We start from the raw sequence: 57,671 nt of genomic DNA on the forward strand, positions 1-57,671 counted from the left end.
CCCGGAACACTATCGGCTGAGCCAGCCGCTGTCCCCTCATCTTTCTGCCAGGCTGGATGGCGTAGAGATTGTACTCGATGAGATCCGTGTACCGGAGACGGATAATCAACTGGTCATTGAAGGTGCCGGAGGGTTAATGGTGCCACTCAATGAAAAGGAGCTGATCCTTGATCTCATCAGGCGCCTCAACGCAAAAACCATTGTCGTTTCTCAGAACTATCTGGGCAGCATTAACCATACCTTGTTGACAATAGAGGTACTTAAGGCCAATGCGATAGCCATTGAAGGCATTGTCTTCAACGGCAAGCCAAATGAAGAAAGTGAAAGATATATCCAGGCATACAGCGGCCTTAAAGTGATCGGCAGGATACCTTCGTTTGCAACAGTAGACAAGGAGTGCGTCCGCAATGCGGGTCAGTTCCTGGACATCTAGACCTTTATTCCTTAATCGCAGTGGGGTGCGGTGTACGTCCAGGTTTCCGAATCTTCTGTGGTTTCACCGGAAGGAAAGCTATACAACATGCCTTTTCCGGTCTCGAACCAGAGTTTGCCACGTAGCTTTTCACGTCCTCCGATCTCATTCATGGACAGGCTGTCGTAAAGCCGGCCATTGACCATCACATATTTGATTTTTTCTGAGTTACGGATATCATCGAGGGGATTGGCATCCATAATCACGAGGTCTGCAAGCTTTCCTGGTTCCAGGGAGCCGATCTCATGGTTCATACCCAGATAGGAAGCCCCGTTAACTGTTGCACTACGTATAGCCTGTAATGGGGTCATCCCACCCTGAACAAGCATCCATAGCTCCCAGTGCGCACCAAGTCCCTGTATCTGTCCGTGTGCGCCAAGATTGACTTTAGTGCCTCCATCGGCAATTTGCTTTACGGCTTTAGAAACATCGATATGACCGTAATCGCCATACTCTGATGTAGTCCTTCTCCTTGCACGGGCATCGATGATCGGCCTTGGGGTAAAGGCCAGGAGACGTTCGTTTTCCCATACGTTGGTACGGTCATACCAATAGTTCTCTCCCCATTGGGCACCATAGCTTACGATCAGCGTAGGCGTATAACCTACATTGGTATTGTTCCAGAACGAGACGACATCTTTATAGATCGGCGTGACCGGAATGCTGTGTTCTATACCCGTATGGCCGTCAGCGATCATATTCATATTGGTAAAAAAGGTAGATCCGCCTTCCGGAACAACCTCCATTTTCAGTCTTCTGGCTGCTTCAAGTATTTGCTGGCGCTGGTCCCGGCGGGGCTGGTTATAGGATTTGACGGAAAAGGCGCCTACTGCCTTTAATCTGCGCAAATGTGACATCGCATCATCCAGACTATTAATGACCACCTTGAAATCCCCATCAGCACCATAAAGTATAGAACCGGTTGAATAGAGCCTTGGGCCTACCATCCGGCCGGCCCTGATCATTTCGGACTGGCTGAATACCATTTCTGTATTACTGGACGGATCGTGTGCAGTAGTGACCCCGAAAGCAAGGTTGGCCAGGTATGACCAGTCATTCTGCGGACTGATACCATCAGGACTGGTACGCAGGTGGGCATGGACGTCAACTATACCCGGCATAATGGTTTTACCAGTGACGTCGATGACACGTGCCTGCTGTGGAATTGCCGCTTCCGATGACTTACTTATAGAGATGATCTTATTGTTCTCAATAAGGATTGTACCTTCCTCTATGATTTCGTCGCCTTTCATGGTGATGATACGGGCGCCTTTGAGCGCCGTGAGGCCGGTAGGCACATCAGTTTTCAGCCTGAGGTTCATCCGTATCCCTGTTGAGTCGGCGACCGGGAGTTCCGCCGGCGCCCCGTCGACAAAGCTGAACGCATCCTTGACCTCCCGGCTGAAATATTGTTCGCCAAGTGTCCACAGGAGGCGCTTGCTGTCTGCGCTCCAGTGAATATAGGTACCCGCATCCCTGGTCACACGTTTAAGTGGCAGGGTGCTATTGGATGATGACAGGTCAAGTGGCGCTCCAATGGTGACCATAGGAGTAATATAGACGTTAAACAGTTCGGTAAAAGCCATCCACTTACCATCGGGACTGGGGCAGAATTGAGTGGCATAAGTTGAAGTATAATGGGTACGCTCGTCACTTCCACTTGTACTGATGCTCTTTAGTGCTTTTTTTCCATCCTGATTGCCCTGGAAGAAAATGCGGCTGTCGTCTGCATTGAACTGTGGCCGAATACCGCTTTCGGAAACCAGTGTCCTGGCACCGCCACCTGCGCTCATGATGAAAATACCTGTATTACGGCCATAATTGTAACCCAGCACATCGTTACCGGAACCTTTACGAAAAACGATCCGGTCTCCCTTACGTGAAAATTTAGGTGAATAATAGAAACCCTTTTCATCTGTAAGTGTCACTGTCTTTCCCTTGATTTCCGTTTTTTTAATGGCTCCCTTAAACTCATCGCTCCAGGTAGCGTAAACCACAGATTTGCCGTCGGGACTGATGTCAGGCTCAAATTCAAAATCCAGTCCATTGGTCAGGCGCTCGGGCTTACCGTCGGGCAGGTCCTTTTTATAAAGATAACCCGCGGCATTAAAGACAACGAACTTCCCATCTGGAGAAGTAGTAAGCTGTCGGATCATTTTTGAGGTAAATTCTTCTATGTATACCTGTTGTGGAAAATGAAGGGATTCCTGCACGATCTGCTTACTGGTCACGGAAAAAGGAATGTCGCTGATGACCAGGGATGCGGTCTCTATCTTGCTGATCTTTCCCTTTGCATAATAAACGATACTTTTCGAATCAGGTGTCCAGGCAAAATTAGGATAAACACCAAAAATAGCCCAGGTTTCCTGCTGATCATGCGAAAGTTCTTCTGTAAGGGGCCATTCCTCGCCGGTCTGGATATTCTGTACATAAAGCACAGACTTAAGACGGACTCTTTTGACATAGGCCATCATTTTACCGTCAGGTGAGATCTGTGGCCTGGCCGCACCGCCCTGCTGAGCGATGAAACTGGTTAGCCGGCCATTGCTGAGGTCCAGCTTCCGGATAGCGTAGATCATGCCATTGGGGTCTTTGCTGTATTCGAAATTTGGACCCGGAGATACGTCTTCACTGAAATAAAGCGATCTCCCGTCGGGTGAGACATTGGGTTCACCTGCATCCTGCTGGTCGTTCTTGCGTCTGGTAAGTTGTATCCCTTCTCCCCCATTGATGTTATACATCCACATTTCCCCTGCGCCAAGTGACCTGCTTCCGGTAAAGTGTTTACGGGCGATAACATATTCGCTGTTGGGCATCCAGGTAGCATTATTGAGCAGACGAAAAGTTTCTCTGGTAACCTGCCTTTTGCCAGAACCGTCGCGGTTCATGATCCAGATATTGTCGGCGCCGCTTTTATCACTGGTATAGGAGATGTATTTACCATTGGGGCTGAACCTGGGCTGTACATCCCAGGCAATGCCTTCGGTGAGTGCTTTGGCTGCACCACCGGTAATCGGCATAATGTAAATATCGCCGAGCAGATCGAACACGATCTCTTTACCATCTGAACTGACATCCAGGTTCATCCAGGTGCCTTCATCGGTAGTAATGCTGAAGGTTTTGGATGTACCACGGTATTTTTCAATGTCCCATTTCTTGTCCTGCGAAAATGAAGTTTGGAAGAGCGCCAGCAAACATAATGACAGTAAAGCTTTTCTCATAGGTAAAGGGATTGGTTTATGGCTGCAATTTACTAATATCACTTCATTTTTATAGTTTTGGCCATCACCTTTATGAATGAAACTGCAATTTTAAAGCAATATTGGGGATACGACAGTTTCAGACCTTTGCAGGACGAGATCATCGGATCGGTACTGAAAGGCAGGGACACATTGGCACTGCTGCCTACGGGCGGGGGTAAGTCTCTGTGTTTCCAGGTACCGGCAATGGCGATGGAAGGCATCTGCATTGTTGTTTCCCCACTGGTAGCACTGATGAAGGACCAGGTGGAAAACCTGAAAAAACGGGGCATTCCTGCCATTGCAATATATGCGGGCATGGGAAAGCGGGAGATTGACATTTTACTGGATAATTGTATCTATGGCCCGGTAAAGTTCCTGTACTTATCTCCAGAACGCCTGCTTTCCGAACTGGTAAGGGTGCGAATTGCCCACATGAACGTGAACTTGATCGCCGTGGACGAAGCACATTGCGTATCGCAATGGGGCTACGATTTCCGGCCACCTTATTTACTGATAGGTACCTTGCGGGAACTGCTTCCCGGAGTTCCCCTGATTGCCCTTACGGCTACGGCGACCTCAAAAGTCCGGAAAGATATCGCTGATAAGTTACTGATGCATGAGGTGAATGTGTTTGTAAAAAGCTTTGCACGTGAGAATTTAAGTTATGTTGTTGCACATGATGAGGACAAGCATGGAAAACTACTAAAAGTGATCAACAATGTAACGGGTAGCGGGCTTGTGTATGTCCGAAATCGAAGAGAAACAGCGGATATTGCCGCTTTTTTGGGGAGAAACGGGATCGCGGCCAGCTTTTATCACGCAGGCATTGAAAGGGAGGAACGTTTTCGCAGGCAGCAATTGTGGAAAGAGGGAAAGATCAGGGTAATGGTAGCGACAAATGCGTTTGGAATGGGCATTGACAAAGCAGACGTACGTTTTGTAGTACATTTGGACTTGCCAGAGAGCCTAGAGGCTTATTACCAGGAAGCCGGACGTGCGGGACGGGACGGTAAACGGGCTTATGGTGTATTGCTGGCCAACCATGCTGATCAGCTGGGCCTGAAAGAGCGTTATGCAAACGGTTTTCCTTCAATTGAAGAGATCAGAAAGACGTATCATAATCTGGGTAATTATTTTCAGCTGGCCTATGGAGCTGGTGAAGGGCTTAGCTTTGACTTTGACCTTGCCGATTATTGTAAGAGATTTAACATGGGGGTGGTTAAGGTCATTTCCGCCCTTAAATTCCTGGAACGGCAAGGGTATCTGACCTTATCTGAAAATGTGTTCCTGCCTTCAAGGCTGATGTTTACGATTGCACACGAGGATGTTTACCGTTTTCAGATCGAGAATCCTGGCTATGACCGGCTGCTGAAAGTATTGTTGCGTAGCTACGGCGGCTTGTTCGAATATTATGTAAAGATCAGGGAAAGTGACGTTGCAGCCAAATTGGGAACTTCCTTTAATGATGTGGCCAGGCAGTTGCTTGTTTTGCAGGACCAGGGGATATTATCCTATCTTCAGCAAACTGATCGCCCGCAGCTTCAGTTGATCAGGGGACGCGTCGACCTGGCACATCTTGATATCGATGTGAAATATGTGGAAATGCGAAAACAGGTACTCATGGAGCAGATCAATTCAGTGATGGATTATGCGGGCGGAAGGGAGTGCCGGAGCAAGATGCTGCTGGCTTACTTCAATGAACCTGATGCCCGGGAATGTGGAATTTGCGACGTTTGCCTGTCGCATAAACGTATGGACGAAAGGGAATTGCTGACGGACAGGATTGATTTTGAACTGATCACATTGCTGCAGGGTGGTGCATATGCACTGGAAGATCTCATAGCTGCTGTTAAAGGCGGCACCGAACAGGAAAGACTGAGCAGGGTCAGCGAACTACTGGACGGGGGGCGGATCAAAACAGACGGCAAAAATTATTATCTTTAATGCCATATTCACATATGGAAAAAAACGATAAACGTGTGATCAGATCATGGGCTTTTTTTGACTGGGCCAATTCTGCTTACAACCTGGTAATTACCTCAACGATATTCCCCGCCTACTACACCATCATTACGACGACAAAGGAAAATGGTGACCAGGTGATGTTTTTCGGACACAGATTTACGAACACGGCCTTATCTAATTACGCGCTTTCTGTAGCGTACCTGGTCATGGTGCTGTTGATGCCACTTTTGTCTTCTGTCGCTGACTATCGCGGCAATAAGAAGGCATTCATGAAATTCTTCACTTATCTAGGCGGACTTGCCTGTATCGGGCTTTATTTCTTCAAGCTGGAGACGCTGGAATTTGGGATCATCTGTTTTGTCGTCGCTGCGATGGGATATATAGGAGGGATCGTTTTTAATAATTCCTATCTCCCTGAGATCGCAACCCCAGAGGAACAGGACCGTGTGAGCGCAAAGGGTTATGCCTACGGATATATCGGCTCAGTGATTCTGCAGATCATTTGCTTTATCTTTGTGCTTAAGCCGGAACTATTTGGCATTACAGATGCCTCTTTTCCGGCCAGGCTGTCTTTTCTGCTGGTAGGCATCTGGTGGATCGTCTTTGCGCAAATCCCGTTCCGGGCTTTGCCTTCAGGTGGCCGGAATCATAACGCGATCAGCCGCAGCAAAGTAACGAGTGGCTTTCAGGAGCTGAAAAAGGTCTGGAAACAGTTACAGAAGATTAATTTTCTGAAACGCTACCTGCTGGCCTTTTTCTTTTATTCAATGGGCGTGCAGACGATTATGCTTGCGGCAGCTGGGTTCGGGGAAAAAACCTTGCACCTGGGTACCTCAAAGCTCATTGCAGTGATCCTGATCATCCAGCTGGTAGCCATTGCAGGTGCTATGCTGATGTCTTATTTTGCGCGCCGTATCGGTAACATACATGTGCTGATATGGGTCGTGCTCATCTGGATCGTGGCCTGTTTTTGCGCCTACTTCATCAGCAATGAGTTTCAGTTTTACAGTCTTGCCATAGTGGTCGGACTGATCATGGGTGGCATACAGTCGCTCTCGCGTTCTACTTATTCTAAATATCTGCCGGCAGAGACGCCGGACACCGCTTCCTTCTTCAGTTTTTATGATGTAACGGAAAAACTGGCAATTGTAATTGGCCTCTTCAGCTTTGCGTTTATCGAAGAAGTGACCGGGAGTATGCGGAATTCAATCATTGCTCTGGCATCATTTTTTGTAATAGGTTTGATATTTTTGCTGTTCCTTAGAAGAACCGAACCTGAAGTAAATGAAAATTGCCAATGAGAGTTGAATTATTTGTCCCTTGTTTTGTTGACCAGCTGTATCCGGATACCGCGTTCAATACCATAAAACTGCTGGAAAAATCAGGTTGCGAAGTTTATTTTAATGCGGCGCAGACTTGTTGCGGTCAGCCCGCCTATAATGCGGGTTATTGGGAACAGGCTAAGGAGATGGGTAACAAGTTCCTGTCGGACTTCTCTGACACAAGTTATATCGTTGCCCCGTCTGCTTCCTGTGTAGGTATGGTAAAAAATGGCTTTAATGATCTGTTTACCAATACAACCGTCCATAATAAGTGCCGCAGCTTACAGGGTAATATTTTTGAACTGTCGGATTTTCTGGTGAATGTCCTGAAGAGGGATTACTTCGGTGCTGAACTGGAAGGCCGTGCAGTGTATCATGACTCGTGCAGCGCATTGAGGGAGTGTAAGATCAAGGAAGAACCAAGGCTTCTGCTATCCAAGGTGCATGGACTGGAAATGATCGAGATGAAAGACACGGACATGTGTTGCGGGTTCGGAGGCACGTTCGCGGTTAAGTTTGATGCGATCTCTTCCGCGATGGCTGAACAAAAGGTTAACCATGCGCTCGAGCAGGAAGCAGACTTCATCATTTCAACAGACGCATCCTGCCTCATGCATTTACAGGGTTATATTGACAAAAACAAGATCTCGCTTAAGACCATGCACCTGGCCGATGTTTTGGCAAACGGATGGCTGGAAAGTACGGAATATTAACTATTTTTGCAGAAAATAATCACATTAGTAGGTGATTGGCTGATTCTATTTTTTTAAATTTTAAATCATAGTTGTAGATGATTAACATTACACTTCCTGACGGTTCGGTCCGTCAGTATGAGAAGGGCACTACTGCCCATCAAATCGCATTATCCATTTCTGAAGGGCTTGCCCGAAATGTGCTGGCAGCCGAAGTCAACGGAGAAATCCGCGACGCTTCTAGGCCAATTGAAAATGATGCAACTGTCAAACTGCTGACCTGGAACGATGCTGACGGAAAATCAACTTTCTGGCATTCTTCAGCGCACCTGATGGCAGAGGCTCTGGAGGCACTTTATCCGGGCACTAAATTTGGCATAGGTCCTGCGATAGAGACCGGCTTTTATTATGATGTAGATTTCGGGGACCGGGAATTTTCTTCGGATGATTTTAAAGCCATTGAAAACAAAATGCTTGAACTGGCTAAACAAAAGGAAACTTTTGAACGCAAAGCAGTTTCCAAGCAGGATGCGATCAGTTATTTTAAAGAAAAGGGCGACGAATATAAGCTAGACCTGCTTGAAGGACTTGAGGATGGAAAGATCACTTTTTATACTCAGGGTTCCTTTACTGACCTGTGCCGGGGACCACATATCCCGAATACAGGTTTTATAAAGGCCGTAAAACTAATGAATGTCGCCGGAGCATACTGGAGAGGTGATGAAAGCCGTAAACAGCTGACCAGAATTTATGGGGTGACTTTCCCTAAGGCCAGCGAACTGACCGAGTACCTTCACATGATTGAAGAGGCCAAGAAACGCGACCACAGGAAATTGGGCAAAGAGCTGGAACTGTTTGCCTTTTCTGAAAAGGTAGGCATGGGATTACCCCTGTGGCTACCTAAGGGCGCTGCTTTGCGCGAACGCCTGGTACAGTTTCTGACAAGAGCCCAGGTAAAGATGGGTTATGAACAGGTGGTAACGCCCCATATCGGTCATAAGAACCTGTATGTAACTTCGGGACACTACGAAAAATATGGCAAAGATGCCTTCCAGCCGATCAGGACGCCGCAGGAAGGCGAGGAATTTTTCCTGAAGCCGATGAACTGCCCGCATCACTGTGAGATCTATAAGACTAAACCGCGTTCTTATAAAGACCTGCCCCTGCGTTTCGCTGAATTTGGCACGGTTTATAGATATGAACAAAGCGGTGAACTGCATGGCTTAACCAGGGTAAGAGGCTTTACACAGGATGATGCCCACTTGTTCTGCAGGCCGGACCAGGTAAAAGAGGAGTTTAAAAAGGTAATAGACCTGGTACTCTATGTATTCAGGTCACTGGGCTTTGACAGCTACATTGCTCAGGTCTCATTGCGTGACCCTGACAATAAGGCAAAATATATCGGTAGTGAGGAAAACTGGCTGCTTGCAGAAGCTGCGATCATCGAAGCTGCCGATGAGAAAGGCCTGCCTACTGTTGTTGAGTATGGTGAAGCTGCCTTCTATGGCCCTAAACTGGACTTCATGGTAAGGGATGCCCTGGGACGGAAATGGCAGTTGGGAACAATCCAGGTTGACTATAACCTGCCGGAGAGATTTGAACTGGAATATACTGGCAGCGATAATCTGAAACACCGTCCGGTGATGATCCACAGGGCACCCTTCGGGTCATTGGAACGCTTCATCGCCGTGCTTATCGAACATTGCGCGGGTAAGTTCCCGTTATGGCTTTCGCCTGAGCAATTCATCATTCTTCCTATCTCTGAAAAGTATGAAGATTATGCAAAAAAAGTTTCAGATGATTTAAATAATTCCGATATTCGCGGGCTGATTGACTTCCGAGACGAAAAGATAGGAAGGAAGATCAGAGACGCAGAGGTAAAAAAGATCCCTTACATGCTGATCATTGGAGAAAAGGAAAGTGCTGAAGGTAAAGTGTCTGTACGTAAGCATGGTGAAGGTGATCTGGGAGAAATGACGCTGCAGGAGTTTAGTGAATTAATAATTAAAGAAGTAACAGTTTAACAGCAACAAATTTGGCATTAGGCAGACCAGGATTAAACAGGGGACCGCGTCCTCCATTTAAGAAAAAAGAAGCAGAACATAATATTAATCAGTTCATCAAGGCTCAAGAGGTAAGATTAGCTGGGGATAATGTGGAGCAGGGGATTTATCCGCTGTCTAAGGCTTTGGCTATTGCTGATGAGCTGGAATTGGACCTTGTGGAGATATCTCCCAATGCTAATCCTCCGGTTTGCCGGATCATGGACTACAGCAAGTTTGTCTATGAGCAGAAGAAAAAGCAAAAGGAGATCAAGGCGAACGCAAAACAAACCGTGATCAAAGAAATCAGGTTTGGGCCTAATACCAGTGACCATGACTTCCAGTTTAAGCTGAAACATGCGATCAGTTTCCTTGAGAATGGTGAAAAAGTGAGGGCTTACGTCCACTTTAAAGGCAGGGCCATTGTATATAAGGAGCAGGGAGAAATTCTGTTGCTTAAATTTGCCCAGGCCCTTGAAGAATATGGCAAGGTAGAATTATTGCCGAAACTGGAAGGAAAGCGTATGTTCCTGACGCTGGCGCCAAAGAATTCGAAAAAATAGATAATTAAATAAATAAACACAGGTTATGCCAAAAATGAAAACCAATTCCAGTGCCAAAAAGCGTTTTTCGCTTACTGGAACAGGTAAAATTGCAAGGAAGAACGCCTACAAAAGCCACATCCTGACTAAGATGTCGACTAAACGTAAGCGTAACTTAGGTCACACCTCTATGGTGTCAGAAGCTGATATGGGCAACGTTAAGCGTATGCTCGCTATTGGTAAGTAATTAATTTTTTAACCAGGTAACCGGTAGTAAGCTTGCTGAAATACGCAGCGCCGCTTATCAAAAACAACAACAAAATGCCACGTTCGGTAAACGCAGTAGCTTCGAGAAGAAGACGGAAAAAGATCTTAAATTTAGCCAAAGGCTATTGGGGATCGAGAAGCAAGGTATACACCATTGCTAAAAACACGGTAGAAAAAGGTTTGCAATATGCTTATCGCGACCGTAAAGTTAAGAAGAGAGAGTTTCGTGCACTTTGGATCCAGCGTATTAACGCCGGCGCACGGCAGCATGGTATCTCTTACTCTCAGCTGATCGGTAAACTGGCTGCCAAGAACATCGGTCTGAACCGTAAAGTTCTTGCTGACCTTGCGATGAATCACCCTGAAGCTTTTAAAGCTGTGGTTGACGCAGTAAAATAGACCTTTAGGTTGATATTATGAAAAGGGAACTCATTAATGGGTTCCCTTTTTTTAATATCTGCCAGTCTTGATACATCATCAGCCAGGGTTTATGATTTACTGGGCTTCGCTTACCTCTTTGATGATTTTAAGCGCTTCGTCCCATTGGTCTTTCATTTTATCTATATGTTCCTTATCTAAAGGCCCAGTTTCTATGGTAAAGGTTGTACAGCCCTGGTGTTCTGTAAGCAGGTAGTGTTCTTTAAATGCTCCTGTTTCTGCATCGTCAGGGGAATTTATATCATCAAAATAATTGATCTTCAGCATCTTTCCAGGATAAATGACTTCTATCCTGCCTTTTACACCGTTTTGACCATCTTTTTGCTTCCAGGTAATTATTGAATTCTCGCCCCAGTCCGTCTCTACTATTGTTCCTTCCTGAAAAGCTCCGGCCCATTGTTCGACATGTCCGGGATGGGTGAGTGTATTCCAGACTTTATCATCCGAGGCTTTGATCTCTATGGATTTTTTGATCCAGTCCTGCTGGTTATCTGCTGTTAGGTTATTTTCCATATTTCCATATTTTTGAAGATGATGTATTAACATATGGTAACGTCAATAAGTTTGCATTATCAGAGGTTCTGGGCGATAACGAAGCCACTGGCCCAGGCCCACTGAAAGTTATAACCGCCTAACCAGCCTGTAACATCTATGCATTCGCCACCAAAATACAGCCCCCTGATCTTCTTGCATTCGAGGGTTTTGGAGGACAACTCGCTGGTATCTATCCCTCCTCTCATTACCTCGGCCTTATCATACCCTTTATCGCCGGCTGGTTTGGCCTTAAAATGATGTATCGTGGTATGCAGTAATTGTAAATCGTCTTTAGTCAGTATAGCGATCTGCTTTTCTAATGGAAGAAATTTCCCAAGGGCGTCCGCGAACTTACGTGTAAAGAATCTGGTCAGCAATGTGGAAAGCAATATTTTTCCGTTTTCCTGCCTTTCCCGGGCGATCACCTTACTGATATCTTCAGCCGGCAGGAGATTGATGTTGATCTCCTCACCTCTTCTCCAATATGAAGAGATTTGCAGAATTGCCGGGCCGCTGAGTCCCCAGTGTGTAAATAGAATATTTTCTTCGAAAGAAGCCCTGCTGTTGCTAACCGCCGCAAATATGGTATTTCCCGAAAGTTGCATATACCATTCTTCGTCTTTACCAGTAATGGTAAGCGGTACCAGGGCGGGGGCTGTTTCAATGATGTTCAGGTAATGGCTTCGGGAGAAACGCAATGCAAAATCGCTTGCGCCCATTTTGGGTATGGGTAGCCCCCCGGTAGCGATAACCAGCGCGGGGGCTTGCAATGTCTTTTGCCGGCCACCCTGTTCATAACTTATCTTAAAATTTGCTGGCGGGGCATCAATATCGGTTATATGGGCGCTGCAAATGATTTCCTGGCCCATTTCATCGCAAAGGCTGGTGAATACCTGTACTATATCGCGCGCAGTCCCACCATCTGGGAAAAGCTGACCAAGTGTCTTTTCCTTGCCATAAATACCATAGGTTTCAAAAAAACTAATGGTATCGTCTACTGTCCATTGTGTAAATGCAGATTTGCAGAAATGCGGGTTAGCGGAGATGAACTGGGCGTCTGTAGCATAAAGATTAGTATAATTGCATCTTCCCCCACCAGAGATAAGTATCTTGGCGCCGGGAGCAGGGTTCTTTTCCAGTAAAATGACTTTTTTTCCCAGGTAACCGGCTTGTACTGCACACATGAGCCCGCAGGCTCCGGCGCCTATAATTATCGCATCTGCATCCATCAATCCTGAAAGTATTACCTCAATCCGTTAATATTGTTATTTTTGCACAAATTAAGCATAACTTTTTCATATCGACATGGCAAAACAGATAAGTGAGTCCAGATTGGGCATACTGGGCGGTGGGCAGCTTGGCAGGATGCTGATTCAGGAAGCTATCAATTACAATTTGACTACTTTGGTTTTAGACCCGGACACAGAAGCACCTTGTAAGCACATTGCCAATTACTTTGAATGCGGTTCTATCACCGATTTTGATACAGTATATAAATTTGGTAAAAAAGCTGACATCATTACAATAGAAATTGAAAAAGTAAATATAGAAGCACTTGAGCAACTGGAGAGGGAAGGTAAACTGGTTTATCCGCAACCAAGGGTAATCCGGCTTATCCAGGACAAAGGTGTACAAAAGCAGTTTTTTAAAGAGAACAATATCCCGACAGCGACATTTCAACTGGTCGGCAGCAGAGAGGACATCAGGAACACTCCATTTCATTTTCCTTACATCCTGAAACAACGACGTGACGGATATGATGGTAAAGGGGTCATGCGGATCAGCTCGCCGGCGGATATCGAGAATGCCTTTGATGCGCCTTCCCTGATAGAAGAAATGGTAGATTTCGAAAAAGAAATTGCAGTAATTGTGGCCCGCAATTCAAATGGCGACGTGAAGACCTTTCCCCTGGTGGAGATGGAATTCAATGCGGAAGCGAACCTGGTCGAGTTTCTGATTTCTCCCTCGACCTATCCGGAATCATTGCAACAGAAGGCAGAATCGATAGCTAAAAATATTGCCGCCTCGCTAAATGTTACTGGCCTGCTGGCGGTAGAAATGTTTGTGACCCGAGATGGTGATATCCTGGTCAATGAACTGGCACCAAGGCCGCACAATAGTGGTCACCATACGATCGAGGGCAACTATGTATCGCAGTTTGAACAGCACCTGCGTGCGGTGTTTAACCTTCCTCTGGGCGACACACGGTCTGTGACCAATGCCGTGATGATCAATCTGCTCGGTGAAAAGGGTCATGAAGGTATTGCAAAATACAGCAGCCTGGAAAAAATACTGGCACTGGATGGAGCATATGTACACTTGTATGGCAAGAAATATACAAAGCCGTTCCGTAAAATGGGGCACATTACGGTAGTTGACCAGAACCGGGAACAAGCGATAGAAAAAGCTAACTATATTAAAAACACACTTAAAGTGATATCCTGATGGGCGTAAAAGCTGGAATTATAATGGGCAGTAAGTCTGACCTTCCTGTAATGCAGGATGCCGCAGACATTTTTAAGGAATTCGGCGTAGAATTCGAGATCACTGTGGTTTCTGCCCACCGTACACCGGAGCGTATGTTTGATTATGCACGCCGTGCTGCTGACCGTGGGCTGAAGGTGATCATTGCTGGTGCAGGAGGCGCGGCACATCTTCCGGGTATGGTCGCCTCAATCACGGTACTGCCGGTAATCGGTGTGCCCGTAAAATCTTCCAACTCTATAGACGGCTGGGATTCTATTCTTTCTATTTTACAAATGCCCAATGGCATCCCTGTCGCTACTGTTGCCTTAAATGCGGCAAAAAACGCAGGTCTGCTGGCTGTTCAGATCCTTTCCACTGCTGATCAGTCTCTGGCTGTAAAGATGCAGTCTTATAAAGACGGGCTCAGGAAAAAGGTAGAAGAGAGCGCTGCAGAACTTGAAGCCAACACCTAATTGAGATTGGGGTTCTGCGGGAATCTGCTCACATGCGCATATTTTGGTCCGAGATTGACGATGACTTCACGCCACACTTCTTCTTCATTGTCTGAAAAAATGAGATCAAGATCGTATTTACCTGAAACGATCCAAGTATTTTCTTCAAGTTCATTTTGTAATTGTTGCTGGCCCCAACCAGAGTAGCCGATGAAGAATTTGATGTCGCTATGTGCTACTTGATGAGTGTCGATCAGTATCTTTAGCGTTTCGAAGTTTCCGCCCCAGTATATGCCTTTGGCAATTTCCTCCCCATCGTTCAGCTTGTCATAGCAACGGTGGATAAAATGTATAGTATCTGTTGCTACAGGCCCCCCGGCATAAACAGGAAAATCGGCCTGGTCCATTTCGGGAATCAGGTCTTTGAGCCTATATTGCGTATGATGGTTGAGAATAAAGCCGATTGTCCCCTCTTCATGATACTGGGTCAGTAATACTACAGACCGCTGAAAGTTAGGATCCATAAGGAATGGTTCGGAGATGAGTAATTTACCTGATGATGGCAGTGTAGGACTTAACATTTCTGGAATTCTGATAATAATAAAATAACTAACCTTATTTTTGTATATGGAGCTAACGAAAGAAAACATACAAAACTTACGCCAGGATTATCGTTCCGCGCAATTATCTGAACATGAAGTGGACAACGACCCGATCAGACAGTTTCAAAAATGGTTTGCAGAGGCACTGAACGCTCAGCTTTACGAGCCAAATGTAATGACACTGGCTACTGCGGACAGATTTGGCCGTCCTTCGGCACGCATTGTATTGTTAAAGGATATCGAAAACGATGGTTTTGTTTTCTTTACCAATTATAACAGCGACAAGGGGCAACAGCTACTGGAAAACCCGCAGGCGGCATTGGTTTTTTTCTGGGCCGATCTGGAAAGACAGGTCCGGATCGAAGGAGTAGTCAGTAAAGTTTCCCCAGAGGTTTCAGACGAATATTTCCACTCCCGTCCCGCAGGGAGCCAGATCGGCGCGGTCGCGTCTCCGCAAAGCAAGATAATTGAAAACCGCAAAATATTGGAAGATAAGGTCATTTCCCTGACTAGAGAATATGAGGGCTTAGAAATACCGAGACCGGAACACTGGGGCGGATACCTGGTTGAGCCTTCTAAGATCGAGTTCTGGCAGGGTCGTCAGAGCAGATTGCACGACAGAATTCTGTATGAACTTAAAGAAGGCTCATGGATTATCAATAGATTAGCACCCTAAATCTAAACTGTTCACAAAATGAAGAATATTTCGGTAGTCGGTTCAGGGACGATGGGCAATGGCATAGCCCATACATTTGCACAGTTTGGCTACCAGGTCAGTCTTGTAGATATCAGTGATAACGTTTTATCTAAGGCTATTGAGACCATAGACAAGAATCTCGACAGACAAGTAACCAAAGGAGTTTTATCTAAAGCTGAAAAGGCAGCCACTTTAGCCAACATCACAGTATTTACCGACTTGGGGCAAGGTGTGGCAAATGCTGATCTTGTGGTTGAGGCCGCTTCGGAGAACCTGGACCTGAAGCTGAAATTATTCAAAGATCTGGATGCCCTTACCAGGCCGGGAACGATTCTGGCCAGCAATACCTCTTCCATTTCGATTACCCGTATAGCCGGAATTACGCAACGAGGTGACAAGGTGATCGGTATGCATTTCATGAACCCTGTGCCCGTAATGAAACTGGTTGAAGTAATCAGAGGCTACGATACCAGCGATGAAACTGCTGCTGCCATAACGGATCTATCTGAAAAGCTGGGAAAATATCCGGTAGAAGTAAATGACTATCCTGGCTTTGTGGCCAATCGCATCTTAATGCCAATGATCAACGAGGCCATCTATACCCTTTATGAAGGGGTGGCTGGTGTAAGGGAAATTGACGGGGTTATGAAGTTGGGCATGGCACACCCGATGGGACCTTTACAACTGGCAGACTTCATAGGCCTGGACGTATGTCTTGCCATTCTGAAAGTGCTCCATGAAGGTTTTGGCAACCCGAAATACGCCCCCTGCCCCTTGCTGGTCAACATGGTCTCAGCAGGTAATAAGGGTGTAAAATCCGGTGAGGGTTTTTACAGTTATACTGCAGGCTCCACAGAAGCTACCGTTTCCCGGAAGTTTACAGGCAAACTTTAATCTGTCGTTTATTTTGTAATTTTACCAACTGCATACGTAGTAAATACTGAACTTTCCCGTCAATGAACCAGCACCTGAACCCTTCTTCGGATAATTTATCTTCTGCAGACCGCGATATAGAACGTGCCTTACGTCCCCAGGCCTTTGAAGATTTTACCGGACAGGAAAAGGTAATGGAAAATCTGAAGATCTTTGTAAAGGCAGCAAAACTTCGAGGAGAACCTCTTGATCATGTTTTGCTGCATGGCCCCCCGGGGCTCGGAAAAACTACCTTATCGCACATCATAGCGAATGAGATGGGCGTAGGCATCAAGATCACATCGGGACCTGTACTGGACAAGCCGGGAGACCTCGCCGGTTTATTGACGAATCTTGACTCGGGAGACATTCTGTTCATTGACGAGATCCATCGTCTGAGCCCGCTGGTCGAGGAATATCTTTACTCGGCTATGGAAGACTTCAAGATTGACATTATGCTGGAGAGCGGCCCCAATGCGCGCTCTGTACAAATCAATCTCAACCCATTTACACTGGTAGGGGCAACCACCCGTTCGGGTTTACTGACTGCTCCGCTCAGGGCCAGGTTTGGAATCAACTCCAGGCTGGCTTACTATGATGCTAAATTACTGACTACAATTGTACTCCGATCTTCTGATATCCTGAAGACACCAATTACCGACGAAGGCGCTTATGAAATTGCACGCCGGAGCCGGGGTACACCCCGGATTGCCAATGCATTGTTACGTAGGACAAGGGACTTTGCACAAATCAAGGGTAACGGGCGCATTGATCCGGAGATTGCCAGATATGCACTGAACGCGCTGAACGTAGATGAGCATGGCCTGGATGAAATGGACAATAAAATCCTGATGACCATTATCGAAAAATTCAAAGGTGGTCCCGTTGGCCTGAAAACAATTGCGACCGCAGTGGGTGATGATGAAGGTACGATTGAAGAGGTCTATGAACCTTTTCTGATCCAGGAAGGTTTCCTGATGCGGACGTCAAGGGGACGGGAGGCCACCGAAGCTGCCTATCGTCACCTTAACAAGCAGGTTCCGGGGCAGTCGGGCAGACTTTTTTAAGCTGTTATTTGGTGGTATTGTTCCTGAAGAAAATGAACCATAATATCAGCAGAACAATGACTACGATAGGGATGATCCACTTCATCGCCGGTCCGGCTCCTTTGTCATTATACTCTTTTACAGCCTGAGGAGATGGTCCCGGATCATCCTGATGATGGGCATAGTCGTGCTCTATCGGCTTATGAGGTTTGTTAGGGTCTTCTGTATGTCTTGATCCTTTATTTTCCATGATTTCAGAGTTTAAGATAAATGATTGTGGTTGATGTTTACAACAGATGCCCGCATAGAAATGTTTTTGGTACAAAGGCTTATCTTTGCAACAGATGTCCACAAACCCGGCCAGATACAGCAAAATGATTAAGGATGAAGCCCTCAGGCTAGGCTTCATGCAATGTGGTATTTCCAAGGCTGAATTTTTAGAGGATGAAGCTCCGAAACTGGAAAACTGGCTAAAACAAGGATATCAAGGTCAGATGACTTATATGGAAAACAATTTCGACAAACGACTGGACCCAAGACTACTTGTAGACGGCGCGAAATCAGTTATTTCAGTTACGCTTAACTACTTTCCTGCTTCCGGACAAACCGACCCCGAAGCACCAAAGATATCTAAATACGCTTTTGGGACAGACTACCATACTGTAATAAAGGATAAACTTTTTGAGCTGCTCGCCTTTATTTCGGAGCATATCGGTGAGGTAGGCGGAAGAGCCTTTGTGGATTCTGCCCCGGTGTTGGACCGAGCCTGGGCAAAACGTTCAGGTATCGGCTGGATTGGCAAAAACAGTAACCTGATCAGTAAAAAAACCGGCTCTTTTTTCTTTCTGGCCGAGTTGATTATTGATCTTGAACTGGAATATGATCAACCTTTTACAGCGGATCACTGCGGTACCTGTACTAAATGCATAGATGCCTGTCCGACTGACGCTATCCTATCTCCTTTTATAATTGATTCAAAGAAATGTATTTCCTACCTCACTATAGAACTCAGAGATGAGATTCCGGCACAGTTCAGTAAACAGATGGATAACTGGATGTTTGGCTGTGATGTCTGCCAGGATGTATGTCCGTGGAACAGGTTTTCGGTTCCGCATTCGGAACCCAGGCTTATGCCTTCAGATCAGCTGCTGAATATGAAACATGAGGAATGGCTTGACATAACAGAGGAGGTGTTCAAAGAGGTTTTTAAACATTCGGCAGTAAAACGCACCAAATTTGAAGGCTTGAGCCGTAATATCAATTTCCTTAAAAACAGAAAAATCTAAGTACCGTCTGAAAGTTATTTACCAAATTTCAGTTTGAGTTGTTCCAGCATATCTGTGGTAACTTCCTTTGCAGGTGCATCCTTTTTCTGGTAATTCTGCTTATCCTGGTACTGGGGTCTTGGCGTATTTCCCTGTGGTCGTACATGTGCATGCTGTGCAGTAGATTGTCCGGTATTCTGGCTGCGCTCCTGCTTTACATATCCTTTTTTCCTATTCCAGCGGTTCCAGATGTCAGTCAGCTTCTTTTTGGTATATAATGGAAAATCGCCCTGCAGCATCCAGGCATAGTAACTTGGCTCTACCGTAAATACTTCTTCTACCTTTTTACCTTTATGCTTCCCGAAATTGAAGCATTCTTCGTCTTGCTCATTATAGACCATACGGCCTGCAAAATCCACGACCTTATTGAGATTGGTAAAAGCATGGAGTGCCTCAATATTATTTTGCACCGGCTTGGTTACCTTTCCCTGCTTGTCTTCAAAATCAGCATCCTGATAACGTTCTATCTGCGCGAGCAATACCTGATAAGTTGCCAGTATATCTGCCTCAGCGGAATGCGCATTAAGCAAATCTTTGTCACAATAGAACTTATAGGCAGCACGTAAGGTACGCTGCTCCATCTGGTGGAAGATATTCTGTACATCTACAAACCTGCGGTCTGACATGTCAAAGTCCACGCCTGCACGCAGAAATTCTTCAAGAAGTACAGGAATATCGAAACGGTTAGAGTTATACCCCGCAAGATCGGCATCCCCAATGAAGGCAGCAAGTTCGGGGGCTGCCTGGCCAAACGTCGGCTGGTCAGCTACATCTTTATCGTAAATACCATGGATCAGGGAAGATTGAAGGGGGATCGGCATTTCAGGATTGATGCGCATTGTCTTGATGATCTCTGTTCCGTCAGGCATAGCCTTCAGGATTGCAATTTCTACGATACGGTCTGCACCGACATTTACTCCCGTAGTCTCTAAATCGAAGAATGCAAGCGGACGGATCAGGTTCAATTTCATCTTTATTCCTTTAATCTTTATCCCCAAAAGTCGTAAAAAAACACGTTAAACCCTATTTTATTTTTTTAACCTGAAACCGTAATCCTTTAAGTCAACTAAGGATAATTATACCAAGTGCAATACCAATGACCATGATCAAATACATAAGTATCTCCGTAGTGGCAAATTGCTTATATTTTGTCCAAAATGGATCTTTTTTTGGTTTGTTCATATTTCTTTAATTCTTAACGGAACCTGCTTTAACCAATGTCTTTTGATAGGCGGCAATTCTCAAATCGTCTACGATAACGCCTTTGGTTGTTGAAGCATGAACAAAATAATTGTCATTCAGGTAAACACCTACATGATCGACTTCTCTGCCACCGAAAGAAAAGAAAACCAGATCGCCCTCCTTCAATTCAGCAAATTTCTTTTCTTTAATACTTTCTGCCTGGTCTTTTGAACGCCTGGGAAGTGTGTTACCATAAATATCCCGTTGTAGCAGTAAGGCAAATCCCGAACAGTCGATACCGGATTTATCCAATCCACCGAGCCGGTACCGGACACCGGTCCAATCTGTAATGAAGCTATAAAGTTTCTTACTTCTCAGGTGGGACATCGCATCGGCCACTCCGGCCGCGTGGGGATTAGGCCTGACGGCTACACGTCTGGAGCTACAAGAGCTTATAAAAATTGCCAGAACAATGAGCAGATAATAAGAAATTCTGAAATGCTTATGGATATTCTGGTTCATGGGCCTTATTGCTTAATGATCCTTTGTATCTCGTCCAGCTTAAGCAGAGCCTCTACAGGTGTAAGGATATTCACATCGAGATTATTCAATGTGTCCCTTACTTTTACCAGGATTGGATCTTCTACCGAAAACATTTGCAGTTGATAGGCCTGATTCTGTACTTTTTTGATACTGTCCTTAATACTTTGTCCCTCGGTTCGGTCGATTTCCAGTTTCTTCAGTATTTCATTAGCCCGGCTGATCAGCCTGGGCGGCATACCTGCCATTTTTGCTACATGGATACCAAAGCTGTGTTCACTTCCTCCCGGAACAAGCTTACGAAGAAAGATGACTTTATTGGACACTTCCTTCACTGACACATTAAAATTTCTGATCCGGCTCATGGTATTGGCAAGTTCGTTCAGTTCATGATAATGGGTAGCAAACAGAGTCTTCGGCCGGGCCGAGGGATGCGTATGCAGATATTCTGCTATGGCCCAGGCAATAGAAATCCCGTCATAAGTGCTGGTACCGCGGCCTATCTCGTCCAGCAGGATCAGGCTGTTTTCAGAAATATTGTTCAGAATACTTGCCGTTTCGTTCATCTCTACCATGAAGGTACTTTCTCCTGAAGAAAGGTTGTCTGACGCACCAACACGTGTGAAAACCTTATCTACCAAACCAATAGTTGCCTCCTTGGCCGGCACAAAGCATCCCATCTGTGCCATCAGCACAATAAGCCCTGTCTGTCTCAAAATAGCTGACTTACCGGACATATTCGGCCCCGTAATGATGATGATCTGCTGGGTATCACTATCCAGAAACACGTCATTGGTAATGTACTCCTCTCCGGCCGGCAGACGCTTCTCAATCACCGGGTGCCGTCCACCTTTGATATCCAGGGTTTTGTTCTTCTGGACTTCCGGTTTGACGTAATGGTTATCTATCGCAAGCCTGGCGAAACAAAGCAGTACATCCAGTTTTGCAACCAGGTAAGCATTCAACTGGATCTGTCTGATGTAACCTGCAACCTCCTGTACCAGTTCATTGTAAAGCCTGGTTTCAATCTGCTGGATCTTCTCTTCCGCACCCAATATCTGTTCCTCATATTCTTTCAGCTCGGGCGTGATGTAACGCTCGGCATTTACCAGTGTCTGTTTCCTGATCCAGTCTTCCGGTACTTTATCTTTATGGGTATGCGTTACCTCGAGATAATAGCCAAAGACATTATTAAAGGCTACCTTTAGTGACGGTATTCCCGTGTTGGCCGCCTCGCGCTTCTGGATTTCAACCAGATAATCCTTGCCGCCAAAAGCAATTTTTCTCAACCGGTCGAGCTCCTCATCTATACCATCCGCAATTACGTTTCCTTTGATCAGTAATGCAGGTGGATCTTCCTGCAAATGATTTTCCAGCTTTTCCCTTACCGTAAGACAGATGTCCAGCTGGTCGGAAATCAGTGATAAATAAGGATCATTTGCATTAAGTGCTGATTTCTTGACTTCTTCGATATGATAAAGTGCCTTTTTGAGCTGACAAAGCTCACGTGGGCCTACCCGTAAAAGTCCTACTTTGGAGATGAGGCGCTCCAGGTCACCGATCTCGCGGATATGACCTGTAAATGTTTCCAGTAAGTCGGGTTGCTCTACAAAAAACGCTACCATGCCCAGCCTCTCCTCAATCGGTTTCAGTTCTTTCAAAGGCATGATGATCCAACGATGAAGTAACCTGGCACCCATAGGGGTCGATGTCTGGTCAAGCGTATCGAAAAGCGTAACCGCATTGTCGTTAACTGTAGCTACCAGTTCCAGGTTTCGGATAGTAAACCGGTCAAGCCATACATACTTATCCTGTTCCAGTCTGGAAATCGACGATATGTGTTTGAGATTACGGTGTTCAGTCTCATTGAGATAATGGAGTGCGACACCTGCCGCTACAATCCCTGAACTCAGCTTATCCACACCAAATCCCTTCAGAGAAGCTACTTCGAAATGCTTGGTGAGTATCTCCATTGCATAGTCTGAAGTAAAGGCCCAGTCGTCCAGGTGAAAAGTATAAAACCTGTCCCCAAATATCTCATGGAACTCTTTTCTCTTACTTTTCTGATAAACTATCTCATTGGGTCTAAAACTCTGTAACAATTTATCAATATATTCCGCATCTCCCTGGGCAACCAGAAACTCTCCGGTAGAGATATCGGCAAAAGAGACACCGATAACACTTTTATCAAAATAAACCGCCGCCAGATAATTATTGGATTTCTGGCTCACGATATTGTCGCTATAGGCTACACCCGGAGTCACTAATTCCGTCACTCCCCTCTTGACAATCGTCTTGGTCGCCTTTGGATCTTCAAGCTGATCGCAGATAGCTACCCGCTGACCTGCCCTTACCAGTTTGGACAGATAGTTGTCCAGCGAATGATGCGGGAAACCGGCAAGTTCCAGCGCACCATTAGGTCCTGTACCACGACGTGTCAGCACAATGCCCAATATCTGTGCTGTCTTAACAGCGTCTTCACCAAAGGTCTCGTAGAAATCACCTACCCTGAACAACAGCAATGCACCAGGATACTTCGCTTTTATAGCGTTGTATTGCTGCATCAGAGGGGTTTCTTTGGAATTGTTTTTCGCCAAAATGATTCAGTTTACAAAGCGGTAAAGATACTGTTTGGCAGACAGGCTTAACGATTTGTTGAAAATTCAAAAATTGTGAAAATCTACAGTTTTTTAATATACCCCAGAAACAGCTCCAATGCCGTACGCTTATCTTCTGTAAGGGCAAAGTCCAGTTTATTCATAAGGTAATCTTCTAGGTCGACGGCCGGATTTACGGGAAGTTCATTCAGTAACTGAGCACGGTGCGACACCCCAAAGGCAAGTGCTTCATTAAACTTTTGTACGAATGCTTCTGATATCGGTTTATTGGCTACCCACGCAGCATAAACAAAAGGAAGGCCAGTAAAATTCATCCATTCCTGTCCCATGTCGTAAGCATAAGGGAATTTATCCTGCTTACCAAAAGTCCTGTCACCGATCAGCACAATGGCGTCTGCGTCTTCGCTTTCATCAGTAAAAAAGCTGACCTCCTGCATCCAGTAAAACTTCAACAGTACCTTTGCAAGGTTATTTGACGTACGCGACTGCGCATCCAGACGGATTGTCCTGATCTGAGTAACAGGTACATTGCTGAAAATAAAAACAGAATTTACCGCACCGACAGAACCAATACAATAATCTGCAACAATGCGTGCACCAGGTACATGTGGAATAGCGGCAACAGGAATCAAGCCGATATCTACCTTGCCCGCAATCAGTTTGGCAGCGCAATCTGAAGGAATATCCAGGCTCATTTCAATATCATTGACTACGGCAGAATGCCGGATGCCGTAAATAAATGGTTTTGTATTGGTATAGGAAACTGCAGATATCTTTATCTTGTCCAATTCAGTTACTTTAAGTGATCGGTATTGTTGAAATCAATGATAGAAAAAGTACCATCAGTACAGGCGATACGATATAAGGTAGTATTCTGATGAGGAAAATCTCCCATTTCCGAAAGCGGCTTATTCATGAGCAGACAAAGCAACAACCTCATAGCTCTTCCATGCATACAGATAAGGATCAGTTTTTCTTCCTTCCGGGACATGATCAGTTTCACGGCCTGTTTCTGACGGAATTGAACCATATTAGGGCTTTCTCCACCCTCAAACATAGCGTCATAATCACCATTCTGCCACCTTTCCATAATATCCCTGAAAGCAGCGATCACCGTTTCATCATTTGGCTTTCCCTCCCAAAGTCCCCAGGCCAGTTCGTCGAGACCAGAAAGTGCTTCCGAGGGCACCCCAGCGTCAATAAATCTTTTAACGGTCTGATAGGTTCGTTTAAGCGTCGAAGTATATATCTTTTGAAAAGGTATGTTCTTGTATTTCTCGTAGAAGGCCGCTGCCTGCATTCTTCCAGTCTCGTTAAGGTCGGTGTTTACACCTCTGCCCTGCACTATCCCCTGTCGGTTCAACTCCGTTTCACCGTGCCTGATGATGTATATTTCTTTATCCATTAATTAATTACGGGCAGTTTATAAAATTGAGGTCTCTTTTCTTCTTCAAATATTACGTCTGTAAAATCTGTAACGACGTTGTAAAGTGTATCTCGCTCGATGGGCTTACGTCTAACTTGCCTGATCAATTCTACCAACTCACGTGTACTCATTGCCGGTCGTTGTTCTTCTGCGCCAGCCATAGCGTAAATCTTGGTCGTGTCATCAAGTGTACCGTCTATATCGTCTACGCCAAAATTCAGGGAAAGCTGAGCGGTTTGTCTGCTGATCATTGCCCAATATGCTTTGATGTGATCAAAGTTATCCATATAAATGCGGGCTACTGCGTAATTTCTCAGGTCTTCAACTACAGAAACTTCACTTACATGGCTCATCTGATTGTGTTGATTCCTGAATTTTAAAGGGATAAAGGCTTGAAAACCACCTGTACTGTCCTGTAACTGCCTTAAGCGTTCCATGTGATCCACTCTGTGCCAGAACTGTTCAATGTGGCCATACAGCATAGTAGCATTGCTACGCATCCCCAATTTATGGGCTTGTTCATGGATATCCAGCCATTGCTCAGCAGTACACTTATCATGGGCGATCTGTTGCCTGATCTCGGGATGAAAGATCTCCGCGCCACCTCCGGGCATACTGTCCAGACCTGCATCCTTAAGGTACCTCATACCCTCATAATGACTAAGCTTCGCTTTCTTAAAAATGTAATAGTATTCGACAGGGGTCAGTGCCTTAATGTGCAATTCCGGTCTGTGCGCCTTTGCTCTCCTGAAAAATTCACTGTAAAACTCGAGATTCTGCTTTGGTACTACTCCCCCGGTAATGTGGACTTCTGTAACCGGCTCACCATCATACTTCTTCAGGATATCAATCATACCTTCTACGTCCATTTCCCAACCCTCGTCCCGGTTCTTGATCAGCCGGGAATAAGAGCAGAACTTGCAGTCGTAAACACAGACGTTTGTAGGCTCAATATGAAAATTTCGATTGAAGTAAGTTTTATCACCATGCTTCCTTTCCCTGATCAAGTTGGCCAAAACGCCGAGGTAGCCAAGCTCGGCATGCTCATAAAGATAAACGCCATCATCAAAGGAGATGCGCTCACTTCGTTGTACCTTTTCCGCTATTGCCTTTGATCTTTCCGGCAGGCCGGCATCCCCTAACAGAAATGCAAGCTGTAAAGATGTATCCATTTGTTGATATAATGGACAAAAGTACAACAAAAAGGGGATTTACTGGTGTCAGGTGTTTGTCAAAGCCCTTAAGACGCCTTCATGAGAAAAGAGGTCATTATATCCCGAGCCCGGACAACTGCACCAATCACAATAATAGCCGGATGAGACATCCCTCCACGTACAGCGGCAGATTCCAGATCTTTAACATCGCAAGTTACCAGCTTTTGTTGTGGAAGGCTAGCATGCTGGATCATAGCAGCCGGTAAATTTCCTAAATGAGCTTCGACATATACTTGAGCAATCTGAGCAAGCTTTTTCATACCCATATAAATGACAACGGTCGCCGCGCTTTTAATCGCATACCTGAGATCTTCCGAAAGGGAACCATCTTTTTTCGTACCAGTAATTGCCCAGACGCTTTCACTAAGGCCCCGGTGAGTAAGGGGAATACCACTAAACCCGCTGGCCTGCATGCTGCTTATTCCCGGAATGTAATGAACTTGAATTCCATGCTGTTCTGCAAAACAAACCTCTTCGAATCCTCTGCCAAAGATAAACGGGTCTCCGCCCTTTAAGCGGACGACGACGTCAACACGCCTCGAATAGTGCAATATTAAATCGTGAATTTTTTCTTGCGAAACGTATTCTCCATAGGGTTCCTTGCCGACATATATCAGTTTGCAATCCTTAGGGACAAGCCCCAGCATCTTTTTATTAATCAGATGATCGTACAACACCACATTTGCGCGCAATAATACCTTATAAGCTTTCAATGTTAGCAAATCGGGATCTCCCGGACCACCGCCGACGATAAAAACACCAGAATCAGCTAAATTTTTCATACATCATACTTTAAAAACATCTCATTTAGAACAATTATGCTAAAAAAATAATGTAAATCAAAAAAATTATGATAAAAATCATAAAAACTTGGAAATATTATCAATATATAAGTAGCTTTGAATATCAAAAATCATAATAAATCAAAATATCAATACATAAACCAAAAAAAACAACAAAAATTATCAGCAAAAAATGAAATAAACAGAATAAAATCAACAAAAAGACAGACAAACAACCTGAAAATTGACAAAAACAAAAAAACAACATGATATGAACCACAAAAACATCATAATTATCGGAAACGGAATGGTTTGCTATAAGTTTTGCGAAAAACTGCGATCGAACAGCAGCGATTTTAGCATTACCGTGTTTGGCGAAGAATCTGTAAGTGCTTATGACAGGGTTCACCTTAGCGATTACTTTAACGGAAAAACCCCAGAAGATCTTGCGTTAGCGCCCATGAACTGGTATCAACAACAAGACGTACGGCTTTATCTGGGTGATCCGGTGACATCAATAGACCGCGTCCGCAAAACCGTGACAGCTCTTTCAGGAAGAACCGCCAGCTATGATTACCTGATATTCGCTACTGGTTCGTCAGCATTCGTCCCAGCAATAAGTGGTTTGGAAAAACATGGCGTATTTGTTTACAGAACTCTCGAAGATTTGAACATGATTCGGGACTACTCCCGAAAAGCCAAATCAGCGGCGGTACTTGGCGGCGGCCTACTGGGGCTTGAAGCTGCAAAAGCCCTGCTTGATCTCGGGATCTATAATCCTGCAGTCATAGAATTTGCACCGAGGCTGATGCCAAGACAAATCGATCCGGCGGCCAGTAGAGTACTTCAGAGCCAACTTGAGCTATTGGGATTGCGTATTCTGTTAAACAAAAATACTTCATCTATAGACGGCCAAGAAGCAATATCAGCGATCAGTTTCGATGACGGAACAAAAATGCCCGCAGACATGCTGGTAATATCAGCAGGCATTCGTCCACGCGATGAGCTTGCCAAGAGTTGTGGTTTGGAAACCGGCAGCAAGGGAGGCATCGTTGTGAACGAATACCTGCAAACCAGTGATCCGGACATATTTGCAATCGGTGAATGCGCCCTGGCCGGACAAACTATCTATGGTCTGGTCGCGCCCGGATATGAAATGGCGAGTGTGGTAGCCGCAAACTTATCTGGTTCATCGAAACAATTCAACGGTTTCGACATGAGCACTAAACTCAAACTGGCAGGAGTCGACGTCGCCAGTTTTGGAAACTACTTCTTAGGTGAGCCACATTGCCGAACCATTACTTTCGAAGATACCCAAAAGGGCATATACAAACGCATTAACATTAGCAATGACGGAAAGCATTTGCTTGGCGGTATTCTCATCGGAGACGCTGGCGATTACAACATGCTGATGCAAACAACCAATAACCAGATTGTTTTGCCGGCAGCTCCGGAGTCGCTGATCATCGGCACCAGGGACACAAATTCATCTGCGCAAGGCATTAACGCTCTCCCTCAGGAAGCGCTTATCTGCAGTTGTGAAGGCATTACCAAAGGAGCTATATGCAATGCAGTGAATGAACAGAATTGCGAAAACCTGGATGACATCAAGAAATGTACGAAAGCCGGAACCGGTTGCGGCGGCTGCGTGCCCATGATAAAGGACCTGATCAATTACGCATTAAAAGCAAAAGGCAGGCAAATTAGCAACACCGTATGCGAACACTTTGACTACAGCAGGCAGAACCTCTATGACCTGATACGTATTCACAATATCAAAAGCTACAATGAAGCGTTGGATCAGTTAGGCAACGGGGATGGTTGCGAAACATGCAAGCCTCTGGTTTCGTCTCTTCTTGCCAGCATCTGGAATGAGATGATACTAAAACGCGGTAACGACACTGCACAGGACAGCAACGACAGGTTTCTTGCCAATATTCAAAAAGGTGGCAGCTATTCTGTCGTACCAAGGATCCCGGGAGGAGAAATTACTCCGGACCGCCTGATGACAATCGCGAGCGTTGCCAAAAAATATAACCTTTACACCAAGATCACCGGTGGACAGCGTATTGACCTATTCGGAGCTTATCTCAGTGATTTACCACTCATATGGGAAGAATTGATCGCTGCAGGTTTCGAAAGCGGACACGCTTATGGGAAAGGTTTGAGAACAGTAAAAAGTTGTGTAGGCAGTACCTGGTGCAGGTTCGGCTTGCATGACAGTGTAAGCTTTGCCATCCGGATCGAGGAACGCTACAAAGGATTACGAGCACCACATAAGTTTAAATCCGCTGTCAGTGGATGTATCCGTGAATGCGCTGAGGCCCAAAGCAAGGATTTCGGGATTATTGCAACGGAAAAAGGCTGGAATCTTTATGTATGTGGTAATGGGGGCAGCAAACCACAACATGCCCTGCTGCTTGCGGCAGACCTCGACAGTGAAACCTGTATCAGGTACATCGACAGATTTCTGATGTTCTATATTAAAACTGCCGATCCGCTAACGCGAACCGCAACCTGGCTGAACAAAATGGATGGCGGAATTGAACACCTGAAGGACGTAGTCGTGCGTGACAGTCTTGGAATGGCTGCACAATGGGAACTGGAGATTTCACAACTCGTTAGCAATTACCGTTGTGAGTGGAAGGAAGCAGTCGAAAATCCGGAAATCAGAAAACGCTTCAGGTACTTTGTTAATGCTCCGGAAGAAAAGGATCCGAGCATACAGTTTGAAAAGATGCGCGGTCAGAAAAAAGCCGCAGAATGGACCACAGCTTAACCTTAACCGCAACATAACATGGAAACAAACACAAATTGGCTGGCCGCATGTCGCATTGAGGACGCCGCCGAAGATGGAGGTGTCTGCGTGAAACACGGAGACATCCAGATCGCCCTATTCTATTTTAAGAGAAGAAATGAATGGTACGCAACACAAAACGAGTGTCCGCATCGCAAGCAGATGGCTCTAAGCAGGGGGATGATCGGCGCAGCGACTGGCGAACCCAAGGTCGCCTGCCCTTTCCACAAGAAGACTTTCTCACTGAATACGGGCGCCTGTCTTAATGGCGACGACTGCGAAAACCTAAAGACCTATCCCGTTAAACTTGAGAACGGAACTGTTTACATCGGCATAAACCCTAAATCTTAACTAATGGACTACGTATCACCAAAAGAAGTAGCTGGCGCCATGATGGGCGCAGCACTCAACAAATCGGCACTCAATGTGAAAGACCTGCTCATACGGGGAGCCCTTTCCGGTGCCCTCCTGGGTATTTCTGTAACACTTGCCTATCTCGCCGCATCACAGACGACGCTAAGTTTGGCAGGCGCATTCGTTTTCCCGGTTGGCTTTGTCATTATCGTAATTCTAGGTTTGGAGCTGGTGACCGGAAGCTTCTCTCTGGTTCCGCTCGCCTGGTTTGAGAAAAAAATTTCGGCCGCTAGGATGCTGAAAAACCTTTTCTGGGTCTTCACTGGCAACTTGCTTGGCAGCCTTTTATTTGCCCTATTGTTTTGGAGTGCTTCTTCCGAGATGGGAACCGCTGCCCTGCTTGGAAATATCGAAAAAATGCTGGTCACTGCTGCCGAGAAAAAAACCACAGGATATGCCCATCATGGAAGTGCAGGTCTTATAGCGGCTTTCGTGAAAGCCATTCTTTGCAATTGGATGGTCTGTATGGGCGTGGTCATGGCGATGACATCTAAATCCACTGTCGGAAAGATATTTGCAGCAGGGATACCGATCTTTATATTTTTCGCACTTGGGTATGAACACGCGGTAGTAAACATGTTTGTTATCCCTGCCGGTATGATGTTCGGTGCTAAAGTGACAATCGAAGACTGGTGGATCTACAATCAGCTGATCGTTACTGCCGGCAATATCATCGGCGGACTGCTGTTTACGGGCGTCGCGATTTACTATACTTACGGAAAAAACAGCGAGACCATCCTACCAAAAACAGTTTAAAAAAGAAACATGAAATATTTATTAGTGACTGTCCTATTGGGCGGAATCAGCATTTCTATGCTCAATTTCCAGGCAAAATCACAGACATTGCAGGTTAAACCAAGTCTTTTCGAAGGTGTAGTTGCCGCAGGATATATTGACCACGGTGCAACGCTAAACTTTACAGGTCCAGCGATTAAGTTCAGCAAAAAACCCTTTAGCTTACTTACAGGTATGCTTCCCAGCCTGAAATTCAAAAAAGACAATCCGGTTGGGAACGCAACAAAAAATGCCCTGATGATACCTTCCCTCGGCTTTGGCGCTACGCTGATCTATAAACATATCGCATTTCAGGTACCTTTCCTTTATAACGCGAAAACAGCTTCGACAAATGGCAAATGGAATGCTGGTGTTGGCCTTGGATATAAATTTTAATTGAAGTCGAAGGCCTGGTTATTCTTTGGTAAGGTGAAGAAGGCGTTCTGTAGAAGCGATCCCGATTCGCTTACCTGAAAGAGTAACCAGGTTCTCATTGACCATTTCATTCATGGTCCTGAACACAGTCTCATAAGTCGCCCCCGCAAATGCAGCGAGGTCTTGACGGCTAAGGTCGATATCGATATAATCCTGCGTATCAGTACCAAATTGATCACGCAAATGAAATAGCGCAACCGCAAGCCGGTTCCTGACAGACATCAGCGCAAGATTTCTCATTTTCTTTTCGGATTCCTGCAGCTCGTCAGCGTAAAACATCATGAGACTAAAAGCCAAGTCATGATTTACCTTGAGGGTAGTGATGAAAAAATCAAGCGGTACGAAGCATAATTCAGTTTCCTCAAGGGCTGTAGCCGAAATGGGATAGACCACAGGCGCACTGCCAAGGCCCCGGTGTCCAAATATCTTTCCCGCATCTGCAAAACGAACGATTAATTCTTTGTCACCCCATCTTTTATGGACCTTGACTTTGCCACTATACACAAAATAGATACCCGTCACCAGACTACCTTCTTCAATGATCACTTCGTTTTTCCTGGCCACAAAGTTTTTACGGTAGGCATTGATCGCAGGCTTCCATTCGTCGAGTGCGAGTCTGCACATCATACACGAACGCATATCGCATCCAGGATGTCTTTTCATCTATTTATAGCAATTAAATGTAAAAGTAAAAAAAACCGGGAACAACCATATTGGCTATTCCCGGTTTAATCAATACTTGTTGCGCAGTATTGCGGTAATTAAAACTTAATTAACTGCTTTCGTAAAATTCAATACAATGTAGGCTGGAGAGCTGCCATATTCAACAGGGGATTTAATCACCATAGAATTACCATCGGCAGAAGCAATGACCATACGGTAACCTGAGGTTACATTTTTAGCCTTTTCTCCTTCATAGATTTTTTTGAACTGGAAAGTCTGGTCACCAAGTGTGGCAGACCAGTAGATGGTCTGTGTTTTTGCCGCACATGTACCGCCACCTGGAAGCGTATAGCTACCATTACCGCTATTTGTCAGTCTCCACGTACTGCCTTTAAAGCAGGAAGCAGGCCCTTCGTCAAATAGCGATCTTACGTTTGCCTGTGGTATACCCTCATATGTAATGTCATTCAACACCCAGTTTCCGGTGATATCACCTCGCCTAACATTTGTACCTGCCGCTCCCTTTGGTGAGCAACTTTGCAAAACCATCAGTGAGCTGCACAGAATAGCTGCTATCAGGAATATTCTTTTCATATCTTTACGTTTTGATTTTGCATTTACATAAATCTTGCCAAAAATGGATAACCGTACCGAAACCATTGCTATTCATGCGGGAAATTTATATCAGCCAAGTACGCATGACATCACACCGCCCATCAATCTATCCACTACATTTTTAAGAAATGAGGATGGTGGCTATTCAGGTGGACATATGTACAGCCGCATCAGTAATCCAAACAGAAATGCCCTCGAACATACGCTTACTCTACTGGAGGGTGGACAGGAGGCCTGCGCATTTTCATCAGGAAATACGGCTGGAATGAGCATTTTTCAGGCGCTCCCCCCAGGAAGTCATGTCATTGCGCCGGACGATATGTACTGGGGATTTAAAAAACAACTGCAAACTATATTTAACCATATCCTTGAATTTGATTTCATCGATATGACTGTTATCGAAAATATTAGCGGCTTTATTAAAAAGAATACTGCATTGATCTGGATAGAAACTCCCTCCAACCCGCTATTAAAGGTTACAGATATCGTTGCTGTATCTGAAATAGCCAGGCAATATCAGTTGATTCTGGCTTGTGACAGTACATTCGCTTCACCCTGTCTTCAACAACCGATAACACTGGGTGCAGATATCGTTATGCACTCATCTACCAAGTACATAGGCGGCCACAGCGATGTATTGGGTGGTGTACTGATTACTGCAAAAAAAAATGCTTGCTGGGAAAAGATCAGAAACATCCAGCAAACTGGAGGGGCAGTACCTTCTCCTTTCGATTGTTACCTGCTGTCAAGAAGTATCAAAACACTCCCTTACAGGATGAAAGGCCATAACGAGAATGCCATTGCACTGGCAAACTATCTTGAAGATCATCCGGCAATAGAACGTGTTTATTATCCTGGTCTGGAGTCACATCCTCAGTATAAGATTGCCCGCAAGCAAATGAAAGGATTCGGAGGAATGTTATCGGTACTTGTAAAAGGTGGCGCGGATGAGGCCCATAAAGTAGTCAACAAAGTACATCTTTTTGCTCAGGCAACCAGTTTGGGCGGAGTGGAAAGCCTGATAGAGCATCGTTATTCAGTGGAAGGCCCGGATAGTAAAACACCACAGAATTTAATTCGGATTTCTGCCGGACTTGAACACATTGACGACCTGATCGCTGATATTGATCAGGCTTTGAATTGAATTATGGGCATTTACGCTAAAAAGCAATCATAACAAGCAACAAAACCAAAAACACAAAATACTGACATACATATATTTAAAATTAATTCAAAATAATATTTTGGATATTTGACACTTACAGTTACATTTGTGCCATCATTTAGCAAAAGCTAAAAAGTCAACCTCTGGAAAAGGTTTGATTTATAAAGAAGTGGTGAGAGACAGGCTCTATGACCCACTGGCAACCCTCCCGAATAGGAGAAGGTGCCAATTCCTGACCGAAAGATATGGTGTCTTTTGGAAAGATAAATTGAAACAAAATGAAAACAGTAAATATCACCAAAGTTCTATCAGATTATTGTATCCGGCAACATACGGCGTGTATGTGCTTCGGCATGCACTAACCTGAAAATCTTCCGGTTTTACTTCTGTAAGTTGGAAGGCCCCTATATGGGTACGCTACGTCATTAAAAAAATCCAGTTTTCACTATTTAATATCTTAACAAACTATGTCAACTTATAAATTCGAAACATTACAGATACATGCAGGCCAGGAAATAGATCCAACTACAGGCTCAAGGGCAGTACCCGTTTATCAGACTACCTCTTACGGCTTTAAAAATTCGGAACATGGCGCCAATCTCTTCGCTTTAAAGGAATTCGGAAATATTTATACCCGAATTATGAATCCGACCACCGATGTGTTCGAGAAAAGGGTAGCTGCGCTCGAAGGTGGCGTAGCTGCGCTTGCCGTTGGATCCGGACAGGCAGCACAATTCATTGCGCTCAACAATATCCTGCAGTCGGGCGACAACTTCGTATCTTCATCACATTTATACGGAGGAAGTTATAATCAGTTTAAGGTTGCCTTTAAACGCCTTGGTATCGAAGTAAAATTTGCCAACGGTGACGACCCGTCAGATTTTGAAGCCAAAATAGATGACAAAACAAAAGCCATTTACGTCGAAACTATCGGTAATCCTGCCTTCAGCGTAATTGACTTCGAAAAGATCTCTGCTATTGCCAGCAGACACGATCTGCCCCTGATTGTTGACAATACTTTCGGAGCTGCAGGTTACCTGTTCAAACCTTTGGAACACGGTGCGCATGTTGTAGTGCAATCTGCTACGAAATGGATCGGTGGCCATGGAACCAGCATAGGCGGTGTTATTGTTGACGGTGGAAATTACAATTGGGGTAACGGCAAGTTCAGCCAGTTTATAGAACCTTCAGAAGGTTATCACGGATTGATATTTAACGATGTATTCGGGTCCTCGGGGCCTTTCGGCAATATACAATTTATCATCCGCGCACGCGTAGAAGGACTGCGTGACTTTGGTCCTGCTATCTCGCCGTTCAATTCATTTTTGCTTCTTCAGGGCCTGGAAACGCTTTCTCTTCGTGTTCAGAGGCATATCGACAATGCACTCGCGTTAGCCAACTGGCTCGAGAAACATGAAAAAGTCAAATCTGTAAGTTATCCTGGACTGGAGAGCAGCCCATATCATGCCAATGCCAAAAAATACCTTCAGAATGGCTTTGGAGCAGTACTTTCCTTTGAGCTTCACGGCAGCAAGGAGCAGGCTACAAAATTCGTGGACAGTTTGAAACTGGTTAGCCATCTGGCCAATGTAGGCGATGCTAAGACACTGATCATACAACCTTCGGCAACGACTCACCAACAATTAAGCGAAGCCGAACAAATTGCAGCAGGAGTTACCCCTAATCAATTGAGGGTATCTGTGGGCATTGAACATATTGATGATATCAAAGCAGATTTTGAACAAGCTTTCACGACCATTAACCTTTAATCTGATACAACATCAATAGAATGAATCCCACCAATATATATAAGTACGAAAAAAAGTTTATCCTTGAGAATGGCTGTAAACTCGATAACCTGCAGATTGCTTACCATACTTATGGAAAACTGAGTACAAAAAAAGACAATGTCATCTGGGTTTGCCACGCGCTGACAGCCAATGCAGATGTCATGGACTGGTGGAAGGGGTTGTTCGGGAGTAATGACCTGTTCAACCCCGAAGAACACTTTATTGTATGTGCGAATGTATTGGGTTCTCATTATGGCACTACTAATCCTCTAAGTATTAACCCGTCTACAGGTGTCCCCTATTATCTCGCCTTCCCGCAATTCACGATACGTGACTTTGTAGCTGCACACCGGATATTGGCGGAACATCTGGGTATTGATCAGATTAAGGTTCTCATTGGAGGGTCACTGGGAGGCCAGCAATCTCTTGAATGGGCAATTACCGAACCATCGAGGATTGATCATCTGATCCTTATGGCTACCAATGCCGTACATTCACCCTGGGGCATTGCATTTAATGAAAGTCAGCGACTTGCAATTTCCGCAGACCGCACCTTTTATGCGCAGCAACCTGACGGTGGAATAAAAGGGCTTAAAGCGGCCAGAAGTATCGCATTGCTTTCTTACAGAACTTACGACGCATATATTTCCACGCAGCTTGAGAGCGTGAATGATAAGATAGACCATTTTCGGGCCTCTTCCTATCAAAACTATCAGGGTGAAAAGCTTTGCAGAAGATTCAATGCCTTTAGTTACTGGTACCTTACCAAGGCTATGGACAGCCATAATGTGGGAAGGGGACGCCACGGTATAGCGGAGGCTCTTGGTCTGGTAGAAGCCCAAACCCTGGTTATAGGCATCGAAAACGACGTACTTTTCCCGATATCGGAGCAGGAATTTCTAGCCCATCATATTCATGGTGCGCAGCTATGCCGTATCAATTCTGCATATGGACATGATGGTTTCCTAATAGAAACTGGAATCCTTACTAATGCCATTGGCAACTTCCTGAAGGAAAATGCAAACAAGAAGATTATTAAACTACATAAAACTGCTTAATTCATGAGTAAGAAACTGAAGATCGGCCTGTTCGGATTTGGTGTTGTGGGCCAGGGCCTGCATGACATCATCCGGGGACAGGAACTGAACCTGGAAATTGTAAAAATCGCCATTAAGAATCCTGATAAGAAAAGAAGTCTCGATGCCCATCTTTTTACTACTGACCACAATGAAATTCTGGGAAATCCCGAAATCAATACCATTGTTGAATTAATCGATGATGCCGACGCAGCCTTTAATATTGCAAAAGCCGCATTGGGCAATGGAAAAAATGTGGTTTCTGCCAATAAAAAAATGATTGCGTCTCATCTGGGCGAACTGGTAGCCCTGCAAGAAAAACATGGTACCTCTTTGTTATATGAAGGTGCTGTATGTGGTAGTATTCCTATCATCCGCAATCTTGAAGAATACTATGACAATGAATTGCTTCATGGCATCAGTGGTATATTTAACGGCTCCTCAAATTATATCCTTTCCAAGATATTCAATGAGAACCTGGAATATGCAACGGCTTTGAAAGAAGCGCAAGAACTGGGGTTTGCGGAAACCAATCCCATCCTGGACGTAGGCGGTTACGACCCAAAGTTTAAACTTGCGATTGCTACCGCACATGCTTATGGTTTATTCGTGGAACCTGAAAATATCCTTAATATTGGCATACAAAACCTTTCTGACAATGACGTAAGGTATGCCCGTGAAAAGAACTTCAGGATCAAACTGGTGCCAACAGCACGAAAGATCAGCACGAAACAAATTGTCACCTATGTATTACCTAAATTTGTAAAGGCAGATGATTTCTTGTTTAATGTAGAGAACGAATACAACGGTGTCACTGTACAGGCTGCCTTTGCGGACAAACAGTTTTTTTTCGGAAAAGGCGCCGGCGGACATCCTACAGGGGCAGCAGTATTGTCTGACATTGCCGCATTGAGGTACGACTACCGTTATGAATATAAGAAATACCATCAGCATAACGGGTTGACGCATACTGACAATCTTGACCTTGAAGTTTATCTCAGATATACACATGAATATACAATCGAAAAACTCCAGATCTCAGGCATCTCTGAGCGTTTTTCGAGGAACGACTATAAATACGTTATCGGAAATATAAGTCTCAAGAACCTGCTGGCTAATAAAGCCTTATTGGAACAAAAGGATATCTTCATCGCACATACAGGGAGATATACCTACACTGAACACCAGCTTAGTAAAATAGCAGAGGAAGCTATCTTTAGTTAATAAGCGGAATTTTTAAAAAAAAGCGGATATTCATCATATTTAGATATTCGCTTTTTTGTTCACTTTCATAGCGGCTAAATCTCCCGGTTACTATCCCAATTTTCAAGATAGTCGGCTACACGGCGTACAAAAGAGCCACCTAAAGCACCATCTACAACTCTATGGTCATAAGAAAGAGAAAGATACATCATATGGCGTATAGCAATCACATCTCCCTGCTCTGTCTCTAAGACCGCAGGCTTCTTCTTAATTGTGCCTACTGCCAGAATAGCTACCTGTGGCTGATTAATAATAGGCATCCCCATTATATTACCAAAAGAACCAATATTGGTAAATGTAAATGTGCCGTTTTGTGTCTCGTCAGGTTTCAATTTAGAATTACGTGCCCTTAAAGCCAGATCATTCACTGACTTAGTCAATCCTATCAGGTTATACTGATCGGCATTCTTAATAACGGGAACAATAAGGTTACCATTAGGCAACGCAGCTGCCATACCAATATTTATGTCTCTTTTTTTGATGATTTGTGTTCCTTCAACCGAAACATTGATCATTGGAAAATCCCTGATCGCTTTTGCAATCGCCTCGATAAAAAGTGGCGTAAAAGTGATTTTCTGCTGCTCACGTTTTTCAAATACCCCTTTTACTTTATCTCTCCATAATACCATATTGGTTACATCTGCCTCTACAAAAGAACATACATGCGGTGAAACCCGTTTGCTCATTACCATATGCTCAGCGATCAGACGTCTCATTCTGTCCATCTCTATAATCTCATCACTTCCACCCGCACTAACAGCAGGCTGAGGCACAAATACAGGCGCGGGCTTGTCAAATTTTTTACCTTCACGCTTACGTTCCAGATAAGCCATCAGGTCATCCTTAGTTACCCTGCCATCAGCACCACTGCCAGGAATAGCTTCCAGCTCTTCAATACTTATGTTTTCACTTGAAGCTATACTTTTTACCAAAGGAGAATAAAACCTCCCGGGGCTATCTTTTAAAGGCGCATCAGCATTAATATCAGCTTCCAGCAATTCCGCGCCAGGAATGGGTTCGGAAATTACCTTATCGTCTTCCGGTACTTCCTGTTCGCTTTTAGGTTGTTCATCTCCCTCTATCTCAATAATCGCAATCACGTCACCGACCTGGGCAATCTCGTCTTCTCCAAACAACTGACGAACCAATTTTCCTGCTATTGGTGAGGGGACTTCAGAATCAACCTTATCTGTTGCAATTTCCAGTACTGTATCGTCTACAGCGATAATATCGCCCGGCTGTTTGATCCATTTAATGATGGTTGCTTCAGCAACACTTTCCCCCATTTTTGGTAACACTAGTTCGAATTGGGCCATCTTTTATCTATTGTATCACTGACAAAAGTAAAGTATTTTGGAAACTTAAGTATATACCTATTCTATTTCGTTTAAAATCATCGTCAAAGCCGCTATTGCTGAACGCTCTATATTTTGCTGCCGCTTATCACCAAAAGTAAAACGTCTGGCCTTCGCACCCTGAGGCCCGGCCACAGCGATCCATACCGTTCCTACCGGTTTCTCAGGGGTCCCTCCACCTGGTCCGGCAACACCCGTTACCGCGACTGAATAGTCCGTACCGAAACGTTCATACGCCCCAAGCGCCATCGCCAGTGCAACCTCCTCACTTACTGCTCCGTATGTGGACAATGTTTCCGCTGGTACACCAAGTACGGACATTTTAAGTTCATTTGCATATACTATAGCTCCTCCCTTGTAGACCACTGAGGCGCCGGCATGTTGTGTGACCAGCTGGGCAATATGACCACCCGTACAACTTTCTGCAGTGGATAAAGTGATTCCCCGGTCTTCCATTTTATTCAATAGGGCCTTCTCCAGTGCAATATCTTCTTCAGCAACCACATACTTCCCCACCTTTTCTTTAATCAGTGCTACATAGCTTTCCACTTCGCGTTTCAACAACAGCTCATCAGACCCGACACTACTCAATCTCAATCTTACCTGGCCCAGTTTCGGCAAATAGGCCAGTCTGATATGAGCAGGCAACGCATTCTCAATAGCCAATATCTCCGCTGCCAGAAAGGACTCTCCTATGCCTGCCGTAAGCAAAGTCTTATGATAAATTACGGGTAGTTCGAACTTTGAACTGAGACGAGGCAATATCTCTTCTTCCATCAGGTACATCATTTCAAAAGGTACACCTGGCATAGATATGATCACCTTTCCGTTATGGTCAAACCACATACATGGTGCCGTACCATTCCTGTTTTGAATCACAAGGCAACCGTCAGGTACGTCAGCCTGTAGCATATTAGATTCAATCAGCGGTCTGTTCAGCTTTTCAAAAAACTGCTTTACCTGTTCCAGCGTAGCTTCATCACGACGCATTCCCATACCAAAGTAGCTGGCAAGTACCTGTTTGGTAATATCATCTCTTGTAGGACCCAGCCCACCTGTGATCAGAACAATATCCGCTCTTTCTTCAGCCTGTGCAAGTGCGGCAGCAATATGCTTACCTTCATCAGAAACCGATGTTATCTGCTTAACTTTTATACCGATCAGGTTGAGTTTTTGTGCCATCCAGGCAGAATTGGTATCTACGATTTGCCCAATCAGGATCTCATCTCCAATAGTAATAATTTCAGCTAGCATGTATATGGTTAATAACGGGTAAAATATTGCTTTCTTTTGCTCAGCTTCAGGTCCTGAAGTACGGCAGCCTTAACCTTTATATCTACAGAATAAGACTGATAAGCACCAAAAGGAACCCAACTGAAGCTCATATCCCAGCAATGCAGGTCGCGATAAATAGAAAAATTAGTCTGAGAAAAGGTTTTGTTCCTAAAATCCCAGCCTGATGTAAATTGTACCTTCCATTTTGGGGTAATATTGGCATCTCCATTAAAATTAAGTGTATTGGTTAGCTGACTATTCGAACCTACTTCAGTGGTACTATACTGGAAACTATAGCTGAACGCAAAGTTCCAGGGAATTTTAAAATCCACAAAGGCATTCGGGTCCCGGCTCACCCGCGCCAGTGCTTCCGATTGTTCCGGTGTCATTCCTGCCTTTTCTACCTGGTCTCTTAATGCATCCTGGTTCTGGTTCCTTCGCTTAAGGGCATCAGGATTAAAACTATAGTCAAAGGAAAAACCAAAGCTGGTCAGCCGTGGCAACTTCCCCGTATTCCAGACATACTGATCAGCCAAATACCGCACTCTTTCCCCGGTAGTGGGACTTATAGAATCAGTTCTGACCACATAAGGGTTTAATACGCCATTATAGTTAATCCCCAGTTTATCCGTAAACTGCGATCTTCCGTTAAAACCTAAAGTAGACAGTTTAAAGTTTTCTTTCAGGAAATTATAACTCCCACTGATGCTCAATCCCTGTATCACAGGAATCTTTTTGTCACCTTTACCGGTAGTATCATTGGGAGTAAGAACCTTGGCTTCCACGGTATTGTCCAATCCAAAGGAAAGCACAGCTTGTCTTCCGAGTCCGGGTCCGCCGTAAAGCGTACCTTCAAAGATCGAGTATTTCGTTTTGCGGCCCTGGGCATCTAACACATCCGAACCGTCCGTATACTTGGCATATTTATAGTACCCACGCGAAATATCAGAAAAGTCAGGAGTATAGCTAAACGATACCCTTGGCGTCATCACATGTCTCAGAGCCCTAAAATTTCCCAGGTTTTTGAATTGAGCAGTACTGTACAACTTAGTAGAAAGACTCATACTGGCGCTGTATTCCCCGTTACGCTTGAAGCCGGGGATTGTGTCAATTATCTGCAGATCATTCCCATTCAACACCCTCATATAAGTTTTTTCAATGGTCTGAAAAGCCCATCTTTCATGATAAGTCCCACCCAGACTAAAGTTAAAATGTTTTAAGGCATTAAAAGACATATTGATCGGCATCTGGTGGTCCACGCCGTTTTTGAATTTATTAAGTGTCTCTCTTTGGAAAAGCTGATCTTCTTTAGTCTGGATACTATTGCTCGCCTGCATATTATAACCCAACGTGATCTTCTGATACCATTTTTGTTCACCGACCCTATCCTTTGAATCAAACGGATTAAATGTAGGAACAGAGAAATTCAGGTCCGGGAGGACGAGATCTATTGATTTCGTTTGTGTTTCCTGATATGCCGAAAAGCTGGACCCGAAATTGATCCCGTTATCAAACACCCTGCCATAGGAAATACTTGAACGCATCGTATTTTGCGCAGTAAGGTATGGGTCATAGCTACCCGAAGCCGCAGTATTTCGGTTATAATTAACCGTTCCCGCGTCCACAGAGGCAGAAAAAGTAGTACCTGGCTTGGCATTTGCACTCTGCTGATGGCTCCAGCGTATCTTAAAATCCTTAACCTTATTGAAATCTTTAGTACCCTCTGTACCGTACCTTGAATTGGAATAATTCAGCACAATATTCCCATTGTATTTATACCGTTTGGTATAATTTGACATCAACATTGCGTCATATGACCCTCTGGTATAAATTGTACCTGTCAACTTGGCATCCCAATAATCGTTAAGCCCTAAATAATATCCGCCATCCCTTAAAAAAAATCCGCGTGTATAGTCTTCCCCAGGTGATGGAAGGATAAAACCAGAGGATTTTTTGTTGGGTTTAGGAAAAAAGGCAAATGGCAGTCCAATAGGTAAGGGTATATCTTCAATCTTCAGATATACGGGACCAGTAATGATCTGATGTTCGGTAACGATCCCCTTGGTAATATGTATGCCAAAGTGAGGATGAGGTAAATTACAGGTGCTGTAGGTCTGCCCCTTGCTATGAATCTCATCATCGGGCTGTTTCTTTGCCTTACCTCCTGAAAAAAAACCGCCTTCCTGTTCCGTAAACACTCCCCATATCTGAGCTTCTAGCGTCTCGGTATTATATTTCAGCGAGTCAGCAAGCGAAGTACCCTGTCCTTCCATTTTCATGATCGGGCGCCCCACATATTTACCGTTCGGCAAAGTCCTCCCCCGGGCAAAGATCTGCTTGGTACTATCGTTATAAGTAATATAGTCCGCGTCCAGTTCGAATCCCTGATAAATTACGCGCGCGCCTCCATATAACTTGACAATATGGGTTTTTACATCGGATACCGTAGAATCCTGGGCGGAATATTCAATTTTTCCACTGGACACTGTATCCTTAGGTACTTTTTCTGCGTTAGTTCCTTTGCCTGGTACATTCTTTCTGGCGGTGTCGGCAAGAGGTCTTACCTGTTGCCATGAAATAGAAGAAAATGCCTTTACCCGCTCGCTGAAAGCTGTTAGCAGCACAAAAAAGTTAAGAAAAATGATATACTGTAAAAGTTTCAAATTCGTGCGTGAATGTTATTTTTGCATTAATGTTTAATCCAAAACGTTCAAAATTAATGAAAAATATACCATTGCTCAGACCAAAAGCGATTTTGATCGCATTTATTTCTGCAGCAATCACTATCCTATTTAATTTTCAGGCATTTACACAGGAATACAGGGTAAAAACAATCGTCATTGACGCAGGACATGGAGGCAAGGACGGAAGTACCCGAGGGCTTTATTCTACAGAAAAGGACGTAGCGTTAAAGACTGCTTTAAACCTCGGCGCCGCCATTCAGGCAAACATGAAAGACGTCAAGGTAATTTATACCCGGGACGAAGATGTATTTATACCACTGTATGAGCGGATCGGCATTGCCAATGAAGCTAAAGCAGATCTTTTTATTTCTATACATTGCAATGATATGCCTGTATACCATAGTTCCGTTGTAACAGGCTACCGTAAAAACAGCCGGGGGAAGAAAGTTCCGATTTACAAAACGGTAAGCCGTAAAAGTACTTCGACACGAGGGACAGAGACTTTTGTATCAGGTATTGGCCGGGTCAATGAACAGGATGAAGCGATCAAAAGGGAAAATGCGGCTATTTTTCTGGAAGATAATTACAAGGAAAATTATGAGGGTTTTGGCGCCAATGCATCTGAAAATGCCATTATCCTTTCGCTTATGAAAAACACTTTCCGGACGCAAAGCCTGAGATTGGCAAAGTTTGTGCAGGATGAGTACGTAAATTCAGGACGTATCAACCGGGGCGTACAGGAAAAAAGCCTTGCCGTCCTTGCCAGGGCCGGTATGCCAGCCATTCTAACGGAGATTGGCTTCATCAGTAACCCTGAAGAAGAGGATTATATGAACTCTGAAGACGGCCAGAAAGAAATTGTAAACTGTTTGTTAAAAGCTATAGAAAGTTATAGAAAAAGCGTAGAAGGATGAAAGTAAAAACCCTGTACCTGTTAATTCCCCTATTATCAATATTTTACAGCCAGCAATCTTTTTCTCAAACCTATAAGCTAAAGACCATCGTTATCGATGCCGGACATGGTGGCAACAAACCCGGGGCCAGGGGCAGTTTCTCACTGGAAAAAAACGTAGCACTGGAAGTTGCGCTTAAGCTTGGTAAGAAAATAGAGCAGGAAATGCCTGAAGTAAAAGTACTGTATACCCGCAAAACCGATGTGGACGTAGACTTTTACAAACGGGCTGCACTTGCAAACGACAATAAGGCAGACCTCTTCATTTCCATACACTGCAATTCCATGCCGGATCAACGTGTTGTTGTTGGCTACACCAAAACCAAAAGTGGCAAGAAAGCCCCCAAGTATGCGTATAGAAAGAATACGACCACAAGTGGCACCGAAACATTTGTAGCCGGATCACATCGTCTGAATGAACAAGATGCCGCAATCAGAGAGAACGAGGATATCAAACTGGAAAAAAACTATAAACAAAATTACAATGGGTATGATCCTAACGATCCTGAAACATTTATTATCCTATCTTTGTTTAAAAACTTGTTCCGGGACAAAAGCCTGAAGCTTGCCAAACTTATACAAGAAAATTACACGAAAGATGATGGCAGGGTAGACAGAGGTGTCAAAGAACAGGGGCTTTTGATTTTACAACGGTGCGGCCTGCCTGCTGTCCTCACCGAAATAGGTTTTATCAGCAATCCGACAGAAGAAAAGTACATTAATTCCGAAAGTGGTCAGACCGAGATCGTAAATTCTATTTTCAAAGCAATTAAAACCTATAAAAAGGAAACCGAAACTAACTAAACGCCTATATACAACAACCCCACAAATGAAAATAGCAAACGAAACCAAAGTAGGTATCATGGCGGCTTTCGCCATAGCCTTGTTGATTATTGGATATAACTTTTTAAAGGGTAATGCCATTTTTTCAAGTGAGACTGTGTTGTATGCGCGCTATTCTCATGTAGACGGGCTTGCGGTATCCAAGCCTGTACTTATCAACGGCTTCCAGATTGGCAGGGTAGATAAGTTACAGTTGCAGCCAGATGGTACCATTTTGGCCACACTCAAGATCAAAGGCAAATATGAAATTCCAAAGACAAGCATTGCACGCCTGGAAAGCACTGACCTTCTGGGTAGCAAGGCAATTATCATGGACCTTGGCACAGGCGAAAACTATGCTAAGGATGGGGATACGCTGAACGCTAATGTGCAGAAAGGACTCCTGGAAACTGTACAACCGGTACAGAAGAAGGCAGAGCTTATCATTGCTAAAATGGATTCTATACTTACCAGCGTGAACGCCATTCTAAACCCTAACTTTCAGAAAAACGTAGACAGGAGCTTCAACAGCATAGCTGCAACACTTGCTTCTTTAGAGGCTACCTCTAAAAAAGTAGACAACCTAGTAGGTTCCGAGGGCTCACGTATCTCTGCAATCCTCGCTAATGTGGAATCTATTTCCAATAATCTAAGGCAGAATAACCAGAAAATTAGTTCCATACTTGACAATGTCAATTCAATTACAGATCAGGTAGCCGCAGCCAACTTCAAACAGACCATCGAGAATGCCAATAAAGCAGTTGCTGACCTGCAGGTCATCGTCGGAAAGATCAATCAGGGAGAAGGCACATTGGGAATGCTGGTCAACGATACTAAAATGTATGAGAACCTTAATAATGCTTCCAAAAATCTGGACAATTTAATGATCGATCTGAAAGCGAATCCAAAACGTTACGTGCATTTTTCTATATTCGGCGGCGGCAATAAAAAGGACAAATGAGGCCCCGGTAATCGGCTGAACTTGATTTCCTATATCGCAAACGTATGTCCCTCGAGGGCCAGCTCAGTTTCCGGAAACAAAGACCTTGCTTCATCCAGCAGTTCCTGCAAGGTCTTATACCTCGAGGAAAAATGCCCGATTAGCAATTTTGAAGCCTTGGTTAACTTAGCTACCTCTGCAGCCTGCAGTGCCGTAGTATGATGTGTCTGATTAGCGCGTTCGAGCATATCGTGAAGAAAAGTAGCCTCGTGATAAAGCAAGTCACACCCCATGATCTGTTCAAAATAACTTTCGTCAACTAAAGTGTCCGAACAATAGCCATAACTTTTAGGGCGATCCGAATCCCTGGTATAATCATCATTAAGCAATACCCTCCCATCAGGAAAAGTCAGATCAGCGCCACGCTTCAGTAAAGGATAATATTGAACACCAATATTCTCGGCTTCCAGCTTATCGATGAGTAATTTGCGGAGCCGTTTCTTTTGACTGAACCTGAATCCCGTACAGGGGATCCGGTGATTGAGGATCACCGTGTCCACTGTAAGATCGACATTTTCAAATATCCGGGTGCTCCTTAAAGGATTGATAGCTATAAATTCAATTGGGTACCTTATATCTGTTTCTGAAAACCTGAACTGAATATCCAGTATGTCTTTCAGCGCAGCGGGTGCGAAAATCTTTAACGGCTTAATCCTTCCGTTCAGGTGCAAACTTGAAAGCAACCCTATCAGTCCGAAATAATGATCGCCATGCAAATGACTGATAAAAATGAAATCGATCTTGCTCGCCTTAAAGCCATAACGGATCAGTTGCTGCTGGGTACCCTCACCACAATCGATCAGATAAAATTTCTCATTACAGTTCAGAAGTTGTGCCGTAGGGTTACGGTTGTATACAGGAGTAGCCGAACTGCTGCCCAAAATCGTAACCTCAAATTTCATCGAGCTTCGTCTGCCCCCCTAAAAGTTCCTTTTCAATTTCTTCCATAAAGATCAGATCCTCGGCCTCATCCAGTCTGGAAACAATCGCAAGTGATTCACCGATTCCTGACATCTCCATAATTCCCACCAGCGGAGCTTGGACGCCGGTCACAATGAAGAGACCATTGGCAGCTTTACAAAGCCTGTCGGCTACCAACAGACAGCTTAAATCCTGTGAATCGTTGCATTCATTCACGGCAGAAATATCGAAAACAATATTTCTAAAACCTTCAGTATTCAGAAGGATGAACTCCGATTTTAGTTTGGGGGTATTGTCGTTGGTAAAGCACGGCTCGTCCAACTTCAGTACAACGTATTTCTCATGCTTGTCTACCGAGAACTTCATAATATCATTTTCCTTTAATGCATTAAATCAAAATACCTGCTATTCCAATATATGGATTTAAAGCTTTTCCAAAGCAATGGTTACATTAGTTTCAATACGCTTCAGTACTTCCGAGTCGGGATTTTTTACAAACTGGTCGCCTGTAATACGCTCGTAAAGCTCAATATAACGCGCTGAGATGGCATTTATAATCTCAGGCGTCATTTCAGGCACCTTCTGCCCATCTTTACCCTGAAACCCGTTCTCAATCAGCCATTTGCGCACAAACTCCTTAGAAAGTTGCTTTTGGGGCTCTCCTAACCTTTGTCGCTCTAAATACCCTTCGGCATAAAAATACCGGGAAGAATCTGGTGTATGAATTTCATCGATCAGGTAAATTTCATCGCCAACTTTTCCAAATTCATATTTGGTATCCACCAGGATCAGACCGCGCTCCGCAGCCATTTCTGTTCCACGCTGATACAATGCATAGGTAAAAGCCTCCAGTTGCTTATAGTCTGCCAGAGAAACAATCCCTTTGGAGAGAATGTCTTCCCTGGAAATATCTTCATCGTGTCCTACAGCAGCTTTAGTCGTCGGCGTAATGATCGGCTCGGGCAATCTATCATTTTCATTCAACCCCTCCGGTAAGGTAATGCCACAAATGGAACGTTTTCCCGCATTGTATTCTCGCCAGGCATGTCCAGCAAGATATCCTCTGATCACCATTTCTACCTTAAACGGTTCACAGATCCTGCCGATCGTCACCATCTCATCAGGTATATCCAGCACCCAGTTTGGCACAATATCCGCTGTAGCCGACAGAAACTTCGCTGCAATCTGGTTCAGCACTTGTCCCTTATAGGGAATTGCTTCCTGCAATACGACATCAAAGGCTGATATCCTGTCTGTCACCACCATAGCCATCAACCGGTTATCAATGGTATATACATCCCTCACCTTGCCCTTATAAAAACCCGTCTGCTTCGGAAAACTGAAATTTGTTTCTTTTATTGCTGTCATTCTTATTTATTTACTGCCAAATACTATTGGATATCTCCGTAGGCTTTCAATATACGTTTTACCAATTTATGCCGTACTACATCTTCTCCTGTCAGATAGATAATGTCAATACCAGGAATATCATCAAGTATTCGCAACGCATTGTGAAGTCCGGACATTTGTTTCTTCGGTAAGTCTACCTGAGTAACATCTCCTGTAACGATAAACTTTGCCGAAGGTCCCATACGTGTCAGGAACATCTTCAACTGGAGATCAGTCGCATTCTGGGCCTCATCCAGAATCACAAAGCAATTGTCCAGGGTACGTCCGCGCATAAACGCCAACGGAGCAATCTCAATCGTCCTGTTCTCGATGTAAGTCTTCAGCTTTTCCTGTGGGATCATATCATCCAGTGCATCATATAAAGGACGAAGATAGGGATCTACCTTTTCCTTAAGATCCCCCGGCAAAAAGCCCAGGCTTTCACCGGCTTCTACTGCAGGCCTGGTCAGAATGATCCGTTTAATCTCTTTATTCTTTAATGCGCGTACCGCCAAGGCCACTGCTGTATAGGTTTTACCCGTTCCCGCGGGTCCGATAGCAAATAAAACATCATTTTTTCCAATGCTGCTCACCATCTTCCTCTGGTTTGCTGTCCTCGCTTTTACCAGCAACCCGTTGGTTCCATATACAATCACTTCTCCACTACCCCCAAATTGGGTCTTCTCCACCCCCTGCTCGGCTTCAAGGGCAGTCACACGTCGGGCTGACAGTATCGTCTCCACATCGCCGGCGGTCAGCGCACTATATTTCTCCAGATGACCGACCAGTTGGCTGTACTTCCTTTCAAATACCTGTTGCTCCTGTTCATCTCCAAGTACCTTTACTTCATTTCCCCTGGCCACTATCTTCAGCTTTGGAAAAGCGCTTTTAATCAGCTCATAATGCTCATTATTTGCGCCCCAAAACTGCACCGGGTCTACTGATTCCAATGTTAATTTGAGTTCGTTCAAAATTTTGTTTTTTGATTGAGGTCTGTATTCTGATATAAAAATTGAATATTTGTACGCGATTTGCCGCCTACGCAAGATTAAGAATAAATATTTAATTTTTAATGGCCATTATAACTTTAACGACGGATTTAGGTTCTAAGGACTTTTATCAGGCGGCGCTAAAAGGCAGCATCCTGACCATTCTTCCTACAGCCAATATTGTCGATGTTACCCACGATGTGCCATCATTTAATATCTCCTATGCGGCCTTTGTTCTCAAGAACTGTTACGCCTATTTCCCAAAAGGAACGGTGCATCTTATCGGTATCGACTCCGTTTTCAGCGAAAGCACGCATTACCTTGCTTTAAGATACCGGGATCATTATTTTGTGGGGGCGGATAATGGCATTTTTTCCCTGCTTTTTGATGAAAAACCGGAAGAAATCGTCGAACTAAACATCATGCAGGATCTAAAATACCTGCATTTTCCTCTGGTTGATATTTTTGTCAAAGCCGCCGTGCACCTGGCTAAAGGTGGTAAACTTAAAGATATTGGTCTCCCAGCAGAATCTGTCGAACAAAAAATGCTCCTTAATCCTGTCATAGAACGTGATATTATCCGGGGCAGCGTCATTTATATCGACACCTTTTGCAATGTAATTACCAATATTACTAAAGATCTTTTTACTAAGGTACAACGCAACCGCGACTTTACCCTTTATTTCCGGAAAAGTGAAACCATTACGCAGCTGAGCTGGCACTATAACGAAGTTCCGGAAGGCGAAAAGCTTTGCCTGTTTGGCATCAGTAACCATCTGGAGATCGCCATCAATAAAGGAAAAGCCAGCGGATTGCTCGGGCTGCACCTCAATGATATTGTCCGAGTAGAATTTCACCCCTGAGCAAAAAGACAAGGCATAAAGTTTGTTACATTATGAAAAAGGTTTTCATGGAAGCAACACCAAATTCAAAACATACTGAATTTAAGGCATTCTTTTTAATTGTTTTTATATTAAACTTCATTTGCCCCAGCACCGCAGACGCACAGTATGCAGATACTACAGCATACCAGGCACAACGGCTTAAAGTGAATTCTCTGCTTGCGCAACGCAGTGCGAAATTTGGTCAGTATGACCAGAGCCTAACTCAGCATACCGGAATTTTTGGTTTCCAAAGTAAACAGGATGTCAAGAACTCAAACGAAATCTTAAGGCAAATCGTCATTAATGACAATAATATCTTTAAGGAGCTAAAAATCCTGCTGGACTATAAGGATATGATTGTCCAGCAAGTCAAACGTGATGCAAGCAATAGCAACAGCCGTCTGCAAAATCATCAGGCAACTATAAGAAAGCTGCAGGAAGAGAATGAGAGATTACAAAAGGCACAACAAAGCATAGGTTTGCAGCGTACACTGGCCTCCTCTGCTGCTATTGTATTTTTCGTCATTTTTGTTTTGACCTTCATTCAACGTTCCCGAAACCGTATGTCAGTCCCAGAACAGTCTAATAAAGATCAGTATGACTAGAGCTTTCTTTAAGGTATTGACTAAGATCAACAAGCTGATGTTACCAAGTCTGTATAAAAAAGAACCGGGGAAACTGAGTACGTTACAGAAAGCTATTCTTGGCTATCGTTACTGGGCCCTGATCAGGTCGCTGAAATGAAGGTTCTGTTAGAATTGTCTATAAAAAAAGGCTGCCTGCATTTCAGGCAACCATTCTTATCAGATTTAGTAATCCCGGATCGGAAACTACTTCTACTTATTAAAATGATCAATGATCAGATTAGCCAGCTCGGCACCAATACGCTCCTGCGCCTCATTAGTTGATGCACCGATATGCGGTGTAAGAGATACCTTAGGATGCTGTAAAAGTTCTGCTTTCGGTGTCGGCTCATTGTCAAACACATCAAGTCCGGCAAAAGCTACCTTCCCATTATTCAGTGCCTCAATCAACGCCGGTTCGTCAATAGTACCGCCCCTTGAGCAGTTTACTACGGCAACTCCCTTTTTCATCTTCGCAAATTCCTCTGCTCCCAGGATAGGCTTGTCCGCGAAAGGTGTGTGCAAGCTAATAAAATCGCTGCCTGTAATTACTTCTTCCAAGGAAACTGTCTTTACCGGGATCTGTACGGAAGCACCGCCCTGGAACGACAAACTCAGGCTACCCTCAAACGGAAATAGGTCATAGGCCAGTACATTCATTCCGAGTCCTAATGCCACAGTAGCTGTTTCACGGCCGATGCGCCCGAAACCAATAATACCAATCGTCTTACCACGCAACTCAATCCCTTTAGCATAAGCCTTTTTCAGATCGTTGAAACGGGTGTTGCCTTCAACAGGCATCTTCCTGTTTGAATCCTGCAGAAAGCGTACGCCTGTAAACAAGTGTGCAAACACGAGTTCAGCAACAGAAAGTGATGAAGCCGCAGGTGTGTTTACCACGGTAATTCCCTTACTTCTGGCATATTCTACATCAATGTTATCCATGCCAACGCCACCCCTGCCAATCAGCTTAATATTGGGCACCTGGTCTATCAGCTCCTTACGCAGCTTAGTCGCGCTGCGTACGGTAATGCCATCATAATTCAATAAGGCTTCAGCCAGTTTGTCTTGCGGAACAGTTTCCGTATCCACTACAAAACCCGCTTCTTCCAGCATTTTTTTCCCAATAGGGTCTATTCCGTCGTTTGCTAATATCTTAATCATTATATTTTTTATTTGGTCTATTAATGCTTTTCTGCAAAAACCTGCATTAACTCAACTAATGTATGTACACTTGTGATTGGCAATGCATTATAGATCGAAGCCCTAAAACCACCCACACTCCTATGACCTTTAATACCTTCTACACCATTCTCATCGGCGAACTTCAGGAATGACTTTTCGAGTTCCGGATTTTCCATTACAAAGCACACATTCATTCTGGAACGGTCCTCCACCGCACAAGTACCCTTAAACAATGGATTGCGATCAATCTCTGCGTATAATGCCCTTGCCTTGGCAATATTCTCCTTCTCGATTTCGGCTACACCACCTTTGGATTTCAACCATCTGAGGTTCAGCATTGCCACATAGATCGAGAACACCGGAGGCGTATTGTACATTGAACCGCCCTCAATATGTACCTGATAATCCAACATCGAAGGCAATTTCCTGCCCGATTTACCCAGGATATCGTCTTTAACAATTGCTATGGTAACTCCCGCAGGGCCAATATTTTTCTGTGCACCCGCATAGATCAGTCCGAATTTTGAAACATCAATTACACGGCTCATAATATCGGAAGACATGTCCGATACCACAGGAACATTGGTTTGCGGAAAATCAAACAACTCAGTACCATATATCGTATTGTTGGACGTTACGTGAAAATAAGCGCTGTCCTCTGGAATTGTATAATCTTTAGGAAGATAAGTGAAATTTGCTTCCTTCGAAGATGCAACAATATTTGCCTTACCAAAAGGTGCCACTTCCTTTATGGCCTTTTTAGCCCACACCCCGGTCTCAAGGTAAGCTGCTGTCCCACCTTCAGGAAGCAGGTTCATCGGCACCATTGAAAACTGCAGACTGGCACCACCCTGAAGCAACACCACCGAATAACCCGACGGCACATTCATCAGTTCTTTGATCAGCCTAGTCGTTTCATCAACAACCGCTTCAAATTCTGCTGTACGGTGCGAAATCTCGAGGATAGATAAACCATCCTTAAAATCCAGTACCGCCTGCGATGCTTGCTTAAATACTTCTTGAGGTAAAATACATGGGCCTGCCCCGAAATTGTGTCTCATTTTTTTGGTTATTTTTAGTGGTCGTAAATGTAAGGTTTTTATCTATCTTTCCGATTGGAATTCTTGAACTTTATGATCAATTTTAAGTTCAGCTGACGGCTGGTCAGGTAATTAGGAATGCCATATTGAACGTTATTTACATCTTTTAGCCATAAGTACGAAACGGTATTATTTATATTCAGCAGATTGAACACTTCTAAGTAAGCAGCAAAGGAACTAAAATAATGCTCCAGGAATTGTGGCTTTTTCTGGCCCAGATCATCCAGAAAATCTCTGGAAAAACCAATATCCACCCGCTTGTACGCCGGGATACTGAAGCTGTCTGAATACCGTCTTTCCAGTGGTGCCCCCAAAGGCATTTTCGAACCATACATCAGGTTCAGATGTACCTTATAGGAAGGGCTGTTCAGCAAACGGTCCTGGAAATACACCGATACATTTACCCGCTGATCAGTGGGACGCTTCAGGTAGCCCCGGTCATCTCCAGCCAACTTCTGGTTTGCCTTCATTAGTGAAAGCCTGAAATAAGACACCAGGTCCTTTACGAATTCCCCACCGATACTCATATCTAACCCATAAATATTGCCCTTCGCCTGCTCCCCGGCCAGGTACCGGATCCGCACATTGTCCATCATATATGGCACTAGCCTGTCCTGGTATTTATAATACAGTTCCGAAGTAAGCTTCAGCCGTGTACTCAGGCCGTCAAAAGCACAATCCAGTCCCACAGAAGTATTATAGGAACGCTGCGCCAACTGATCTCTTACCAGCGAACCGCTAAAGTCCCGGATGCTCCGGTAATCCGGTGCCTGTTGGTAAACCCCAGCCATAAACCGGAAGATCTTATCATCTCCCGGAGACCTGTAAGCCAGCAGCAACCTCGGGCTCAGCAGCAACTGCCTGCTCAGTGTATTGATATTGGCCCTAAGCCCTAATTGCAGATCAGAATGATCAGACACCTGGTAGCTATCCTGTATATAACCCGAGAGATACTCAATGAACAGTTCGTTTCGAGCACGGATAAAATTGTCCTGGTAAAAACCGCTGAAGTCACCCCTGCCTAACACCCCTGCTGAATCCACAAAACTAAATTCCGAAATATCGTCATGGTAACTTTTATGCTCAAACCTGAGGCCCGCAAAAAAAACATGATCTTCATAGTTTTGCGTTGCCTTAAACTCAGAAGTGAATACCTGCGATTTGAGGTTATTGTGCGCATAATTCGTATACCCTCCCGTAGCTCCATCTTGCACCGGCAGATTACCCGGCACTATACTCAATTCTGAGAGTTGGTAACGCCCCTCGATATCTATACGTTCCCGTTCCAGTGTATGAAAATAACTGTTGATCCATTTTAAAGAAAGTTCCGGTTTTGGAAACAATGAAGCCGATACCGCCATACCTGCCGACTGGTAATCGTCCAGCTCTTCGCCCTGGTAAGCCGTCTGCAACCTCAACAAAGTATTCAGCGTCCCAAACTTTGTTTCCCGGCTGTCAGGGATCAGTCTAAAACTGCCTCCGTTAAAACTGCCCAGAAAATTAAGGAAAAAATGCCCCGACAAATTGTATTGGTAAACCAACTGGGCATCTGTAAAATTAGGTGAATAACTACCCTTGTTATCCTGTCTCCCCAACAAGGTTGCATTGTTTTTATAACGCAGGCCCGCCATCAGGTAACTGTTCCGGGAAAGTATCTTGGAGGCAAAGGCCCCACCCAGAAACCCTACATTCAGCGACGCCTGGCTACTGTCCGGTCGGTCATAGCGTACATCCAGCACCGAAGACAGCTTGTCATCATACTTGGCTTCAAAGCCGCCCGCGGAAAAACGAGCCGAAGTCAGCAGGTCACTGTTGATGAAACTCAGCCCCTCCTGCTGCCCGTTCCGAATCAGTACGGGCCGCGCCACCTGCACATCATTCACGTACACCAGATTCTCGTCAAAATTACCTCCCCTGACACTGTACTGCGCACTCAGTTCATTGTTAACAGAAACGCCTGGTAAAGTCTTCAGCAGCGACTCGAAATTACCATTCACTGAAGTACGGGCGAAAATATCACTCACGTTCAGTATAGAGGTATTGCTCAGCTGGTTCCTCTTGTTCGTTACTCTCACTTGTTCCAGCTCGTTAATATTGCCCGTTAACACTACATCCTGTATCACGCGGCGCGCCATGACCTGCCGGATCTCTATGATTACCGGGTTATAGCCCAGTAGCGCATACTTCAGACTGAACGTTGTATTGTATGCATAAATATGGTAAATACCCTTTTCATCCGTAACTGTTAGCCGATCCTGCCCCAGTATGCTCACCGTCACCTTCGGCAGGGGATTGTTCAGGTCATCCTTTACCACTCCCGACACCTTCACCAACAACTGCGCCCGCAGCCCGCCTCCAAAAGATAAAATAAAAAGTAGTTGTAGCCAGAGGCACCGCATAACGGCTCAGGCTTGTCTAACGTCCGGTTCCAAATGCTTCATTGCGGAAATCATTGCTGAAGGATTCTCTGCAGCAAAAACCGCATTGCCGGCTACCAGCACATCTGCCCCCGAGCGCAGCAGATCGCCGAGGTTATGCAGACCGACACCACCGTCTACCTCGATCAGCAGCTCAGGCTTCAGTACCGAAGCAAGCTGCCTTAACTCCGCTATTTTATTCAATGTATTGGCAATGAACTGCTGCCCCCCAAAACCAGGGTTCACCGACATAATCAGCACCATATCCAGATCGCCCAAAATATCCTTCAGTAAAGTAACCGGAGTATGCGGGTTCAACGCCACCCCCGCTCTGCACCCATTCTGACGGATCTGCTGCACCGTCCGGTGCAGGTGCGTGCAGGCTTCGTAATGAACGGTAATTCCGGAAGCTCCCGCAGCCGCAAATCGATCGACATACCGTTCAGGTTCCACGATCATCAGGTGCACATCCAGGGGTTTTGCTGCATATCTCTTCACCGCCTCCATCACCGGGAAACCAAAGGAAATATTTGGAACGAATACACCATCCATAATGTCCACATGAAACCAATCCGCCACGCTTGAGTTCAGCATCCTGACATCACGTTCCAGATTGGCAAAATCAGCAGAAAGTATTGAAGGAGCTATCAGGTGTTTCATCTGTTTAAGTTTAATAGATTTATTATCAAAGTGTGTCTCTAATGATCATAGGGCTATAGCATCAGGAACTTACTTTCGCTTTAACGGAGTAAATATAAAAAAAGCCCCGCAATTGCGGGGCTCTGTATTATTGTGCCGGCTTGCTTTCTGCCTGCGCACCCTCAGGTTTCTGAGGTCTCGGCAGCAACACCTTCCTTGAAAGCTTCATCTTGCCTTGTTTGTCGATATCCAGCAGCTTCACGGTCACCTTCTCACCTTCCTTGAACACACCGTCCATACTTTCCAGGCGTTTCCAGTCGATCTCAGAAATGTGCAGCAGACCATCCTTACCGGGCATGATCTCCACAAAGGCACCGAAAGTCATGATTGACTTCACCTTACCTTCATAGACCGCACCAATCTCAGGTTTAGCTGCAATCGCATTGATCCGGCCAACAGCCGCATCGATAGAAGCCTTATTATCTGCAAAAATCTCGATAATACCCTTATTACCCACCTCTTCAATAGAAATAGTGGCACCTGTCTCACGCTGCATTTCCTGAATAATCTTACCGCCCGGCCCAATCACGGCACCGATAAATTCCTTATCAATGCTCATTGAAACGATACGCGGTGCATGTTCCTTGTAATCCTCACGCGGCTCAGCGATCGTTTTCTTCATTTCATTCAATATATGCAGACGTGCCTCCTTAGCCTGGTTCAGCGCATTGGTCAGCACCTCCCACTTCAGACCATTGATCTTCAGGTCCATCTGGCAGGCCACGATACCTTTTTCGGTACCTGTCACCTTAAAGTCCATATCGCCAAGGTGGTCCTCGTCACCAAGGATATCCGAAAGGATCGCATATTTACCTGTCTTCTCATCCGTGATCAGGCCCATCGCGATACCCGATACCGGCGCCTTGATCTTTACACCAGCATCCATCAGCGCCAGTGTACCGGCACAAACGGTCGCCATAGAAGAAGAACCATTAGACTCCAGGATATCGGAAACCACTCGGATCGTGTAGGGATTTTCCTCAAGGCCCGGCAGCACCTTTTTCAGCGAGCGCATCGCCAGGTTACCATGTCCTACCTCCCTACGGCCAGGTCCCCTGTTCGGGCGTACCTCACCGGTAGAAAATGCAGGGAAATTATAGTGCAGCATAAACTTATTGTAGCCATGGATGAAAGCACCGTCGATCATTTGCTCATCGTCCTTAGAACCCAGGGTCACAGTCGTCAGTGATTGTGTCTCTCCACGGGTAAATATAGCAGAACCGTGTGCGGCAGGCAGATAACCTACTTCACTCCAGATCGGACGCACCGTACGTGCATCACGTCCGTCCAGGCGGATACCTTCATCCAGCACCAGATTACGGATCGCATCATACTGCACGTCATGGTAATATTTTTTAGCCAGAAAACCGGTCACGTCATCGATCTCCTCGCCCAGGGTCGCGATGAAGTCCATCAGTACCTGTCCGAAAGCATCTCCCCTTTCCTGTTTAGAAGTACTGCTTTTCGCAATCGCGTATACTTTATCATAAGTTGCCGCATAGATCTGTTCTCTCAGTTCAGGCTTGCTTTCTTCATGCGAGTATTCACGTTTTACCGTCTTTCCGGTCGCCTCGGTCAGTTCCTTCTGTATCTGCACCTGGGTAAC

Annotated in this window: 54 protein-coding genes and 1 riboswitch (2 of these 55 only partly in view); of the genes, 28 read left to right on the top strand and 26 right to left on the bottom strand. The window is 44.8% G+C overall.

All coding sequences use genetic code 11. The features are described 5' to 3' along the window. A protein-coding gene (gene bioD, locus P2W84_RS02005) for a dethiobiotin synthase (RefSeq protein ID WP_276088426.1) crosses the window boundary here: on the top strand, positions 1-433 show its 3' portion. Its footprint begins 176 nt before the window's first position; the window shows 433 of its 609 coding nt (coding positions 177-609); its start codon lies off the left edge, out of view; it ends in the stop codon at positions 431-433. 11 nt (positions 434-444) lie between these two features. On the opposite strand, the gene P2W84_RS02010 is transcribed toward bioD, so the two are convergent. Beyond that, on the bottom strand, positions 445-3,693 hold the full coding sequence (locus P2W84_RS02010) for an amidohydrolase family protein (protein ID WP_276088427.1): 3,249 nt from the start codon (positions 3,691-3,693) through the stop codon (positions 445-447). A gap of 72 nt (positions 3,694-3,765) precedes the next feature. Here P2W84_RS02010 and P2W84_RS02015 point away from each other — a divergent pair, with 72 nt between their 5' ends. From P2W84_RS02015 to rplT, 7 genes are all read left to right on the top strand, one after another. Continuing rightward, complete coding sequence (locus tag P2W84_RS02015) at positions 3,766-5,658, top strand: ATP-dependent DNA helicase RecQ (protein ID WP_276088428.1); 1,893 nt, start codon at positions 3,766-3,768, stop codon at positions 5,656-5,658. Between the two features lie 14 nt (positions 5,659-5,672). Beyond that, positions 5,673-6,980 (top strand): MFS transporter, encoded by a 1,308-nt coding sequence (locus tag P2W84_RS02020; protein WP_276088429.1) that lies wholly within the window; start codon positions 5,673-5,675, stop codon positions 6,978-6,980. Then, entirely contained in the window at positions 6,977-7,714 is a 738-nt protein-coding gene (locus P2W84_RS02025; protein ID WP_276088430.1) for a (Fe-S)-binding protein, read from the top strand. Before P2W84_RS02020 ends, P2W84_RS02025 begins: the two co-directional genes overlap by 4 nt. A gap of 77 nt (positions 7,715-7,791) precedes the next feature. Then, the gene (gene thrS / locus P2W84_RS02030) at positions 7,792-9,717 is read left to right on the top strand and encodes a threonine--tRNA ligase (protein ID WP_276088431.1); all 1,926 of its coding nucleotides are present in this window, start codon (positions 7,792-7,794) and stop codon (positions 9,715-9,717) included. An 11-nt stretch (positions 9,718-9,728) separates the two neighbouring features. Continuing rightward, on the top strand, positions 9,729-10,298 hold the full coding sequence (gene infC / locus P2W84_RS02035) for a translation initiation factor IF-3 (RefSeq protein WP_276088432.1): 570 nt from the start codon (positions 9,729-9,731) through the stop codon (positions 10,296-10,298). Positions 10,299-10,323: 25 nt separating this feature from the next. Further along, complete coding sequence (gene rpmI, locus P2W84_RS02040) at positions 10,324-10,524, top strand: 50S ribosomal protein L35 (protein WP_276088433.1); 201 nt, start codon at positions 10,324-10,326, stop codon at positions 10,522-10,524. Positions 10,525-10,598: 74 nt separating this feature from the next. Then, positions 10,599-10,943, top strand: a complete 345-nt coding sequence (gene rplT / locus P2W84_RS02045) for a 50S ribosomal protein L20 (RefSeq protein ID WP_276089028.1) — start codon at positions 10,599-10,601, stop codon at positions 10,941-10,943. A 96-nt stretch (positions 10,944-11,039) separates the two neighbouring features. Here the strand turns inward: rplT and P2W84_RS02050 are convergent, their stop codons facing one another. Continuing rightward, a complete protein-coding gene (locus P2W84_RS02050; RefSeq protein ID WP_276088434.1) occupies positions 11,040-11,495 on the bottom strand; it encodes an SRPBCC domain-containing protein in 456 nt (151 codons plus the stop codon). Positions 11,496-11,554: 59 nt separating this feature from the next. Then, on the bottom strand, positions 11,555-12,745 hold the full coding sequence (locus P2W84_RS02055) for an aminoacetone oxidase family FAD-binding enzyme (protein ID WP_276088435.1): 1,191 nt from the start codon (positions 12,743-12,745) through the stop codon (positions 11,555-11,557). Between the two features lie 76 nt (positions 12,746-12,821). On the opposite strand from P2W84_RS02055, the gene P2W84_RS02060 reads away from it, so the two are divergent. Both P2W84_RS02060 and purE read left to right on the top strand, forming a co-directional pair. Beyond that, the gene (locus P2W84_RS02060) at positions 12,822-13,961 is read left to right on the top strand and encodes a 5-(carboxyamino)imidazole ribonucleotide synthase (RefSeq protein WP_276088436.1); all 1,140 of its coding nucleotides are present in this window, start codon (positions 12,822-12,824) and stop codon (positions 13,959-13,961) included. Continuing rightward, positions 13,961-14,455: a 5-(carboxyamino)imidazole ribonucleotide mutase gene (gene purE, locus P2W84_RS02065; RefSeq protein WP_276088437.1), complete on the top strand. Its 495-nt coding sequence runs from the start codon at positions 13,961-13,963 to the stop codon at positions 14,453-14,455. The genes P2W84_RS02060 and purE overlap by 1 nt, the downstream gene beginning before the upstream one ends. Here the strand turns inward: purE and P2W84_RS02070 are convergent. After that, complete coding sequence (locus P2W84_RS02070) at positions 14,452-14,958, bottom strand: YqgE/AlgH family protein (protein ID WP_276088438.1); 507 nt, start codon at positions 14,956-14,958, stop codon at positions 14,452-14,454. The genes purE and P2W84_RS02070 overlap by 4 nt on opposite strands. 103 nt (positions 14,959-15,061) lie before the next feature. On the opposite strand from P2W84_RS02070, the gene pdxH reads away from it, so the two are divergent. From pdxH to ruvB, 3 genes are all read left to right on the top strand, one after another. Further along, complete coding sequence (pdxH, locus tag P2W84_RS02075) at positions 15,062-15,712, top strand: pyridoxamine 5'-phosphate oxidase (RefSeq protein WP_276088439.1); 651 nt, start codon at positions 15,062-15,064, stop codon at positions 15,710-15,712. Between the two features lie 18 nt (positions 15,713-15,730). After that, a complete protein-coding gene (locus tag P2W84_RS02080) occupies positions 15,731-16,627 on the top strand; it encodes a 3-hydroxybutyryl-CoA dehydrogenase (RefSeq protein ID WP_276088440.1) in 897 nt (298 codons plus the stop codon). A gap of 62 nt (positions 16,628-16,689) precedes the next feature. Continuing rightward, a complete protein-coding gene (gene ruvB, locus P2W84_RS02085; RefSeq protein ID WP_276088441.1) occupies positions 16,690-17,712 on the top strand; it encodes a Holliday junction branch migration DNA helicase RuvB in 1,023 nt (340 codons plus the stop codon). Between the two features lie 4 nt (positions 17,713-17,716). Here ruvB and P2W84_RS02090 read toward each other — a convergent pair whose 3' ends face one another. Next, positions 17,717-17,941, bottom strand: a complete 225-nt coding sequence (locus tag P2W84_RS02090; RefSeq protein WP_276088442.1) for a hypothetical protein — start codon at positions 17,939-17,941, stop codon at positions 17,717-17,719. Positions 17,942-18,035: 94 nt separating this feature from the next. On the opposite strand from P2W84_RS02090, the gene queG reads away from it, so the two are divergent. Beyond that, the gene (gene queG / locus P2W84_RS02095) at positions 18,036-18,977 is read left to right on the top strand and encodes a tRNA epoxyqueuosine(34) reductase QueG (RefSeq protein WP_276088443.1); all 942 of its coding nucleotides are present in this window, start codon (positions 18,036-18,038) and stop codon (positions 18,975-18,977) included. Between the two features lie 14 nt (positions 18,978-18,991). On the opposite strand, the gene P2W84_RS02100 is transcribed toward queG, so the two are convergent. The 7 genes from P2W84_RS02100 to cobA all read right to left on the bottom strand — a co-directional run bounded on the left by P2W84_RS02100 (position 18,992) and on the right by cobA (position 26,778). Continuing rightward, positions 18,992-19,987 (bottom strand): 3'-5' exonuclease, encoded by a 996-nt coding sequence (locus tag P2W84_RS02100; RefSeq protein ID WP_276088444.1) that lies wholly within the window; start codon positions 19,985-19,987, stop codon positions 18,992-18,994. 217 nt (positions 19,988-20,204) lie between these two features. Next, positions 20,205-20,720, bottom strand: a complete 516-nt coding sequence (locus P2W84_RS02105) for an NlpC/P60 family protein (protein ID WP_276088445.1) — start codon at positions 20,718-20,720, stop codon at positions 20,205-20,207. A gap of 5 nt (positions 20,721-20,725) precedes the next feature. Then, positions 20,726-23,335, bottom strand: coding sequence for a DNA mismatch repair protein MutS (gene mutS / locus P2W84_RS02110; protein ID WP_276088446.1), 2,610 nt, complete (start codon positions 23,333-23,335; stop codon positions 20,726-20,728). 83 nt (positions 23,336-23,418) lie between these two features. Next, positions 23,419-24,144 carry a menaquinone biosynthesis protein gene (locus P2W84_RS02115; protein ID WP_276088447.1) on the bottom strand — a complete coding sequence of 242 codons (726 nt, stop codon included), beginning with the start codon at positions 24,142-24,144 and terminating at the stop codon, positions 23,419-23,421. A 5-nt stretch (positions 24,145-24,149) separates the two neighbouring features. Beyond that, positions 24,150-24,761: a histidine phosphatase family protein gene (locus P2W84_RS02120; RefSeq protein ID WP_276088448.1), complete on the bottom strand. Its 612-nt coding sequence runs from the start codon at positions 24,759-24,761 to the stop codon at positions 24,150-24,152. Further along, a complete protein-coding gene (mqnE, locus tag P2W84_RS02125; protein WP_276088449.1) occupies positions 24,761-25,954 on the bottom strand; it encodes an aminofutalosine synthase MqnE in 1,194 nt (397 codons plus the stop codon). The genes P2W84_RS02120 and mqnE overlap by 1 nt, the downstream gene beginning before the upstream one ends. Positions 25,955-26,022: 68 nt before the next feature. Next, positions 26,023-26,778 carry a uroporphyrinogen-III C-methyltransferase gene (cobA, locus tag P2W84_RS02130; RefSeq protein WP_276088450.1) on the bottom strand — a complete coding sequence of 252 codons (756 nt, stop codon included), beginning with the start codon at positions 26,776-26,778 and terminating at the stop codon, positions 26,023-26,025. 271 nt (positions 26,779-27,049) lie between these two features. On the opposite strand from cobA, the gene nirB reads away from it, so the two are divergent. From nirB to P2W84_RS02150, 4 genes are read left to right on the top strand one after another with little or no spacing between them, the layout of a single operon-like run. Further along, entirely contained in the window at positions 27,050-29,557 is a 2,508-nt protein-coding gene (gene nirB / locus P2W84_RS02135) for a nitrite reductase large subunit NirB (RefSeq protein ID WP_276088451.1), read from the top strand. Positions 29,558-29,575: 18 nt separating this feature from the next. Beyond that, on the top strand, positions 29,576-29,926 hold the full coding sequence (nirD, locus tag P2W84_RS02140; protein ID WP_276088452.1) for a nitrite reductase small subunit NirD: 351 nt from the start codon (positions 29,576-29,578) through the stop codon (positions 29,924-29,926). A gap of 3 nt (positions 29,927-29,929) precedes the next feature. Further along, complete coding sequence (locus P2W84_RS02145) at positions 29,930-30,745, top strand: formate/nitrite transporter family protein (RefSeq protein ID WP_276088453.1); 816 nt, start codon at positions 29,930-29,932, stop codon at positions 30,743-30,745. Between the two features lie 9 nt (positions 30,746-30,754). Further along, complete coding sequence (locus P2W84_RS02150) at positions 30,755-31,159, top strand: hypothetical protein (RefSeq protein ID WP_276088454.1); 405 nt, start codon at positions 30,755-30,757, stop codon at positions 31,157-31,159. Positions 31,160-31,177: 18 nt separating this feature from the next. On the opposite strand, the gene P2W84_RS02155 is transcribed toward P2W84_RS02150, so the two are convergent. Both P2W84_RS02155 and P2W84_RS02160 read right to left on the bottom strand, forming a co-directional pair. Continuing rightward, on the bottom strand, positions 31,178-31,861 hold the full coding sequence (locus tag P2W84_RS02155; protein ID WP_276088455.1) for a Crp/Fnr family transcriptional regulator: 684 nt from the start codon (positions 31,859-31,861) through the stop codon (positions 31,178-31,180). Positions 31,862-31,966: 105 nt separating this feature from the next. After that, complete coding sequence (locus P2W84_RS02160) at positions 31,967-32,455, bottom strand: lipocalin family protein (RefSeq protein ID WP_276088456.1); 489 nt, start codon at positions 32,453-32,455, stop codon at positions 31,967-31,969. Positions 32,456-32,498: 43 nt separating this feature from the next. Between P2W84_RS02160 and P2W84_RS02165 the strand changes: the two genes are divergently transcribed. The 4 genes from P2W84_RS02165 (at position 32,499) to P2W84_RS02180 (ending at position 37,731) form a co-directional block, all read left to right on the top strand. Continuing rightward, positions 32,499-33,620: a PLP-dependent aspartate aminotransferase family protein gene (locus P2W84_RS02165; protein WP_276088457.1), complete on the top strand. Its 1,122-nt coding sequence runs from the start codon at positions 32,499-32,501 to the stop codon at positions 33,618-33,620. A gap of 177 nt (positions 33,621-33,797) precedes the next feature. Beyond that, positions 33,798-33,911, top strand: a riboswitch (SAM riboswitch). 197 nt (positions 33,912-34,108) lie between these two features. After that, positions 34,109-35,410 carry an O-acetylhomoserine aminocarboxypropyltransferase/cysteine synthase gene (locus P2W84_RS02170; RefSeq protein WP_276088458.1) on the top strand — a complete coding sequence of 434 codons (1,302 nt, stop codon included), beginning with the start codon at positions 34,109-34,111 and terminating at the stop codon, positions 35,408-35,410. Between the two features lie 20 nt (positions 35,411-35,430). After that, a complete protein-coding gene (gene metX / locus P2W84_RS02175; RefSeq protein ID WP_276088459.1) occupies positions 35,431-36,489 on the top strand; it encodes a homoserine O-acetyltransferase in 1,059 nt (352 codons plus the stop codon). A gap of 3 nt (positions 36,490-36,492) precedes the next feature. Continuing rightward, a complete protein-coding gene (locus tag P2W84_RS02180; protein WP_276088460.1) occupies positions 36,493-37,731 on the top strand; it encodes a homoserine dehydrogenase in 1,239 nt (412 codons plus the stop codon). 74 nt (positions 37,732-37,805) lie between these two features. Here the strand turns inward: P2W84_RS02180 and P2W84_RS02185 are convergent, their stop codons facing one another. From P2W84_RS02185 to P2W84_RS02195, 3 genes are read right to left on the bottom strand one after another with little or no spacing between them, the layout of a single operon-like run. Then, positions 37,806-39,086 (bottom strand): dihydrolipoamide acetyltransferase family protein, encoded by a 1,281-nt coding sequence (locus tag P2W84_RS02185; RefSeq protein ID WP_276088461.1) that lies wholly within the window; start codon positions 39,084-39,086, stop codon positions 37,806-37,808. Positions 39,087-39,143: 57 nt separating this feature from the next. Next, entirely contained in the window at positions 39,144-40,379 is a 1,236-nt protein-coding gene (locus P2W84_RS02190; protein ID WP_276088462.1) for a competence/damage-inducible protein A, read from the bottom strand. A gap of 8 nt (positions 40,380-40,387) precedes the next feature. Continuing rightward, complete coding sequence (locus tag P2W84_RS02195) at positions 40,388-43,063, bottom strand: putative LPS assembly protein LptD (RefSeq protein WP_276088463.1); 2,676 nt, start codon at positions 43,061-43,063, stop codon at positions 40,388-40,390. 56 nt (positions 43,064-43,119) lie between these two features. Between P2W84_RS02195 and P2W84_RS02200 the strand changes: the two genes are divergently transcribed. Genes P2W84_RS02200 through P2W84_RS02210 form a run of 3 tightly spaced genes read left to right on the top strand, consistent with a single transcriptional unit; the run spans position 43,120 to position 45,819 of the window. Beyond that, positions 43,120-43,998: an N-acetylmuramoyl-L-alanine amidase gene (locus P2W84_RS02200; RefSeq protein ID WP_276088464.1), complete on the top strand. Its 879-nt coding sequence runs from the start codon at positions 43,120-43,122 to the stop codon at positions 43,996-43,998. Further along, positions 43,995-44,840 (top strand): N-acetylmuramoyl-L-alanine amidase, encoded by an 846-nt coding sequence (locus P2W84_RS02205; protein WP_276088465.1) that lies wholly within the window; start codon positions 43,995-43,997, stop codon positions 44,838-44,840. The genes P2W84_RS02200 and P2W84_RS02205 overlap by 4 nt, the downstream gene beginning before the upstream one ends. Positions 44,841-44,865: 25 nt before the next feature. After that, complete coding sequence (locus P2W84_RS02210) at positions 44,866-45,819, top strand: MlaD family protein (RefSeq protein WP_276088466.1); 954 nt, start codon at positions 44,866-44,868, stop codon at positions 45,817-45,819. Positions 45,820-45,848: 29 nt separating this feature from the next. On the opposite strand, the gene P2W84_RS02215 is transcribed toward P2W84_RS02210, so the two are convergent. From P2W84_RS02215 to P2W84_RS02230, 4 genes are read right to left on the bottom strand one after another with little or no spacing between them, the layout of a single operon-like run. Beyond that, positions 45,849-46,760 (bottom strand): ribonuclease Z, encoded by a 912-nt coding sequence (locus P2W84_RS02215; RefSeq protein ID WP_276088467.1) that lies wholly within the window; start codon positions 46,758-46,760, stop codon positions 45,849-45,851. After that, a complete protein-coding gene (locus P2W84_RS02220; protein WP_276088468.1) occupies positions 46,750-47,145 on the bottom strand; it encodes an STAS domain-containing protein in 396 nt (131 codons plus the stop codon). The genes P2W84_RS02215 and P2W84_RS02220 overlap by 11 nt, the downstream gene beginning before the upstream one ends. A gap of 57 nt (positions 47,146-47,202) precedes the next feature. Then, the gene (locus P2W84_RS02225; RefSeq protein WP_276088469.1) at positions 47,203-48,147 is read right to left on the bottom strand and encodes a phosphoribosylaminoimidazolesuccinocarboxamide synthase; all 945 of its coding nucleotides are present in this window, start codon (positions 48,145-48,147) and stop codon (positions 47,203-47,205) included. Between the two features lie 23 nt (positions 48,148-48,170). Then, the gene (locus P2W84_RS02230; RefSeq protein WP_276088470.1) at positions 48,171-49,139 is read right to left on the bottom strand and encodes a PhoH family protein; all 969 of its coding nucleotides are present in this window, start codon (positions 49,137-49,139) and stop codon (positions 48,171-48,173) included. Between the two features lie 101 nt (positions 49,140-49,240). Here P2W84_RS02230 and P2W84_RS02235 point away from each other — a divergent pair, with 101 nt between their 5' ends. Genes P2W84_RS02235 through P2W84_RS02245 form a run of 3 tightly spaced genes read left to right on the top strand, consistent with a single transcriptional unit; the run spans position 49,241 to position 50,785 of the window. Further along, a complete protein-coding gene (locus P2W84_RS02235; RefSeq protein ID WP_276088471.1) occupies positions 49,241-50,020 on the top strand; it encodes an SAM-dependent chlorinase/fluorinase in 780 nt (259 codons plus the stop codon). Positions 50,021-50,067: 47 nt separating this feature from the next. Next, entirely contained in the window at positions 50,068-50,646 is a 579-nt protein-coding gene (locus tag P2W84_RS02240) for a hypothetical protein (RefSeq protein ID WP_276088472.1), read from the top strand. Beyond that, on the top strand, positions 50,639-50,785 hold the full coding sequence (locus tag P2W84_RS02245) for a hypothetical protein (protein ID WP_276088473.1): 147 nt from the start codon (positions 50,639-50,641) through the stop codon (positions 50,783-50,785). The genes P2W84_RS02240 and P2W84_RS02245 overlap by 8 nt, the downstream gene beginning before the upstream one ends. Before the next feature lie 92 nt (positions 50,786-50,877). On the opposite strand, the gene P2W84_RS02250 is transcribed toward P2W84_RS02245, so the two are convergent. The 5 genes from P2W84_RS02250 to pnp form a co-directional block, all read right to left on the bottom strand. Beyond that, complete coding sequence (locus tag P2W84_RS02250; protein ID WP_276088474.1) at positions 50,878-51,828, bottom strand: D-2-hydroxyacid dehydrogenase; 951 nt, start codon at positions 51,826-51,828, stop codon at positions 50,878-50,880. 20 nt (positions 51,829-51,848) lie between these two features. Further along, positions 51,849-52,910, bottom strand: coding sequence for a 3-phosphoserine/phosphohydroxythreonine transaminase (gene serC / locus P2W84_RS02255; RefSeq protein WP_276088475.1), 1,062 nt, complete (start codon positions 52,908-52,910; stop codon positions 51,849-51,851). 38 nt (positions 52,911-52,948) lie between these two features. Beyond that, positions 52,949-55,348: a carboxypeptidase-like regulatory domain-containing protein gene (locus P2W84_RS02260; RefSeq protein WP_276088476.1), complete on the bottom strand. Its 2,400-nt coding sequence runs from the start codon at positions 55,346-55,348 to the stop codon at positions 52,949-52,951. Between the two features lie 6 nt (positions 55,349-55,354). Next, positions 55,355-56,026 (bottom strand): ribulose-phosphate 3-epimerase, encoded by a 672-nt coding sequence (gene rpe, locus P2W84_RS02265; protein ID WP_276088477.1) that lies wholly within the window; start codon positions 56,024-56,026, stop codon positions 55,355-55,357. Positions 56,027-56,153: 127 nt separating this feature from the next. Continuing rightward, positions 56,154-57,671: the 3' portion of a polyribonucleotide nucleotidyltransferase gene (pnp, locus tag P2W84_RS02270; RefSeq protein WP_276088478.1), read on the bottom strand. Its footprint extends 636 nt past the window's final position; 1,518 of the gene's 2,154 nt are visible here — the last part of the coding sequence; the start codon falls outside the window, past its right edge; it ends in the stop codon at positions 56,154-56,156.

It is taken from the genome of Pedobacter sp. JY14-1 (assembly GCF_029269825.1).
Lineage (GTDB): Bacteria > Bacteroidota > Bacteroidia > Sphingobacteriales > Sphingobacteriaceae > Pedobacter.

Bases quoted from the DNA above. Each gene is read 5' to 3' on its own strand.
- P2W84_RS02010 (WP_276088427.1), bottom strand. From the start codon at position 3,693: ATGAGAAAAGCTTTACTGTCATTATGTTTGCTGGCGCTCTTCCAAACT.
- P2W84_RS02015 (WP_276088428.1), top strand. From the start codon at position 3,766: ATGAATGAAACTGCAATTTTAAAGCAATATTGGGGATACGACAGTTTC.
- P2W84_RS02020 (WP_276088429.1), top strand. From the start codon at position 5,673: ATGGAAAAAAACGATAAACGTGTGATCAGATCATGGGCTTTTTTTGAC.
- P2W84_RS02025 (WP_276088430.1), top strand. From the start codon at position 6,977: ATGAGAGTTGAATTATTTGTCCCTTGTTTTGTTGACCAGCTGTATCCG.
- thrS (WP_276088431.1), top strand. From the start codon at position 7,792: ATGATTAACATTACACTTCCTGACGGTTCGGTCCGTCAGTATGAGAAG.
- rpmI (WP_276088433.1), top strand. From the start codon at position 10,324: ATGCCAAAAATGAAAACCAATTCCAGTGCCAAAAAGCGTTTTTCGCTT.
- rplT (WP_276089028.1), top strand. From the start codon at position 10,599: ATGCCACGTTCGGTAAACGCAGTAGCTTCGAGAAGAAGACGGAAAAAG.
- P2W84_RS02050 (WP_276088434.1), bottom strand. From the start codon at position 11,495: ATGGAAAATAACCTAACAGCAGATAACCAGCAGGACTGGATCAAAAAA.
- P2W84_RS02055 (WP_276088435.1), bottom strand. From the start codon at position 12,745: ATGGATGCAGATGCGATAATTATAGGCGCCGGAGCCTGCGGGCTCATG.
- P2W84_RS02060 (WP_276088436.1), top strand. From the start codon at position 12,822: ATGGCAAAACAGATAAGTGAGTCCAGATTGGGCATACTGGGCGGTGGG.
- purE (WP_276088437.1), top strand. From the start codon at position 13,961: ATGGGCGTAAAAGCTGGAATTATAATGGGCAGTAAGTCTGACCTTCCT.
- P2W84_RS02070 (WP_276088438.1), bottom strand. From the start codon at position 14,958: ATGGATCCTAACTTTCAGCGGTCTGTAGTATTACTGACCCAGTATCAT.
- pdxH (WP_276088439.1), top strand. From the start codon at position 15,062: ATGGAGCTAACGAAAGAAAACATACAAAACTTACGCCAGGATTATCGT.
- P2W84_RS02080 (WP_276088440.1), top strand. From the start codon at position 15,731: ATGAAGAATATTTCGGTAGTCGGTTCAGGGACGATGGGCAATGGCATA.
- ruvB (WP_276088441.1), top strand. From the start codon at position 16,690: ATGAACCAGCACCTGAACCCTTCTTCGGATAATTTATCTTCTGCAGAC.
- P2W84_RS02090 (WP_276088442.1), bottom strand. From the start codon at position 17,941: ATGGAAAATAAAGGATCAAGACATACAGAAGACCCTAACAAACCTCAT.
- queG (WP_276088443.1), top strand. From the start codon at position 18,036: ATGTCCACAAACCCGGCCAGATACAGCAAAATGATTAAGGATGAAGCC.
- P2W84_RS02100 (WP_276088444.1), bottom strand. From the start codon at position 19,987: ATGAAATTGAACCTGATCCGTCCGCTTGCATTCTTCGATTTAGAGACT.
- P2W84_RS02105 (WP_276088445.1), bottom strand. From the start codon at position 20,720: ATGAACCAGAATATCCATAAGCATTTCAGAATTTCTTATTATCTGCTC.
- P2W84_RS02120 (WP_276088448.1), bottom strand. From the start codon at position 24,761: ATGGATAAAGAAATATACATCATCAGGCACGGTGAAACGGAGTTGAAC.
- mqnE (WP_276088449.1), bottom strand. From the start codon at position 25,954: ATGGATACATCTTTACAGCTTGCATTTCTGTTAGGGGATGCCGGCCTG.
- cobA (WP_276088450.1), bottom strand. From the start codon at position 26,778: ATGAAAAATTTAGCTGATTCTGGTGTTTTTATCGTCGGCGGTGGTCCG.
- nirB (WP_276088451.1), top strand. From the start codon at position 27,050: ATGAACCACAAAAACATCATAATTATCGGAAACGGAATGGTTTGCTAT.
- nirD (WP_276088452.1), top strand. From the start codon at position 29,576: ATGGAAACAAACACAAATTGGCTGGCCGCATGTCGCATTGAGGACGCC.
- P2W84_RS02145 (WP_276088453.1), top strand. From the start codon at position 29,930: ATGGACTACGTATCACCAAAAGAAGTAGCTGGCGCCATGATGGGCGCA.
- P2W84_RS02150 (WP_276088454.1), top strand. From the start codon at position 30,755: ATGAAATATTTATTAGTGACTGTCCTATTGGGCGGAATCAGCATTTCT.
- P2W84_RS02155 (WP_276088455.1), bottom strand. From the start codon at position 31,861: ATGAAAAGACATCCTGGATGCGATATGCGTTCGTGTATGATGTGCAGA.
- P2W84_RS02160 (WP_276088456.1), bottom strand. From the start codon at position 32,455: ATGAAAAGAATATTCCTGATAGCAGCTATTCTGTGCAGCTCACTGATG.
- P2W84_RS02165 (WP_276088457.1), top strand. From the start codon at position 32,499: ATGGATAACCGTACCGAAACCATTGCTATTCATGCGGGAAATTTATAT.
- P2W84_RS02170 (WP_276088458.1), top strand. From the start codon at position 34,109: ATGTCAACTTATAAATTCGAAACATTACAGATACATGCAGGCCAGGAA.
- metX (WP_276088459.1), top strand. From the start codon at position 35,431: ATGAATCCCACCAATATATATAAGTACGAAAAAAAGTTTATCCTTGAG.
- P2W84_RS02180 (WP_276088460.1), top strand. From the start codon at position 36,493: ATGAGTAAGAAACTGAAGATCGGCCTGTTCGGATTTGGTGTTGTGGGC.
- P2W84_RS02185 (WP_276088461.1), bottom strand. From the start codon at position 39,086: ATGGCCCAATTCGAACTAGTGTTACCAAAAATGGGGGAAAGTGTTGCT.
- P2W84_RS02190 (WP_276088462.1), bottom strand. From the start codon at position 40,379: ATGCTAGCTGAAATTATTACTATTGGAGATGAGATCCTGATTGGGCAA.
- P2W84_RS02200 (WP_276088464.1), top strand. From the start codon at position 43,120: ATGAAAAATATACCATTGCTCAGACCAAAAGCGATTTTGATCGCATTT.
- P2W84_RS02205 (WP_276088465.1), top strand. From the start codon at position 43,995: ATGAAAGTAAAAACCCTGTACCTGTTAATTCCCCTATTATCAATATTT.
- P2W84_RS02210 (WP_276088466.1), top strand. From the start codon at position 44,866: ATGAAAATAGCAAACGAAACCAAAGTAGGTATCATGGCGGCTTTCGCC.
- P2W84_RS02215 (WP_276088467.1), bottom strand. From the start codon at position 46,760: ATGAAATTTGAGGTTACGATTTTGGGCAGCAGTTCGGCTACTCCTGTA.
- P2W84_RS02220 (WP_276088468.1), bottom strand. From the start codon at position 47,145: ATGAAGTTCTCGGTAGACAAGCATGAGAAATACGTTGTACTGAAGTTG.
- P2W84_RS02225 (WP_276088469.1), bottom strand. From the start codon at position 48,147: ATGACAGCAATAAAAGAAACAAATTTCAGTTTTCCGAAGCAGACGGGT.
- P2W84_RS02235 (WP_276088471.1), top strand. From the start codon at position 49,241: ATGGCCATTATAACTTTAACGACGGATTTAGGTTCTAAGGACTTTTAT.
- P2W84_RS02240 (WP_276088472.1), top strand. From the start codon at position 50,068: ATGGAAGCAACACCAAATTCAAAACATACTGAATTTAAGGCATTCTTT.
- P2W84_RS02245 (WP_276088473.1), top strand. From the start codon at position 50,639: ATGACTAGAGCTTTCTTTAAGGTATTGACTAAGATCAACAAGCTGATG.
- P2W84_RS02250 (WP_276088474.1), bottom strand. From the start codon at position 51,828: ATGATTAAGATATTAGCAAACGACGGAATAGACCCTATTGGGAAAAAA.
- serC (WP_276088475.1), bottom strand. From the start codon at position 52,910: ATGAGACACAATTTCGGGGCAGGCCCATGTATTTTACCTCAAGAAGTA.
- P2W84_RS02260 (WP_276088476.1), bottom strand. From the start codon at position 55,348: ATGCGGTGCCTCTGGCTACAACTACTTTTTATTTTATCTTTTGGAGGC.
- rpe (WP_276088477.1), bottom strand. From the start codon at position 56,026: ATGAAACACCTGATAGCTCCTTCAATACTTTCTGCTGATTTTGCCAAT.